Annotated in this window: 39 protein-coding genes and 1 tRNA gene; 33 read left to right on the top strand and 7 right to left on the bottom strand. The window is 38.6% G+C overall.

Translation table 11 applies throughout. The features are described 5' to 3' along the window. The 5 genes from JWR87_RS04580 to JWR87_RS04560 all read left to right on the top strand — a co-directional run bounded on the left by JWR87_RS04580 (position 1) and on the right by JWR87_RS04560 (position 8,813). Positions 1-858, top strand: a complete 858-nt coding sequence (locus JWR87_RS04580; protein WP_018615655.1) for an RNA polymerase sigma factor RpoD/SigA — start codon at positions 1-3, stop codon at positions 856-858. 342 nt (positions 859-1,200) lie between these two features. Further along, the gene (locus JWR87_RS04575) at positions 1,201-2,289 is read left to right on the top strand and encodes an endonuclease/exonuclease/phosphatase family protein (RefSeq protein ID WP_297816137.1); all 1,089 of its coding nucleotides are present in this window, start codon (positions 1,201-1,203) and stop codon (positions 2,287-2,289) included. A gap of 346 nt (positions 2,290-2,635) precedes the next feature. Continuing rightward, the gene (locus tag JWR87_RS04570; protein ID WP_297816135.1) at positions 2,636-3,238 is read left to right on the top strand and encodes a pseudouridine synthase; all 603 of its coding nucleotides are present in this window, start codon (positions 2,636-2,638) and stop codon (positions 3,236-3,238) included. A 171-nt stretch (positions 3,239-3,409) separates the two neighbouring features. Beyond that, positions 3,410-5,221, top strand: coding sequence for a glycoside hydrolase family 13 protein (locus JWR87_RS04565; protein ID WP_297816133.1), 1,812 nt, complete (start codon positions 3,410-3,412; stop codon positions 5,219-5,221). 775 nt (positions 5,222-5,996) lie between these two features. Next, positions 5,997-8,813 carry a PAS domain-containing protein gene (locus JWR87_RS04560; protein WP_297816131.1) on the top strand — a complete coding sequence of 939 codons (2,817 nt, stop codon included), beginning with the start codon at positions 5,997-5,999 and terminating at the stop codon, positions 8,811-8,813. Positions 8,814-8,873: 60 nt separating this feature from the next. On the opposite strand, the gene crcB is transcribed toward JWR87_RS04560, so the two are convergent. Continuing rightward, positions 8,874-9,254, bottom strand: a complete 381-nt coding sequence (gene crcB, locus JWR87_RS04555; RefSeq protein ID WP_297816129.1) for a fluoride efflux transporter CrcB — start codon at positions 9,252-9,254, stop codon at positions 8,874-8,876. A gap of 1,005 nt (positions 9,255-10,259) precedes the next feature. On the opposite strand from crcB, the gene rmuC reads away from it, so the two are divergent. The 6 genes from rmuC (at position 10,260) to JWR87_RS04525 (ending at position 16,856) form a co-directional block, all read left to right on the top strand. Continuing rightward, positions 10,260-11,711, top strand: coding sequence for a DNA recombination protein RmuC (gene rmuC, locus JWR87_RS04550; RefSeq protein WP_297816127.1), 1,452 nt, complete (start codon positions 10,260-10,262; stop codon positions 11,709-11,711). 179 nt (positions 11,712-11,890) lie between these two features. Continuing rightward, positions 11,891-12,871, top strand: a complete 981-nt coding sequence (locus JWR87_RS04545) for a nucleoside hydrolase (protein WP_297816125.1) — start codon at positions 11,891-11,893, stop codon at positions 12,869-12,871. A gap of 365 nt (positions 12,872-13,236) precedes the next feature. After that, positions 13,237-14,943, top strand: a complete 1,707-nt coding sequence (gene kaiC, locus JWR87_RS04540; protein ID WP_297816123.1) for a circadian clock protein KaiC — start codon at positions 13,237-13,239, stop codon at positions 14,941-14,943. Further along, the gene (locus tag JWR87_RS04535; protein ID WP_297816121.1) at positions 14,915-15,241 is read left to right on the top strand and encodes a circadian clock KaiB family protein; all 327 of its coding nucleotides are present in this window, start codon (positions 14,915-14,917) and stop codon (positions 15,239-15,241) included. Before kaiC ends, JWR87_RS04535 begins: the two co-directional genes overlap by 29 nt. A 1-nt stretch (position 15,242) precedes the next feature. Then, entirely contained in the window at positions 15,243-15,560 is a 318-nt protein-coding gene (locus JWR87_RS04530; RefSeq protein ID WP_297816119.1) for a circadian clock KaiB family protein, read from the top strand. 6 nt (positions 15,561-15,566) lie between these two features. Continuing rightward, positions 15,567-16,856 carry an ATP-binding protein gene (locus tag JWR87_RS04525; protein ID WP_297816117.1) on the top strand — a complete coding sequence of 430 codons (1,290 nt, stop codon included), beginning with the start codon at positions 15,567-15,569 and terminating at the stop codon, positions 16,854-16,856. Positions 16,857-17,031: 175 nt separating this feature from the next. On the opposite strand, the gene JWR87_RS04520 is transcribed toward JWR87_RS04525, so the two are convergent. Continuing rightward, the gene (locus JWR87_RS04520; RefSeq protein ID WP_297816115.1) at positions 17,032-18,009 is read right to left on the bottom strand and encodes an ABC transporter ATP-binding protein; all 978 of its coding nucleotides are present in this window, start codon (positions 18,007-18,009) and stop codon (positions 17,032-17,034) included. A 250-nt stretch (positions 18,010-18,259) separates the two neighbouring features. Between JWR87_RS04520 and JWR87_RS04515 the strand changes: the two genes are divergently transcribed. Next, the gene (locus JWR87_RS04515; RefSeq protein ID WP_297816113.1) at positions 18,260-18,700 is read left to right on the top strand and encodes a rhodanese-like domain-containing protein; all 441 of its coding nucleotides are present in this window, start codon (positions 18,260-18,262) and stop codon (positions 18,698-18,700) included. A 54-nt stretch (positions 18,701-18,754) separates the two neighbouring features. On the opposite strand, the gene JWR87_RS04510 is transcribed toward JWR87_RS04515, so the two are convergent. The 4 genes from JWR87_RS04510 to JWR87_RS04495 all read right to left on the bottom strand — a co-directional run bounded on the left by JWR87_RS04510 (position 18,755) and on the right by JWR87_RS04495 (position 21,973). Continuing rightward, entirely contained in the window at positions 18,755-18,964 is a 210-nt protein-coding gene (locus JWR87_RS04510) for a hypothetical protein (protein ID WP_297816111.1), read from the bottom strand. A 60-nt stretch (positions 18,965-19,024) separates the two neighbouring features. Continuing rightward, the gene (pncA, locus tag JWR87_RS04505; protein WP_297816109.1) at positions 19,025-19,630 is read right to left on the bottom strand and encodes a bifunctional nicotinamidase/pyrazinamidase; all 606 of its coding nucleotides are present in this window, start codon (positions 19,628-19,630) and stop codon (positions 19,025-19,027) included. Between the two features lie 56 nt (positions 19,631-19,686). Beyond that, positions 19,687-20,430, bottom strand: a complete 744-nt coding sequence (locus JWR87_RS04500; RefSeq protein WP_297816107.1) for a ferritin-like domain-containing protein — start codon at positions 20,428-20,430, stop codon at positions 19,687-19,689. Positions 20,431-21,073: 643 nt separating this feature from the next. Further along, positions 21,074-21,973 (bottom strand): aldo/keto reductase, encoded by a 900-nt coding sequence (locus JWR87_RS04495; RefSeq protein WP_297816105.1) that lies wholly within the window; start codon positions 21,971-21,973, stop codon positions 21,074-21,076. A gap of 222 nt (positions 21,974-22,195) precedes the next feature. Between JWR87_RS04495 and JWR87_RS04490 the strand changes: the two genes are divergently transcribed. From JWR87_RS04490 to JWR87_RS04470, 5 genes are all read left to right on the top strand, one after another. After that, positions 22,196-22,280: transfer RNA gene (locus JWR87_RS04490), tRNA-Ser, on the top strand. 569 nt (positions 22,281-22,849) lie between these two features. Beyond that, positions 22,850-26,035 carry a TonB-dependent receptor gene (locus tag JWR87_RS04485; RefSeq protein WP_297816103.1) on the top strand — a complete coding sequence of 1,062 codons (3,186 nt, stop codon included), beginning with the start codon at positions 22,850-22,852 and terminating at the stop codon, positions 26,033-26,035. Positions 26,036-26,059: 24 nt separating this feature from the next. After that, positions 26,060-27,742 (top strand): RagB/SusD family nutrient uptake outer membrane protein, encoded by a 1,683-nt coding sequence (locus JWR87_RS04480; protein WP_297816101.1) that lies wholly within the window; start codon positions 26,060-26,062, stop codon positions 27,740-27,742. A 50-nt stretch (positions 27,743-27,792) separates the two neighbouring features. Continuing rightward, positions 27,793-30,810, top strand: a complete 3,018-nt coding sequence (locus JWR87_RS04475; RefSeq protein ID WP_297816099.1) for a SusC/RagA family TonB-linked outer membrane protein — start codon at positions 27,793-27,795, stop codon at positions 30,808-30,810. Positions 30,811-30,849: 39 nt separating this feature from the next. Beyond that, positions 30,850-32,490: a RagB/SusD family nutrient uptake outer membrane protein gene (locus tag JWR87_RS04470; RefSeq protein ID WP_297816097.1), complete on the top strand. Its 1,641-nt coding sequence runs from the start codon at positions 30,850-30,852 to the stop codon at positions 32,488-32,490. 1,128 nt (positions 32,491-33,618) lie between these two features. Here JWR87_RS04470 and JWR87_RS04465 read toward each other — a convergent pair. Further along, a complete protein-coding gene (locus JWR87_RS04465) occupies positions 33,619-34,155 on the bottom strand; it encodes an AraC family transcriptional regulator (protein WP_297816095.1) in 537 nt (178 codons plus the stop codon). Positions 34,156-34,687: 532 nt separating this feature from the next. Here JWR87_RS04465 and JWR87_RS04460 point away from each other — a divergent pair. The 16 genes from JWR87_RS04460 to JWR87_RS04385 all read left to right on the top strand — a co-directional run. Further along, a complete protein-coding gene (locus JWR87_RS04460) occupies positions 34,688-35,923 on the top strand; it encodes a hypothetical protein (RefSeq protein ID WP_297816093.1) in 1,236 nt (411 codons plus the stop codon). 513 nt (positions 35,924-36,436) lie between these two features. After that, positions 36,437-37,129, top strand: coding sequence for a polysaccharide biosynthesis/export family protein (locus JWR87_RS04455; RefSeq protein ID WP_297816092.1), 693 nt, complete (start codon positions 36,437-36,439; stop codon positions 37,127-37,129). 17 nt (positions 37,130-37,146) lie between these two features. After that, complete coding sequence (locus JWR87_RS04450; protein ID WP_297816090.1) at positions 37,147-39,489, top strand: tyrosine-protein kinase; 2,343 nt, start codon at positions 37,147-37,149, stop codon at positions 39,487-39,489. Positions 39,490-39,716: 227 nt separating this feature from the next. Beyond that, positions 39,717-40,346: a UpxY family transcription antiterminator gene (locus JWR87_RS04445; protein WP_297816088.1), complete on the top strand. Its 630-nt coding sequence runs from the start codon at positions 39,717-39,719 to the stop codon at positions 40,344-40,346. 87 nt (positions 40,347-40,433) lie between these two features. Then, positions 40,434-41,519 carry an NAD-dependent epimerase gene (locus tag JWR87_RS04440; RefSeq protein WP_297816086.1) on the top strand — a complete coding sequence of 362 codons (1,086 nt, stop codon included), beginning with the start codon at positions 40,434-40,436 and terminating at the stop codon, positions 41,517-41,519. A gap of 123 nt (positions 41,520-41,642) precedes the next feature. Then, positions 41,643-43,136, top strand: a complete 1,494-nt coding sequence (locus JWR87_RS04435; RefSeq protein ID WP_297816085.1) for a lipopolysaccharide biosynthesis protein — start codon at positions 41,643-41,645, stop codon at positions 43,134-43,136. After that, positions 43,133-44,689 carry a hypothetical protein gene (locus JWR87_RS04430; RefSeq protein WP_297816083.1) on the top strand — a complete coding sequence of 519 codons (1,557 nt, stop codon included), beginning with the start codon at positions 43,133-43,135 and terminating at the stop codon, positions 44,687-44,689. Before JWR87_RS04435 ends, JWR87_RS04430 begins: the two co-directional genes overlap by 4 nt. A 13-nt stretch (positions 44,690-44,702) precedes the next feature. Beyond that, entirely contained in the window at positions 44,703-45,449 is a 747-nt protein-coding gene (locus tag JWR87_RS04425) for a hypothetical protein (RefSeq protein ID WP_297816081.1), read from the top strand. Between the two features lie 9 nt (positions 45,450-45,458). Beyond that, a complete protein-coding gene (locus tag JWR87_RS04420) occupies positions 45,459-46,718 on the top strand; it encodes a hypothetical protein (protein ID WP_297816079.1) in 1,260 nt (419 codons plus the stop codon). 89 nt (positions 46,719-46,807) lie between these two features. Then, positions 46,808-48,694: an asparagine synthase (glutamine-hydrolyzing) gene (asnB, locus tag JWR87_RS04415; protein ID WP_297816077.1), complete on the top strand. Its 1,887-nt coding sequence runs from the start codon at positions 46,808-46,810 to the stop codon at positions 48,692-48,694. 105 nt (positions 48,695-48,799) lie between these two features. Beyond that, a complete protein-coding gene (locus JWR87_RS04410; protein WP_297816075.1) occupies positions 48,800-49,771 on the top strand; it encodes a glycosyltransferase family 4 protein in 972 nt (323 codons plus the stop codon). A gap of 71 nt (positions 49,772-49,842) precedes the next feature. After that, complete coding sequence (locus JWR87_RS04405; RefSeq protein ID WP_297816073.1) at positions 49,843-50,898, top strand: DUF354 domain-containing protein; 1,056 nt, start codon at positions 49,843-49,845, stop codon at positions 50,896-50,898. Beyond that, positions 50,895-52,202 (top strand): nucleotide sugar dehydrogenase, encoded by a 1,308-nt coding sequence (locus JWR87_RS04400; RefSeq protein ID WP_297816071.1) that lies wholly within the window; start codon positions 50,895-50,897, stop codon positions 52,200-52,202. Before JWR87_RS04405 ends, JWR87_RS04400 begins: the two co-directional genes overlap by 4 nt. A 359-nt stretch (positions 52,203-52,561) precedes the next feature. Beyond that, positions 52,562-53,944, top strand: a complete 1,383-nt coding sequence (locus tag JWR87_RS04395; RefSeq protein ID WP_297816068.1) for an exopolysaccharide biosynthesis polyprenyl glycosylphosphotransferase — start codon at positions 52,562-52,564, stop codon at positions 53,942-53,944. Between the two features lie 144 nt (positions 53,945-54,088). Next, positions 54,089-55,789: a T9SS type A sorting domain-containing protein gene (locus JWR87_RS04390; protein ID WP_297816066.1), complete on the top strand. Its 1,701-nt coding sequence runs from the start codon at positions 54,089-54,091 to the stop codon at positions 55,787-55,789. 623 nt (positions 55,790-56,412) lie between these two features. Beyond that, a partial coding sequence (locus tag JWR87_RS04385) for a hypothetical protein (protein WP_297816063.1) occupies positions 56,413-57,671 on the top strand: 1,259 nt, incomplete at its 3' end.

Here is a 57,671-nt window from a genome sequence, read left to right as displayed (position 1 = left end):
ATGAGGCAACTCAAAATTGCGACACAGATTACAAACCGAGACTCCCAAGCGGTTGAAAAATACCTTCAGGAGATTTCTAAAATACCTATGATTACTCCTGAAGAGGAGACCATTTTGGCCCAAAAGATTAAAATGGGTGATCAAAGGGCTCTTGAAAGATTAACCACCGCCAACCTGCGTTTTGTGGTGTCAGTGGCCAAGCAGTATCAACACCAGGGGTTATCTTTAAGTGATTTGATAAATGAAGGAAATTTAGGTTTAATTAAAGCAGCACAACGTTTTGATGAGACTAAAGGTTTCAAGTTTATTTCTTACGCCGTTTGGTGGATCCGCCAATCTATATTACAGGCATTAGCTGAACAAGGACGTCTCGTTCGTTTGCCTCAAAATAAAATCGGCACATACAACAAAGCAAACAAAGCCTATATGGCTTTTGAGCAGGAGCATGAGAGGGAACCTAGTACAGAAGAGCTAGCGGACATTCTTGAGATGAGCGAAACTGAGATTAATAATATATTTCAAAGCAATACACGTCATACATCCTTAGATGCTCCGGTACACGAAGCAGAAGATGTGGCAATGGGTGATTTATTAGAAGGTGGAGATGATACAGACGATGACGTAATGAAGGATAGTTTGAGAGAGGAAATTCGTAGAGTACTCAAATCACTTTCACCAAGGGAAGCAGAAATTGTAAACGCATATTTTGGCCTAGACGGAGAGAACGGTGTTACCATCGAGCAGATTGGCCAGAAATACGATTTAACGAAAGAGCGTATCAGGCAAATTAAAGAAAGAGCTATTAAGCGCCTACAAAAAGCACGTTATAGTAATGCTCTGAAAGCTTATTTGGGCTAAATTTCATTACTAATTTTTTAAAAAGGCCACTTCCTAAAAGAAGTGGTTTTTTTTTAAGGGAGAGTTAGCATTATGAGGATAGAAGTTCTAAGGGCGTTACTGCGCTAAACGTTCCCCCACAAGAGCGCTACAAACCTAGAGGAGTTAAGATTTTTATCTTATATATTGCAGCTAGATTTTCAATAACGCTGAAGACGCTTTCAATACTTTCTTATTTTGCAACTATCGTTACCTTTTTTATTGTCTTATTGGTAGTGCTTTAAATAATTTTGCACTGCTTTTTAATCTTACCCTAAATTCTGGATTAGTTAAGCTTTTATAAACACTAGGAAGAAGAAGTTAATGATAGTTAAAAAGGTATTTAGTAGTTTAATAGGGTTTTCGATAATCGTGACCTCCGTTGCACTTATTGCTGCCGCTGCCGCTCCTTATGTAGATCCTGCAAATTTTGATTTTATTGCCTTTTTTGGCTTAATATATCCATTCCTCCTATTACTGCATCTTGCACTGTTTGTTCTTTATATACTTATTAAAAGAAATATATCTTCAATACTCTTTCTTATCCCTGCGTTATTTACAATAAATATTTTTCTGAATTCATTTGGGGCGAATTTCTTTCCCTCTGATGTAAAGCAGGGCGGCAATAAACTTAAGTTTATGACTTATAACGTACACATGTTTACAGATGCTAATGATATAGAGACAAGTGTACAGGGTTCAATACTACAGCTGATCCAGGGGGAACAACCAGATATACTTTGTATGCAGGATTTTCAAAACAATAGGGGAGTCGGCTTAAATACACTAGACTCTCTTAAAATTATTCTTAAGGCGTCTTACTATTATGATGGTCCAAACGATCCCAATGTTTTTCCTACGGAATCCATTGCAACGCTTTCAAAATTTCCTATTGTCAATACCGGGTTTATTCTTTTTTCGGAAACGTCAGGTGGTAACCAGGCAATTTTTACCGACATTAACACAAATGGTAAAATTATAAGGGTTTATAATGTGCATTTTCAATCGTTTGGTTTTCAGCCGTACGAGTATGAAGAATGGCGAAACGCAGATATAATAGGCAAATTTAAATTTCTTTTTAAAGTCAAGGATAAGTTTTCTTTCGCTTACAGAAATAGAAGTAAACAGGTGAAAATGGTTAAAGAGCACGCAAGTTCTTGCGAGTATCCAATTATCATTGCGGGTGATTTTAACGATACGCCTTCTTCATATGCGGTTAATTATACCATGCGGGAAATGAAAAATGCTTTTCGCGAAAAGGGAAGGGGTTACAGGGTAACTTTTAATGGCGGGTTACCTGATTTTCAAATTGATTATGTCATGGTAAAACCATTCTTTGAGGTTACAGATTATCGTGTTATCCGTCGGCAATTATCCGATCACTACCCGGTGGCAGTTACGCTGGCTTATTAGCAGTAACGAGCTTTTTTTCTTAAAAGCTTATTAATTGCTGTTTCCATTTTAACTTCTTTTAGTATTACCATCTCTCGCTTTACGTCGTTTATCTGGAAAGTAGCAAAAAAACTTAATTGTAAGACGCATCTTTACACTACTATTATTCGTTTTTTCCACAGTCCATTCATCTGGCAAATCTTGGTGTACCGAATAATCCTTTTCCACTCTTTCAAGCATTTGTTACTTTCCCGGAAGAATAAAAAGACAGTAACTAAAGAAAAAATAACGACGAGAACGGTAGCATGTTGGTACGCAATAAGGCAGGCATTTATCTTGAATTCCTATAGTAGATTACAGTTAAATTATGAACGAAATTTCGCATCGGTACTTCATCCTTTATAAGCCCTGCAATATGGTTTCGCAGTTTAAAAGCAGCCACGATGTAGTTTTATTAGGAGATATAAATTTTGAATTTCCCGAAGGCACACATGCAATAGGAAGATTAGACAATCAATCAGAAGGTTTGCTATTGCTAACGACGAATAAAACAATTACAAAGAAGCTTTTCCAAGGCAAGGTTAGCCATCAGCGGAAATACCTGGTGCTGGTAAAACATATTGTAACACAAGAAACGTTGGAGAAACTTCGCAGCGGTGTTTCGATACAGGTAAAGGGAGGAAGTTACTATACGGCAGTACCAGAAGCGGTGGAGGTAGTTTTAAATCCTTCTGATTACATTACATTACCAGCATACCAAGTTGAGTACACAGCCTCCGCCTGGTTGATGATGACTTTAATAGAAGGAAAGTATCACCAGGTACGAAAAATGGTTGCTGCGGTCGGACACAGATGCAAGCGATTGGTACGGGTTGCAATTGAAGATATCTTATTAGGTGACCTGCAGCCAGGTGAAGTAAAAGAAATTGGGGAAGAGGAATTTTTCAGGCTGCTGAAAATAGAGAAGTAATTGGGGTCACAGCATTGGTGGGATGATTATACTTAATTGCAGGATTTGCCATGAATATAGAAATTAGGAAATACTGTTCTTATTTTCCATTTTGTTTAAGGTGCTGCCGAAATGTAACAATGGTAGAAAACTGATTTACTTTAACCAGTCTCCATATTATTTTTGCTACGTATGAAAAAGATTTTAATAGCTCCCCTGGTATTAGCAACTTTATTATTCAGTTCAATGTTAACCTTGGCTCAAACAGATTTTACGCCTCGCTGGAGCAAAGGTGTAGTTTGGTACCAGATCTTCCCCGAACGTTTTAGTAATGGTGATCCAACAAATGATCCTAAAGTAACAGATCAAAATGGTGCTTATCCTTTTGATGATACCTCGCCTTTTCAAGTCCATCCATGGACAAGTGATTGGTATCAACTGCAGCCTTATGAACAGAAAAACGGTAAGGATATTTATTACAACATTCAAAGGCGTCGCTATGGCGGCGATTTGCAAGGTGTAATTAACAAGCTTGATTATATTAAATCGATTGGTGTTAATGCCATTTACATGACGCCCGTTTTTTGGTCTCCATCGTCTCATAAATATGATGCATTAACTTATCATCACGTAGACCCTACTTTTGGTCCGGACCCGGAAGGTGATAAAAAATTGATAGCAAAGGAGAATCCGTTAAACACTGCCTCATGGGTGTGGACGAAAGCGGATTTACTTGCTCTGAAGCTGATAGAGGAGGTACACAAACGGAAGATGTACATCATCTTTGATGGTGTATTTAACCACCTCGGCATTAAAAACTTTGCATTTCAGGATGTTGAAAAGAACCAGCAGGCTTCGCCGTACAAAGACTGGTTTATGGTAGATAGCTGGCGCGACACCGCGAAGGGAACAACGTTTCAATACAAGGGATGGTTTGGGGTAAAAACATTGCCGGAGTTAAAAGAAGATAGTACCGGTATTGTTGCAGGACCTAAAGAATATATTTTCAATGCTACCAAACGTTGGATGAACCCTATGAATAGAGGTGCTGCAGCCGGTATTGATGGCTGGCGCCTTGATGTTGCCTATAACGTTGGGCACCCTTTCTGGAAAGACTGGCGCCGATGGGTACGTAGTATTAATTCCCAGGCATATATGACTGCAGAGTTAGTTGACCCGGTTGAGAAAACGAGGCCGTACCTAAGTGGCGATGAATTTGATGCCACTATGAATTACAACTTTGCTTTTATCATGCACGACTTCTTTGTTCAGGATACAAGTGCTATAACAGTTACGCAATTTGATACAAGACTTAAAGAATTGAGGGAGGCTTTTGGAGAAGGGGTTGCTTTGAATATGCAAAACCTGATGAACAGCCACGATGCAACACGGCTTGCAAGTGCTGTAGCCAATCCTGACGGAGAGAAAATGGGTAATTGGGGGAAATATTTTAACTGGAGCCAGAAGAGCAACAATAGAAATTACAATGCCCGCAAACCCACTACTGCACAGGTGCAAAAGCAGAAGTTAATAGTAGCTTTTCAAATGCTGTACTTAGGTTCACCGATGTTTTTTTATGGCGATGAGATGGGTATGTGGGGTGCCAACGATCCTGATTGTCGTAAACCAATGGTTTGGCCCGAAATGAAATATGATGCAGAGATGTATAACCCCAACCAAAGTAAGCATGAGCCGGATGAGGTCGTTTTCAACAAAGATTTATTTGAGTGGTACAAAAAATTTATACGGCTTCGACAAGAATTTAAATCTATTAAGCTTGGAAATTATACTACCGTGGTAAAAGATGATGCGAGGCAGTTATATGCCTTCAGCCGGAAATACAATAACGAGGAAGTGATTGTATTAGTAAACAGAAGTGATGAGGCTATACCTTTTACTCATGCAGTTTTGAATAAGGGAGCATTTAAAAATGTATTCACACAAGCCATTGCAAAGCAAGTGATACTAAAACCTATGGATATAGTAGTGTTGAGTAACAAATAGAAATTGACTGTTCGGTATCAATAGCAATACGATTTGGCATAGCTGTTTTGCGGCCGGGGCTCACCTCTCTCAGCACCGGTTAGGGACACCTGAAATGCTAGTTGCCGAAGTGGACTTCAACAGTCCAAGTGAGTGACACAACGATGCCAGACCAAAGTGCTGAAGCTGTTAACATAAAAAATATTTTAGATAAGAAGAATAAGAAGCACTGATATTAGGTAAGACAAAAAAGCATTTTTGCGGGCATGGGCGAGCAGTTCGGAAGTAATAAGTACATCTCTGGTTCAATCAATGCTTTTTTCTTTAATTAAATTCCTCCAATGTGTATCCATCAGGTCGTAAACTTCCATTTTGAATCTCAAATCTTAATAGTAGATTTACGAAGTACTAATACTTTAAAAAGAAGTTTAAAAATTATTTACGACTATTATCAAATGGATATAAAAGCCAAACTAAAAAAACAACAAATAAAGACGCGCTTGGCAAGAAGAAATTACATGATTGCGAAAACAAGAAATGAATCGGAACTAACAATCAAAGTATTATTTACAAGATGGTCGCAACAGAACTTCATCTGCAATTTGTGGGAGGAAGCTGTTAAAAGGCTAGGTTAAATAAGGAACTTTTTAACTAAATAAAAATCTCTCCTTTACGGAATATTCACTTCACCCTTCAATTAATTCTGCTACTCTCTTAAATGGAAATCCTTAATTTTTATCAATCCATACTTTCGGTCTAATTTAGATGCGGCTTAAACCGAATTGACCAAAATAATATGCACAAAGAACAGGAGGGACGTTGGATTAAATTTGATTTTGAGCAGGCGCGTGTAAAGCACCTTCTGTTTAAAACAAGATTGCGCTCTATTCTTTATGGAGCTGACCTGGACGCAGCTCCTGTAATTTCTCACTACGATTGTGCAGTTGGGCAATGGATTTACGGACATGCCCTAAGTGCTTATGCAAACATTCCTGAAATGCACAAGTTGGAGCAAGTGCACACTACCCTTCATACGGTTGCAAGAAAATTGGTTGATTTGTATAAGACTGGCAAGGTAGCCGAAGCCAGGGTAGGACTGGATGAGATGGAGCTAATTTCGGATGAGCTGGTGGAATTACTTTCAACAGTCGAAACCCTGGTTCACGAGAGTGGCCAGGTAGAATTTCGTAAACCCGCCGCTTCAGACCCTTTGGTTATTAGCCCGGAAGAACTTGAAGAATTGCAACAGCTAAACCGGGAATTGGACAGGCGCTTAAAAGAACAATCGCGAGACATATTCGAAGCTAAAGAACGATTTGAACTTATCGCCAAAGCTACCCATGATGCGGTTTGGGATTGGAACCTTTTGACTAATAAGATGTGGTGGAACGAGGGATTTAAAGAACTTTTTGGTTACGCACAAGAAGAGATTTATCCTACTATAGATTCCTGGTACATAGGGCTTCATCCGGAAGACCGGGAGTGGGTAATTCAAAGCATACACGACGTAATAGACAAGGGTGGTAGCCAATGGTTGGCAGAATACCGCTTCGGTAGAAAGGATGGCAGCTACGCAAGGGTACTGGATAGAGGATATATTTTGCACAACCAGGATGGCAAGCCGTACCGGATGCTTGGGTCAATGCAGGATATTACCGACAGGAAGAAGACGGAAGAACTGTTAATCCAAAAAGATAAAAACTTCCGTAATATCATCAATACTGCTCCTGTGGCAATGCTGATTTTTAAAGGGGAAGATTTAATCTTTGATACCGTTAATCAAAGTATGCTGGCGCTGATTGATAAGACCAGCGAGATTATTGGAAAACCACTGCTAAACGTTCTTCCCGAACTAAAGGGCCAACCCGTCATTGATATTTTCCGTAGAGTATATAAAACGGGAGAACCGTACTTTGATTACGAGCGTCTTGTTCCCCTGATGCGAGATACTTTAATGGAAGAGCGGTACTTCAAACTCGCTTTTACGCCGGTGCAGGAAAATGGAGGGAATGTAGGCATCATGGTGGTTGCAACGGAAGTTACCGAGCAGGTGCTGGCGAGAATGAAGGTAGAGGAGAGCAATAAGGAATTTAAGTTCGTAACAGACTTTATGCCCCAGATAATCTGGTCAACAAAAGCGGATGGCTATCACGAGTTTTATAACAAGCGATGGTACGATTACACAGGCTTAACTTATGAACAATCAAAAGATACTGGATGGAACGCAGTTTTGCACCCCGATGACCAGGAAAAGGCCTGGGAGGTTTGGAGGCACAGTCTGAAAACAGGCGATCCTTACGAAATCGAATATCGTTTTAAACGATTTGATGGCCAATATCGCTGGTTTCTTGGAAGGGCATTGCCATTAAAAGATGACGGCGGCAATATTTATAAATGGTATGGCACCTGCACAGACATTGATGATCAGAAGAAGAATACCGATTTGTTAGAAGAAAGGGTAGTAGAGCGTACCAGGGATCTTGAAAGCCAGAAAAGTTTGTTAGATAATATTTTAACAAACTCGTCCAATGGTATTTCGGTGAGTGAAATGATCAGGGATGAAGAAGGTAGGGTATATGATGCCAGAACAATTCTTGCCAATGAGTCAGCAGTAAAATATGTAGGTATTCCTAAAGACATTTATTTGAATCAAAGAGCCCGTGATCTTGATCCTGATATTTTTAGTTCCCCGTATGGACGCGCTTGCTTAAACACGTTAGCGTCGGGTGAGCCTACTATCATTCAACATCACCTTGGGGCAATTAATAAATGGCTTGAACTCACTATTTCCCGGATGGACGAAAATCACCTCATTCACATATTCACCGATGTTACTGTAAACAAGCAATCCCAGCTTGAGCTGGAACGTACGATCCAGGAACTTAAACGATCCAATGCGAATCTGGAGGATTTCGCATATGCAGCTTCGCACGACCTTAAAGAACCTATCAGGAAGATCCGCACTTTTTCTGAAAGGTTGAAAAATAACCTGGGAGTAAGACTGTTGGAAAAGGATCAACACTACTTTCAGCGGATGGAGAAAGCCACTGAACGCATGCAGCTACTTATTAATGATCTTTTAGAATTTTCGCACACCTCAAACGGAAATACCAATTTCGAAGAAATTAACCTCGATAAAAAAGTAGCCCTGGTTTTAGAGGATCTTGAAGTGATTGTAGCGGAAAAAAATGCCCGGGTAATAGTTGGCCCGCTGCCTGTAATAACCGGACATAGAAGGCAGATACAACAAGTATTTCAGAATCTTATTACAAACGCTCTTAAGTTTAGCCGACCCGACATCCGTCCTGAAATCCACATTACCTCATCGGTAGTAAAGGGAGAAGACATTCAAGGCGATGATCTTCACAATGTTTCTCCGGAGAAGCTGTATAACCTGCTTAAAGTTTCTGATAATGGGATAGGTTTTGAACAAGCTTACGCAGATAAGATCTTTAAAATGTTTCAAAGACTACATGGAAAGGCAGAGTATGAAGGCACCGGCATTGGTCTCGCCATTGTAAGAAAGGTAATCGAAAATCATAAAGGATTTATCAAAGCGGAGAGCGAACCGGGGCAGGGAGCAACTTTCAAAATATTTTTACCAATTGAATAAACAGGTAAAGCAGTCTGCGCTTATCTCTGAAAATATATTTTATCCAGACTAATTCTCAATTTAAATGCTCTTTACTAATAGTAGTCCTGCATAAACTGCGGCAATGCAGACAATGAAACTTAAAATAGAATAAAGCGCAAACCCGGTAAAGTTTGAACCTTGTAGTAGCTGCAAATTCTCATATGCAAAAGCGGAAAAAGTTGTAAATCCTCCGCAAAAGCCTGTCACCAGAAATAATCGTAGGGTAGGAGTCAGCCACTGAAATCTTTCAGACATTCCATAAATTATCCCAATAATTATACAACCAATTACATTAACTGCAAAAGTGCCATAGGGAAAAATCATAGTAGAAAAGTGCCTTGCTACGTACAATGAAGTCAGGTATCTTAATATACTGCCAAGCGCACCACCTAAGCCAATTAAAATAAGGTTTGTTTTCATCAATTACTACCACTACAACGAATGCTCAAAGTTATCTTGCAACCGTTAGCTCTTTTTGTTAATCAAATATAGAGGTTTACAAATAACGCTTATTGAAATGCTACGGTATTGCCTCTGGTAGAAGCAACGGTTTTCATTTTTGATCTTTGCGCTGGGTTGTTTTTTTTTGTTACCGGCATTTGTTTTTCAAATCATCATTGTTGCGTCGCACACTTGTACCGATATCACGTCCACACAACAACCTTTCCTCTACCTACCACATGTCCCTACGGGACATTAAAGCAAGATGTATTTATACGGTGGTTTTTGTATCTACAGCGTGTACGTATCTTCCTGGTACCACATCTAAATGTTCCAGCGGAACAATTTGTTGGTAGATGTTTGACGGCTCGTTGGTTTTAACGTCCCATTTGGGACGCCTGGTGATTTGATATGTATTTCATTCTGCACCAAACTTTCCCTATATCACGTCCACACAACAACCTTTCCTCTACCTACCACATGTCCCTACGGGACATTAAAGCAAGATGAGTCTATGCGGTGGTTCTTGTACCTAAAGTGTGCTCGCATGTTCCTGGTACCACATGTAAATGTTCCAGCGGAACATTTTGTTGGTAGAATGTTTGACGGTTCGTTTGTTTTTAACGTCCCATTTGGGACGCCTGGTGATTTGATATGTATTTCATTCTGCACCAAACGTTCCCTATATCACGTAAGCACAACAACCTTTCCTCTACCTACCACATGTCCCTACGGGACATTAAAGCAAGATGACTCTATACGGTGGTTCTTGTACCTAAAGTGTGTACGCATGTTCCTGGTACCACATGTAAATGTTCCAGCGGAACATTTTGTTGGTAGAATGTTCGACGGTTCGTTTGTTTTTAACGTCCCATAGTGGTTTTTATACAACACCGGGGAGTTCTATCCAAAGCAAAATGGCAGCAAAACTCAAAGCAACCATTATCCTGTTCATTATTCAATTGTAAGCGGTTAAATTGCTTCATGATTATTTACATCCTTCTGGCGATCATTATTCTGCTGCTCGTTATCAACCTTATTATGTCATCCCGCGCAACCAACAACAAAGACGCCGGCTTTCCCTATAAACTAGACTCGCTAGGGCTTGAAATGCAAAGGGTAGAAGCATCTGTAAAAACAGAAATTGCTTCTAACCGAAAAGAGACTTTTGACAATGCTGCCCTTGCCCGAAGAGAACTTGCATCGTCCCTTATTTCTTTTGAAGAAAAATTAAATCATCTCACCAATACTATCGATCATAAACTCACAGCTTTCAGTGAAGCCAATAATAGCAATGTAAAAGAAACCCGAACCGAGATAAAACAAGCCCTTGACACTTTTAAAAAAGACCTTGCCCTATCCATTCAAGAATTGAACGCGCTACAAAAAGACAACTTTTATGCGCTTCTAAACAAACAGAGCGAACAAAACAACGATACCAGTAACCGTCTTGATAGCATGCGTTTGACTCTTGAAAAGAAGATTGCCGAACTTCAACAAGGCAACGAACAAAAGCTGGAACAAATAAGAATAACGGTAGACGAAAAATTACAGCAGACACTTGAAACACGCTTGGGAGAGTCATTCAAACTGGTAAGCGAAAGACTCGAAGCCGTACACAAAGGTCTTGGAGACATGCAACAACTGGCAACAGGTGTAGGCGATCTTAAACGTGTACTTGGCAATGTAAAAACTCGTGGTCTACTAGGCGAATACCAATTAGAAAACCTTCTTGAACAAACACTAACCCCTGATCAATTCGCCAAGAATGTAAAAACAAAAGAAGGTAGCAACGCATTGGTAGAGTTTGCTGTAAAACTTCCGGGCAACAAAGACAAAACTTTATGGCTGCCCATTGACTCAAAGTTTCCCAAAGAAGATTTTGAATGGCTGATGCAGGCTTATGAAATAGGCGACGTTGAGCAGATTGAAGAAAGCCGTAAAGCTTTTGTAAGAGGGATAAAAAAATGTGCAAGCGATATTTGCGGTCGCTATATTGATCCTCCCAATACAACAGACTTCGCTATTTTGTTTCTGCCGTTTGAAAGTTTATATGCTGAAGTGCTGCGAACCCCGGGGCTATTTGAAAGCATACGGACAGAATGTAAAATAAACATCGCCGGTCCTACCACTCTTTCTGCCTTCTTAAGCAGTTTACAAATGGGCTTTCGTACGTTAGCTATAGAAAAACGAAGCGGGGAAGTATGGCAATTGTTGAGCGCAGTAAAAACTGAGTTTGGCAATTTTAGCGGCTTACTCGAAAAAGCCCAGAGAAACATACAAACCGGATTAGATCAACTTGAAAATGTAGCAGGTGTACGAACAAGAGCTATCCAAAAAAGACTGAAAGGTGTAGATACGTTAAGTGATGAACAGGTAAAAATTATTTTGCCCGAATTGACTAATGGAGAACTGTTAGCGGATGAGGAGGAGTAGAAATATTATCAAAAGATTTTTAATTGCTTTTAGATCTATAGGTAGTAGCCATAAAATGATCTTTAAAATATCATGAATTACCAATTATACTTACAAAATAGCATTGTGATGTTCCAGTTGCTTCAATGGTAACTTTCAGTAATTTGAGGTGTGCTAAAATTGCTTAAACCCCACTCTATATGATAAAGATTATTCTACTAAATGCATTGTTACTTTCTGCTTCTGTTATGCATGCGCAAGGCAAGAAAGCTGTCCCTGTAATTTTTGACACTGATATGGGGCCCGATTATGACGATGCAGGCGCTATTGCGTTGTTACACGCTTTTGCAGATGAGGGCAAGGCTAAAATTTTGGCAACAGTAGCCAGTACAAAATATGAGGGAGTGGCTGCAGTAATAAACGTTTTCAATACTTACTTCAAAAGGCCGGGTTTGCCTATTGGAGTTCCGAAGGGATCGGCACTAACAAAAAAAGACTTTCAACATTGGACGGATACTTTGATTAGCAAGTATCCCCATGCCATGAAAAATAATAATGATGTTCCTGATGCTGTTGAGGTATATCGGAAAGTATTAGCAAAGCAACCCGACAAAAGTGTGACGGTCGTTACTGTTGGTTTCCTGACTAACCTGGCTAATCTGCTTAAGTCCCGGCCTGATAAATATTCACCGCTGACGGGAATGCAACTGGTAGCAAAAAAAGTGAAATCATTGGTTAGTATGGCAGGCCGCTTTCCTTCGGGAAGCGAATTTAATATTGACCAGGATGCCGCTTCAGGAAAATATGTGTTTGAAAACTGGAGTACCCCTATCATTTTTAGCGGTTGGGAAATAGGCCAAAAAATAAAAACAGGGTTGCCGCTGATAAATAACAGTACTATCCGAAACAGTCCTGTAAAAGATGTATTCCGCATTAGTATTCCCCTTGATCCGCAGGACAAAGCAGGAAGGATGAGCTGGGATGAGACAGCAGTACTTGTAGCTATAGCCGGTTATAAACCTTACTATAAATTAGTGGCCGGAACTATTGAGGTAACGGAAAAGGGAAGCAATACATGGAACGATAAGGGCGGTAATCATTTCTACCTGGTAGAAGACAGGCCAGCTTCAGAGGTGCAAGAGTTGATAGATATATTGATGATGCATCAGCCAAAGAGGTAATGCCGGCATTATGCTTCCTCCATTTCAAGAACGAAGCAATTCCCTTCTCACAAATTTAGATGGTCTTTATTACTGTCATTACAAGTAAGTAATACTTGTGCTGATTTTAATTCTGCAGGTACAAGTGTGCGACGCAACAATGATGACAATGAAAAACTTGTGCTGGTAACCAGAAAATATTCCAAAAGAGAAATAGCAGCTATTGTGTAGAGAAACTTGGTTGAAGACGTCGGTTTTATTTATACTTGCCACCTTAATTTAAGTTGCAAACCTATTTCACATCAAGTACGGGGGCAGTAAAGGCATGATATTTTTTATGTTGCCAGTGGCTACAAGTTAAATAAATGTTTTACCTAAAAGAAAATATGGAACAACTTAAAAAGTCTCTTTCCAAAACACGAAGTGGAATAGCCGGGTTAGATGAAATAACAGGTGGAGGGCTACCTACTGGCAGACCTACCCTTATTTGTGGTGCGGCAGGGTGCGGAAAAACATTGTTTTCGCTTGAGTTTATTGTGAAAGGTGCGTTAGAATTTGATGAGCCAGGTGTTTTTATGGCTTTTGAAGAGAAAGCAGAGGAATTAGCTATAAACGTTGCATCGCTGGGTTTTGACCTTGACAGGCTACAAAGGGATAAAAAAATTAAAGTGGATTACGTACATGTTGAGCGAAGCGAAATAGAAGAAACGGGCGAGTATGATTTGGATGGACTGTTTATAAGACTCGGGTATGCTATTGACAGCATAAAAGCAAAACGCGTTGTGTTGGATACGATTGAGAACTTGTTTACAGGCTTATCAAACATGGCAATATTGCGTGCAGAGCTGCGAAGATTGTTTCAATGGCTTAAAGAAAAAGGTGTTACGGCTATCATCACCGGCGAAAAAGGTGAAGGTTTCCTTACAAGGCAGGGACTTGAAGAGTATGTTTCTGACTGTGTAATTTTATTGGATCATCGCGTTATTAACCAGATCTCAACCAGGCTTTTAAGAATTGTGAAATATAGGGGATCAGTTCATGGAACTAATGAATACCCATTTTTAATAGATGAGCAGGGAATTTCAGTATTGCCTATTACTGCGCTTAGACTTGAACATCCTGTTTCTTCGGAAAGAGTTTCATCTGGCGTAGAGTCGCTGGACCAAATGCTAGAAGGGCGTGGTTTCTTTAGGGGAAGCAGTATTCTGGTATCTGGTACTGCTGGTACAGGAAAGACCAGTATTGCTGCATATTTCGCTAATGAAACCAGTAAGCGAAAAGAACGGTGCCTTTACTTTGCCTTCGAAGAATCGCCGCAGCAGATTATAAGGAATATGCGTTCCATTGGTATCGATCTACAACAGCATATTGATAATGGATACCTTCAATTCAATGCGTCGAGACCAACTTTAAATGGCCTGGAGATGCACCTTTTGACTATTCATAAAATGGTTAAAAGATTTAAGCCGTCCGCCATCATACTTGATCCCATAACGAACCTGATTACTGTGGGGTCTGTAAGCGAAGTAAAAGGAATGTTGATAAGGCTGATAGATTTTTTACAGGCAGAACAGGTTACCGTAATGTTTACAGCATTAACCTTAAATACCGTTGTTAACGAACAAACGGACGAAGGCGTATCATCCCTGGTAGATGCGTGGCTACTGGTACGGGATATTGAAAATAACGGCGAGAGAAACCGCGGAATGTATATTATGAAATCTAGGGGAATGCGTCATTCTAACCAGGTGCGTGAATTTGTAATCTCCGACGACGGGGTACAACTGGTTGATGTTTACCTGGGACCTGAAGGCGTTTTAACAGGATCTGCAAGGGAGGCTCAACAATTGATGGAGGAAACAGGGGTTGTATTGCGAACACATGCAGTAACAAGAAAGGACAAGGAAATAGAAAGGAAGAGAAATGTGTTGCAGGCTAAAATAGAAAGTCTGAAAGAAGAATTTGAATCAGTGACTGATGAGCTGAATAAAAGCTATATAGAAGAAGAATTGAGAAAAGAGGTAATGGAAAAGAATCGCGAAGAATTAATTAAAAAAAGGCATGATGGAAATAGTAACGGATCCGGAAAGTAAAACGGAGTCGATGAACGAAGAAAAATACGAATTAAGGTTATATGTGGCCGGTAAAACATCTAAATCGGTAGCGGCAATAAGTAACCTCAATAAATTGTGTGAAGAGCATCTGAAAGGTAAATATGTTATTGAGGTCATAGACTTGCTGGTACAACCTCAATTAGCTGAAGGTGACCAGATATTTGCTATACCCACATTAGTAAAAAAAGTTCCTGAACCGATACGTAAAATAATAGGCGACCTATCTAATGAAGAAAAGGTTTTGGTTGGCTTGAACATCCGTCCTGCAAAACAATAGTATGGCCAGCGAAGAACCCGAAGAGTTAGAAAAAAATAATGAAGAACAAATAGAGTTTGTACTTCGCTTATATGTTATTGGAGCTTCTTCCAATTCTGTAAGGGCTATAACCAATTTGAAACAAATTTGCGAAACCCATATTAAAGGAAGATATACTTTGGACATTATTGATGTGTACCAACAAAAGGACATAGCTGAAACGAAACAACTAATCGCGCTACCCCTTCTTATTAAAACATTGCCTTTACCCGAGAGAAGACTTATTGGCGACATGTCTGATACAAACAGGGTTCTTCGGGGTTTAGGTATCAATGTATAGTTGCAGATGAAAGCAAAAACTTACGAAGAACTTTTAAATGAAGTAACAGATCTGCGTCAGCAGCTTGAGGAGGCAAACGATACAATTGATGCCATTAGGACCGGCCGGGTTGATGCGCTTGTGGTACTTGGAGAAAAGGGGCACGAATTGTATACTTTAAAAACAGCCGACCAAACTTATCGCCTCTTCATCGAAAAGATGAATGAGGGAGCAGTTACCTTAAACCGCGAGGGAATTATTGTTTACAGCAACACCCAATTTGCCTCAATGTTGAACCTGCCGATGTCAAAAGTGCTCGGCCTTCCGTTCTCTAATTTCATTGCTCCGGCTTTTGTTGATCAGTTCAATGCACTTTTTAAAAGGGGTTGGGGGCAGGATTGCAAGGGCGAAATTTCTTTAATTAATCAGCAGCGATACGTAGAATTTCAACTATCCTTTACAACCCTCGAATTGGACGAAGGTGTATCATTAAGCATTATTCTCACAGATCTCACAGAGCAAAAAGAGACGCAGAGACAATTGAAGCTAAATAATCAACAACTCGAAGAGATTAACCACGCTCTCGAAATCAGCAACCACGATCTTCAACAATTTGCTTCTGTAGCTTCCCATGATTTGCAGGAACCATTGCGTAAAATTCAGATTTACTCAAATCTTTTAAAGGAAAAACATGCTGCCCAGTTTTCGGCTTCTGCGGGTACTTACTTGCAAAAAATCATTAGTTCATCAGAAAGAATGAGGGTGCTTATACACGATATTCTTTCATTCTCGCGTTTATCGGATAAAGACAATAAGTTTGAGCTTACAGATTTAAAACTGCTGATTGCAGAGTTGTTGAAAGATTTTGAATTAATAATTGAAGAAAAGAAAGCTACGATAACTATTGAAGAGATTCCGGTTATAGAAGTAAACCCTGGACAAATAAGGCAGGTATTTCAAAACGTTATTAGTAATGCATTGAAGTTTTCAAGGCCTGGCGTTAGTCCCATTATAACCATTTCCGCTTCGAGGATTTGTGATAGTGTTTATGATAGTTCGCCAGACACAGCAGGCCCCTACGCCTGCATAAATATAAAAGACAACGGTATTGGCTTCGATGAGAAATATATGTCGAACGTCTTTACCCTATTTAAAAGGCTACACACAAAAGATAAATACGAAGGCACAGGAATTGGGCTCGCTATTACCAAAAGGATTATAGAAAAGCATAACGGTAGTATTATTGCAAAAAGCACCGAAGGCAAAGGTTCGAACTTTATTATTGTACTACCGATGAGACAGCAACATGTATTATAGCTTTTAGTTTTAAGTCTCCTAAAGCCGGTACAATTGTGGGCGCAGGTTTTGAACCATAAACTTTAGCAATGGTAAGCTTATTGATTCCTTCGGTTCGAAACGTTCTTGTTTAACCATTATCTAAACGTTTCGATACTATATACACAGTTTTCTTAGGTTTGGATTTAGTATACTTTTAAAGATACCAGGGCTCATTCAGTTGAAGCGAAAGATATACCAGGTCTCCCTTTGCAACTGTACATTCACATGCATTTACTGTAATTAAGGTTTCATCAATGCTAACTTCTATTTGATAATAGCTACCTAAAAAACAGATTTTTTCAACTTCGCCAATAACGGCTTGCTCTTCATGTTGTACAATTTTATAATCCTCTGGTCTCGTAAAAATATTTTTGCCAATTATGTTCTCTGTTGAGGCACCCATACGGGTTGCCTCCTGGTGGCGGATTATGTTATAATCACCAAAAAGGCTTGCCACGTACTTACTGTGTGGTTTTCTGTAAACCTCCTCCGGTGTTCCTGCCTGGATGATATGTCCAGCTTCCATTATCATAATCTCGTCTGCCCAAGATAGGGTTTCAGGTGGGTCATGTGAAACCATGATACAGGTAATAGAGAGCTTTTTAGTGATGTCATTGATAACGGACTTCAGGATCTTCTTGTGCCCCATGTCAAGGTTAGAGTAGGGCTCGTCGAGCAATAGCAGCTTTGGAGAAGTTATCAATAGCTTGGCTGTTGCAATACGTTGTTTTTCGCCGCCTGATAGTTCTGACGTCTTGCGTTTTAAAAGGTGTTCGATCTGGCACACTTCGTAAATCGTTTCAGCTTCATCAACAGGCAATTTATTCGCCATATCCAACAACTCTTCAACCTTATAATTATTTCGCAGTTCAAAATGTTGAGATAAATAAGCAATGCGGGGGTGCCCTGGTATTAATTTCTCTTCGGGGCCTAAAACCTTTTCATTCTCAAATTCTATCGACCCCGATTCGGGCTGAACCAACCCTGCTATGATTTTCAATAATGTACTTTTCCCCGAACCTGTCTCTCCGGCAATAGAAAGTTTCTGCCCTCTTTTTAAATTGAAGCTGATATTATTTAATGCAAAACCTTCCGATCGCTTATTTATTCCTGATACACGTAATAGATCCATTTTTACTTTTGAGTCTTGCGACAAAAGTAAAAGGTTTTATAGTGGCAGGAAATTAATTAGTGATGTGGGTATTTTGGCGAGTAAAGAAGAAACTGTACAAGAGTGCGACGCAAAAATGTTTAATAGTAGCAAGATGGCGGCATCAAAAAAGAGTTGTTCTAATAGTTGCTGAATTAGTTAAAGTCTTTGGCAATCTCGATCTTTATCTAAAATTACCTTTTACTTTAGCTGGTAAATTAACTTATTGAACATGAAAAAACGTAAGCCTTTCACCTTCTTCTTTGTGTTGTTAGCTTTTTTCTCGATGGAAAAAACATTCGCCCAGAACCCTGAAAATTGGACAAGCAAGCAACTGATTCAACCAGCAGAACTGGCCCAAAAAATCACAGCCAATAAAGAAGTGCCTGTAATATTTAGCGTGGGACCGGGGGCGCCTATTCCTCATTCGATTGACATAGGAATGGGAAAGGACAAAGAAAATATGGATAAGCTAAAAAAGGAGTTAAGTGGTTTATCGAAAGAAACACAAGTTGTGGTCTATTGCGGCTGTTGCCCTTTTGAACATTGCCCTAATGTTAGGCCTGCTATAGATGCCCTGAAAGAAATGAAATTTACCAACTACCAGCTACTCAACCTGCCAAAGAATATTAAAACTGATTGGATAGACAAAGGTTATCCGACTAAAGGGTGAGTTGATTTATAAAAAAAACAAAAACAAAAAGCCCCACATTGCGTGGGGTGATAGTTATTTTTCATCATCATCTTTCGGTGCCTCGTCTCCATAACGGGCAGTTTCTCCCTCGTCAAGATCGTCTAATGGACTCGGAGTTGGAGTTAAATCAGGATCGAGGTCTATATCTTTATCTGCCTGTTCATGTGCGGCAATAACGGCTTCATCTGTAGGCGTTGGGTGAGGATTGTTTCTGACTTTAGGGGTTTCATTATTTAGTGGCATAATCTGTATTTTTAAAATAAAGAAGATTAAATTTTTATGCCACTGATAGGAGGGGTGCTATCAGAGAGAAGTGCTGTCGATTATTATTGCCCCGTTGTTTGTTATATCTTCTTTTGCTTTTTTGAATCCATCCTGGTTAATCGCTCTTACGGCATCTTCGACTATGTAAGTTTTAAAGCCTTCTTCCAAAGCGTCTTTGGCTGTGTAATAAACGCAGTAGTCAGCGGCAAGGCCAGCAATATATACTTCAGTTACCTGCTTGCCTTTTAAATATTCTGTAAGTGCAGTAGACTTGCGATGTCCGTTGTCATAAAACCCGCTATAGCTATCAATTTCACTATCTGTACCTTTTCTAAAAATAGCCTCCACTTTATTCATTAACAGGTTTTTCGAAAACTCAGCTCCCTTCGTTCCCTGCACACAGTGTATTGGCCACAAAACCTGGTTCAATCCGTTTAGATCAATTTCTTCAAAAACTTGTTTTCCTGCATGGTTTACTGCAAAGCTCTTATGATTTTGCGGATGCCAGTCTTGCGTTGCGACAACCAGTTCAAACCGAAGTTGCAGCTGGTTTACTATAGCAACAATTTCATCTCCACCCGGAACTGCCAGTGCCCCGCCAGGCATAAAATCATTTTGTATGTCAATCAAGAGTAAAGCCTTCATAGGTATTAATGACTTCCTTTGGAGCAAATTATCTTCATTGTAGATAGCAGCCGATGTTATTTTTTACCACTTGCCTTTTTAGGCGCCGAGGTTTTTGCCGCCACTTTCTTACTTGCAGCTTTGCCGTTTTCAGCTTTTGCTGCCGCTTTGTTAATGTTAGGAGTAGCAGCCTTTTTTGGTTCAACTTTCTTTTTTGCCGCTGCTTTTTTAGGCGCGTTATTACTTTTTGCAGCGGCGCCACCTGCTTTTGTTTCATCTGTAGTTTCTGCATCCTCGTTTATACCTGAGTAGGCAAGCCTGGTCAGCAAGTTATCGGCGAAGTATTCTTCGTCTAATGTTTGGCGTAGCAGACTCTCAGCTTCTTTCAGGCCAAGTTCCATTGCATAAGCTCGGGCAGTACCGTAACCGCATATTTCATAGTGCTCTATTTTTTGAGCGCAGGCTATTATTGCTGCATCTTTCACATCCACATCCATGTCGGCGCGCATAATTTTTTCGCCTTCACTTATGATTCCTTCCATTCCTTTACACTTTTCTCCGCCGGTTATGGCTCCAAATAAGCCTGACAAAAATCCTTTGTTTTCTTCGCTTGCTCCTCCATTAACTAGCTTCTGAACTTCATCCAGCCTCGTTCTTTGTTTTTCTGTTACCGACAAATGTTGCTCGAGTGCTTTTTTTAATTCACCATTTTGTGCCTTTGCAATCATTGCCGGCATCGCTTCGATTATCTGGTCTTCTACCGAAATAAGATCCTGCACTTCATGTGCTAATAAAGCTTTTAAATCGTTCATTTTTTCCATAAAAATTTTATGTTCATAACAGAAAAAACTATACCTCGTGAAAATTGATTTAAAAACATTGCCCTTGCAAAACTACTGCTGCACAAATAGTTAAGTTAGTGGTGCGCTGCACTTACTCTGTACAAGGGCTACAATAGATTATAAAAATTTTTATGTTACAAGCACTTGTTCTTTGTTTATTCATCGTTGCGTCGCATTTCGTTCGTCGGCAAATCTTACCGCAGCTTATTTTAAAAAACATCTTCAATCCGATACTTGTATAATTTTTCAAGCGTCACATCTAATAAACTGTTGTTCACTTCAATTGAATTTACTTGTAGTATAAAAAAAGTCTGGACAGCAGGGTGAAACGACGGGTCGAATTTTTATTGTCGTTCCTGAGGCGTTCGTGTCCGAATTACTTCCGCTAGCTTTCACCGTAACGAATGTAGTGCTTATCAAATGAACCGTTTCCTTTACCTGGAATTTCTATAAGCCCGGCGTTTATGTTAAGAATAGAATTACCGGCAAAGAGAATTGCCCATATGGTCGCAGCGCCTCAACGCCAACATTAAGGCGAAATGAATGAGTCGTTAAAAGTTGAAAAAAGGACCTTGTGGAAATATTTTACAGAAAGGATATCCTTACAACGAATTATAATAAGTCATTCGCGATGATCAGTGTAGTAGTTCACTGCTATTAATTTGGTTAGTTCTTCTCTTTCCGTTGTACTAAGTTGAGTTGCTGAGATGGCTTCTGCCGCTTCTTTCAACTGCTCTAAGGTTCGAATTCCTACAACTGCCGAAGTAATAGCTGAATTACCTGATACAAATTGTATTGCCGTTTGGGCAGCACTTCGATCTTGTGTTGACATGTCTTTTACGTTTTTAGCAGCCTTACGCACTTCGTGTTCATCGTAATTAAGATAGCTTTTCGCCGGCTTATTTACCAATAGACCATTTGCCACACTGCCTCTTGCCAACACCCCTATTTGGTGCTTCTGCAGCAGGGGCAAACAAACTTCTTCAGGTCGACGATCCAATAAACTATACTGCATCATCACACTTACAATGTTTGAAAGGCTTACATATTTCTTTATGACGTTGGGCCTGATAGAAGAGATGCCGTAATGACGGATTTTGCCTTGTTTTTTCAAAATCTCAAAAGCATCTATTGTTTCTTCTATTGGGTCATCGATTGTTCCTCCGTGCAACTGGTATAAGTCTATATAGTCTGTTTGCAATCTCTTCAGGCTTTGTTCTGCACAGGAAAGTATATAATCTTTTTTTGGGTTCCAATCCCAACCGCTGCCGTCCTTTCTCCACTGGTTGCCAACTTTTGTCGCTATGATAACCTTGTCCCGTTTTCCTTGTAACGCCTTACCAACGAACATCTCATTCATGCCTTTATCATATAAATCTGCAGTATCAAAAAAGTTGATACCGAAATCTACTGCCTTGTGTATGATTTTTTCATTCTCCCTTTCGTCTAATTGTAAAGACATGCATCCGAAACCAATAGCACTTATTGTAAGGTCAGACTTCCCTAATTGTTTATATTTCATTAATAGTTTTTAAACGGTTTTTCTGCTAAATCTCTGCCAACCTAAGTAGAGATCTAATGATAATTGAAACAAGCTTACCTGCCGGCAATTCGATCAAATCAGGTTTAAACTCCTTCGCTGATAACATAAGGTCGTATAAGAATTGTTCTACATGCACCGAAGAAAAACAAAAAAAATGAAAAGTTTTTTTTGTAGTTATAACTCAACCCGTACTTTTGCGCCGGAGAGTTGGCAGAGCGGTCGATTGCGGCAGTCTTGAAAACTGTTGACTGTAACAGGTCCTGGGGTTCGAATCCCTAACTCTCCGCAGACAATCATCAAGAGTAACATAAGCCCGTAAATGCAAATTTTACGGGCTTTTTTGTTGCTTTTCTCCTTCAAATCGTATCAGGTAAACTCAAGCTTCTGGCGACTAATTTGGTTCACCTACAATTGTTGATAATCTTGGTGCGCCTAATTTCGCTGAAACCCTTTCGGGTTGACCTTTTCTTTTGTCTCCCTTAAATTTTAGCTGATATGTTCCTGCCATATCCAGTTGACCTACTTTACTAACAACTTTCGCCCTTCAGGTATTATTCGGACTGATTTTTCCGGCAAAGGAAATGGGTGGGTTCATCTGGCAGCGTTTCGCACTGTTCATAAATATCCCCTTCCTACCCTGTACGATTATCTGGGCCCATGCATCTACTCAAACAAGGTTTATTTGTTTCCCACGAACTCCAGCATTCATTTGTAACCTATCAGTAGCACGTTGTTTTTAAAATACCCCGTCCAAAACACATTACAAATAAGTTGATTGAGAGCGTTTTAACAATTACTCGTTAATTTTTTTGTACCGAATTATATAGCATACATTTAAAATCAAATTTGCTTGTCATGATGAGATTTCAACTCCTTTCAGTTGTATTCATATTATTTTTTTTTACCGTTTCTGCACAAACCCGCTATATAACTGGAAGAGTTGCTTCTTCCGATAGTGGGTCGTTAGTTGGAGTTTCTATCAATATTAAAGGAACCCGAACAGGCACTTCTACAAACGAAGCGGGTAATTTTTCCATCAACACAACGCCCGGTTCTACATTAGTTTTTAGTTCTGTAGGTTATGATACTAAGGAAGTGGTAGTAGCAAAAAGCAATAATCTTTTCGTGCAGCTCACACCTGCTAATAATAAGTTAAGCGAAGTAATTGTTATAGGCTACGGCACTCAAAAGAAAAAGGAGCAAACAGCTGCCATCAGTACTGTTTCAGGAAAAGATATAGTAAAGTCGCCTGTGTCTGATGCCACTAATTCACTCGTAGGAAGGGTTCCAGGCTTGTTTGCGCAACAACGATCAGGATTGCCTGGGGATAACGGATCAGATATTTTTATCCGCGGGCGTGCTTCTGCAAATTCGGCAGCGTTAATAATAGTGGACGGTGTTGAAAGACAGGGTTTCGGTGATATTGACCCCAACGAAATTGAGGCTATCAGCGTTCTTAAAGATGCTTCGTCAACGGCTTTGTTTGGTATTAAAGGAGCTAATGGTGTTATTATTATTACCACTAAAACCGGGAAAGCCGGAAAAGCAAAAGTGTCTTATTCAGGTAATGTTGGTGTAGTAAAGCCCACTGAATTACCTGAATTCCTCGACGCTTATCGTAGCGCTTTTCTTCATAACGAAGCGGAAGAAAATTTAATTAAGTACAACCTTGTACCTGCAGGCTATAAAAAACTATTTACAGCACAGGACCTTCAAATTTATAAAGAGGGAACAGGAGATCCGTTAATATATCCGAACGTAAATTGGTATAAAGCGCTTACGAGACCCGCATGGTCGCGCAACCAGCATAATCTTAATTTTACAGGAGGCTCACGACTTACAAAATATTTTGTTTCAGTAGGATACCTTTTTGAAGATGGTATGTTGAAAGATTTCAAGACACCGTCGGGTTATAAAACTACACCTTCATACACACGCTACAACTTCCGTTCGAATCTTGATTTTACTCTCACAAGTAGTACCGTATTAAGTCTTCGAATGGCTGGTCGACTTGAAAACAGGTATTCTCCGGTCGGAAACGCTGGCCAGGGCAACTTGTTTAACAGGCAAAGAAGTGGAGTAGCCGGTCTTGTAAGCAGGATAACTGCTATCCCCGCGTGGGGCCTTCCTTTCTTTCCTGAATACACCAATCCTACAACACCGGAAATGAGATTGCTTGATGAAACTTATAACCAGATTGAAGATATAGGCACACTTGGGGTAAACACTTTTAACCCTTATGGAATTCTAAAGCGCAGTGGTTATGTTAATACAGATAATAATGCCTTGGAAAGCGTCTTTGTACTTGACCAGAAGTTAAACAGCGTCGTTAACGGTTTGAGCGCAAAAATCACTTTTGCGTATGACGCGTATATCAGCGGGGCAAGATTACAAACGGGATCTTTCACAAGCTATACGCTTGATAAGAGTACTAAAGAATTAACGGTTAGCAGGGCTACTTTTGAAGATGCCCTGAATGCTCCAGGTACCGGTCGCTCCGGTTACGTAAAAACTAATATACAGGCCGCGCTTAATTATACGCGGCAGTTCGGTCAGCATGCTGTTTCAGGGGTATTTGTTGGCCAGAGGGAGTTAAGGGGTGCTGAAGGAGCTCAGGCTCCTTTTGCGAACGAAGGATTGGTGCTAAGAATGACCTATAATTACAAGAGCAAATACTTCTTTGAAATCAACGGTTCTTACAACGGCTCCGAAAACTATCCGAAAAGCGAGCGTTACGGATTATTTCCGGCAGTTTCTGCAGGATGGACACTAACCGAAGAAAAGTTCATGAAAAGCGTGAAGGTTTTGAATTACATGAAAATACGTGGTTCATATGGGCTTATTGGTTATGGAAATGTTGGTGGTACTCGGTTTATTTACCTTGATGAATATTCAAACGGCGGAGGTACCGTAGGTGTAGGAGGAGGGATTACCAACCCTAACAGCCAGGTGCAATTTGGAAATCCAAATTCTATTGTTAATAATCCTGTGGTTTGGCACAGCAAGCCTGGCAATCCCTTTGTGAGCTGGGAAAAATCGATCAAGAGAAATATTGGAATTGAAACCTCTTGGTTTAAAAGTAAGTTGTCGGTTAATGTGGATGTGTTTGATGAAAAGCGATATGATATACTCTTATCCCGGAATAATTCTTCACCAAATATTTATGGTGAAACACGTCCTCTCAGCAATTACGGCGAAAACTACAATAGCGGGTACGAAGCGGAGGTTAGTTACAGAGTGAATACAAAGGATTGGAAATTTAGTCTTAATCTTCAATACACCCATGCAAAGAATAAGATAGTTAAAACTGATGAACCGCTAAATCTTGCAGCAGATTTGAAAAACAGCGGGCTACCAATTGGCCAATATCGGGGATACCAGGTCATCGGCTTTTACCAGTCACTTGATGAAATCAACAAAAGTCCGGTAAGCAGAGTAGGTACCCAGGTAATTCCGGGTGATTTGAAATATAATGATACAAATGCAGACGGAGTTATAGATGATCAGGATAGAGTTGCTATTGGCTATGCCGATGTGCCTCAAAACGTGTTTGGTATAGAACCAAGCATTAGCTGGAGAAGCATTACGCTGTCCGCGTTATTGCAAGGAGCTGATAAAGTAAGCTCTAACGTGCAATTAGACGGGAACGGCCGTAACCAATATTATGCTCAAATGTTTGACCGTTGGACTCCCGAAAATCCTACTAATGCAACATGGCCGGTTATGCGAACCGGCGCAACGGGTGGTAACCCAAGCTATGTAACAAATTCGTTCCTGCTGCAGAATTCTTCGTATCTCAAACTAAGAAATATAGAAGTATCCTTCCTGGTTCCTTCAAAGCTCAGTAAAAAAGCAGGTATAGAAAGTATACGCGCTTACTTCAACGGACAGAACTTAGCGACATGGACAAAATTCGTAGGACTTGATCCTGAAAATGCAATTAATACGTCGCTGCTTAACGACCAGGGAGCTTTCAACAATCCTGCCTTTAGCTATCCCGTAACAAAAATCTACAACTTCGGCTTGAACATTCAATTCTAGGGCTAAACACTTCAATTTATAGTGATGAAATATTTTTTTCTTTCTTTTTTATGTATGGCTTTTGTAGGAATTACGGGCTGCAAAAAAGATTTTTTACAGCGTGACCCAGGTGCCCCCATAACCCGCGAAAACGTGTTTGGCGACCCCGTACTCGCGTCGCGCTTTGCTGACAATTCATACAATTATATGATTGATGAATTCGGCCGCATGAGCCAGGGATATAAAGGAACTACAGGTCAGTTTTGTGATGAAGCAATTTCTTCCGGCGCCTCTGACTCCTATCCATTTGTTGCAGTTATGACCTCTGGTAAATTCCTGGACCCTTCAGCTACGGATGTAGTCTCCATTTACAACAGGATGTACCAGGGTATTCGCAATGTGAACGTAATGCTGTCAAAAGTCGATAGTGTTCCGTGGTCAACTTTACAAAGTCCTCAACTGATAAAGGCACAAATGCTTTTTTTAAGAGGGATGTTCTACTTTGAACTGGTTAAACGTTTTGGGGGTGTCATTCTGCTTGACAAAGCTCCAGCGCTAACCGACAACCTTGACTTGCCAAGAAACACTTATGATGAAACGGTAAATTTTATATTAAAAGATCTTGCGGCCGCTGAGACGTTATTTTCAACAGTCACATTTGATCTGCCTTCCGGAAGGGTTTATGCTCCGGATACGGATTGGGATGCAAGAAATTATGGACGGGCTACAGGCGGAGCAGTTAAAGCTCTTCGGCTTCGTCTTTTAATGCTTGATGCTAGTCCTAACCAAAATCCTGCCGGTACTGCGGCAAAATGGAAGAAAGCTGCAGATGCTGCCAAGGGGATTATCAGCATGAATAAGTATTCGCTACACCCTACCTATACTACCTTGCTAAACGTGAGTACCTCTCCTGAGTACATTATGATTAAGGTAAGGGGTCCCCGTTCGTTAGGTGGTATGCTAAGTGATTTCATAATGCCTCCCAGCTCAGGTGGAGCACAAGGTCTTTTGAATCCTACTCAGAACCACGTTGACTTATATGAAATGAGTAATGGAAAGCCTATTACTGACGCTACTTCTGGCTATAACCCGCAAGCTCCCTATGTTAACAGGGACCTTCGTTTCTATAATAATATTATTTATAACGACATGACCTGGCAAGGAAGAAAAATACAGATGTATGACGGAGGAGTCGACTACGTGCCCGCCTCTAACAGTACAACCCGCACCCGGTATTATTGCAAGCGATTGTGGCCTGAAGCCATCAGAGGAAACTCTACCGCTACCGGAATAGTGAACTTTATATTTTTCCGCTACGCAGAGGTGTTGTTAAACTATGCCGAAGCCCTTAATGAAGCCGACGGTCCTGTTGCAGATGTATACACTTACGCCAATCAAGTACGGACACGCGCAGGAATGCCCAATCTTCCTGCAGGCTTAACAAAAGATCAAATGCGTAAGCGCATTCGAAACGAAAGAGCGGTGGAATTTGCTTTTGAAGAAATGCGGTGGTGGGATCTGTTAAGGTGGCGTGATGGTGAAACCATTAAGGCTGTCGTTAATGCCATAAACGTTACTAAAACAGCTACCGGGTTTACTTATAATGTTGTTCCGCTCCCTGCTTTGTACCAACGGGAATTCAGTGACCGCATGTTTAATTACCCAATACCAAGAGCCGAAATAGATAAAAGCAATGGTGTTCTTAAACAAAACCCGGGGTGGGAATAATACACAAACATTAATTGAAGAGTAATCTTAATAAATAGACGATAACTTATATGAGAAAATTTTACGAGCATACTATAATGGTGTTGTCTTTCGTGCTTTTACACGCTTCAATTTTTGCACAGGAAACGGCTATACCTCTAAAACAATTTACTGGGTTTGTAACTGATAAAAGTAAGAAGCCTGTTGAAAATGCAAGTATTGCCGTTCAGGAGAAGAATACTGTTTTATTTACCGACAAAACTGGAAAGTTTACGATCAAAGCTGAATCGAAGGATATAATTATTATAAAAAAAACCGGGTTTCACACAAAGCAGCTTGAACTAAGTTCTTTTGCAGATCTCAATATTGAATTAGATGTTGCGCTAATTGATGCGGGCGAAGATGACGATATTGAAATCCCTTTTGGTGTGCGAAAGAAACGAGAAATAACTTCTTCTATAAGTTCTTATAACACCGCTAATCTTCCGCAAATTCCAATGGCGAACCTGATTAATTCGTTCTCGGGCAGAATTCCGGGTTTATACATACAACAAACGGACAACCGACCTGGAAATGATAACGCAAACATTTTTGTAAGAGGGCGTTCTTCTTATGGAAGTTCTGCTGCCAGGATATTGGTGGATGGCGTGCAAAGAGACTTTCAGGATATGGATTTAAATGAGATTGAAAGTGTCACGGTATTAAAAGATGCGGCTGCTCTGGCGTGGTACGGACTAAGAGCCGGTCATGGAGTAGTTTTGGTTACTACTAGAAAAGGGAGCGCCACAAGATCAAGTATAAGTCTTGACATACAAGGAGGTGTACAGCAGGTTGAAAAAATTATTAAACCACTGAGTTCGTACCAGTTTGCAAGTTTATACAATGAGGCGCGACTGAATGATAATGCTACCCCTGTTTATGATAATGTGGCTCTTGCCGCATACCAAACCGGCAGTAACCAGTATAAATATCCTACTAACAATTTTGTAGGAGACTTTTTAAACAAAACCTCCTCCGTTCAACGTTATGTACTATCCGCCGACGGGGGTAATAGCACACTCCGTTACTTTGTATTGCTTAGTTATTTTGATCAGGGTGGTTTGTTCAAAGGCGCCAAATCAAACGACTTTAATTCAAACACCGGCTTTACACGTTTTAATTTCAGAGGTAACATTGATTTTAATGTAAACAAAAACCTAACTATTACCCTAAATTCCGGCGGGCGGTCAGAAAATCGGTTAAACCCGGGAGATAATGCCAACCCTTTTTTAAGTGCTCTTTATAACACTCCCCCCAATGCATTTCCAATTCGAAATGAAAACGGAACGTATGGTGGAACAACCGATTTTCGCAATAACCCTTTAGGTATGCTTAAAGACAGGGGGTACAACACTGTTGTAGACCGAGTGCTTTTAGCCTCATTAAATGCAAAACAAAAGCTCGATTTTCTAACAAAGGGATTATCTGCAATTGTTTATTATAGCCATGATGTATCCGGCACTTATTCTGCGGGGTTGAACCGAGATTACGAAATTTATGATTTCAACACTTCCCCCACACAATTGTTCCGAACTAAAACACCTTTAGGGTATCGTAGTGCTGCCTTTACCAACAATAACAGAAGGAATGAATTCTGGACGGGCTTCGATTATGATCGGACATTTGGAAACCACAGTTTAAAAGCTACTGTTCTTGGGCAAAGATATGTAGATGCCTCACCAGAAAGACTCGACTTTAGGGGCCAGGGAGTTTCAGGCAGAGTAGATTATGGATATAAAGACAAGTATTACGTGGGACTGGTAACAAGCTATTCAGGTTCTGAAAACTTTCCACCACACAAGCGCTATGGATTTTTTCCTGCTGTATCTGCAGGCTGGGTAGTTACAGAAGAAGATTTTTTAAAGACTAGTAACTTGCTTACCTATCTCAAACTAAGAGCATCTGCAGGCAAAGCAGGTAGTAGTAATATTGGTGGAAACCGCTTCCCTTTTGAAAGTTTTTATGCTCGTAATACAGGAGGTGGAGGTTACACCTTTGGCACCGGTTTTTCGGCTACCCCTTCTGCAAATGAAAGCAGCCTCGGTAACCCTGAAATTACCTGGGAAACATTTGAAACGGTTAATGCTGGCATAGAGATAAGATTGTTCCGCAATTCTCTTTCGCTTACAGGCGATGTTTATAAATCAAGCAGGACGGGTATACTTACCGATGCTGTCATTCCTAATATTCTCGGGCAAGCTCTAGGTACGGTAAACGAGGGACAAGTAGACAGCAGAGGGATTGAACTCGGGATGGATTATACCAAGAAAGTGGGTCGATTCGATGTATCGGTAAACGGTAATATTTTATTTTCTGATGATAAAGTAATTGCTCAAAACGGCCAGAATGGGATACCTGATTACCAAAAAACTATTGGTAATATAGCTGGGTCTTCCCTGTTATTTGTTTCAGATGGATTATTTAAGGACCAGGCTGAAATTACTGCAAGTCCAAGTCAAAGCTTTTTTGGGAGAATAATTCCAGGGGATATAAAATACAAAGATATTGGAGGCATTACAGGAAAGCCGGATGGCATTATTGATAATTTCGACCGGATAAGAGTGAACAAAAGAGATCTCCCTAATATTTACTACGGTTTTGGAACTGCAGTGAATTTTAAAATTTTTGACTTCTCAACCTACTGGCAAGGGGTCAAAGGAAAAACAATAGATATACAAGGTTTGGTGAACAGTGGCCCTTTCTCGTTTAACGAGGAAACATTAAAACGTTGGACTCCCGCAACCGCGGAAACTGCAAAATATCCTAGGGTTGGTTTAACTGATCGTGGAAATAATACAGCCGGGTCGGATTTCTGGAGAAGGTCCGGCGATTATCTCCGTCTAAAATATATTGAAGCCGGGGTTTCACTACCACAAAAGGTATTAAGTAGATTTCACATGAAGAAGATGAGGTTTTATATCGGCGGTTCAAATCTACTGACCTTTACAAAACTAGATATCGATGTAGACCCTGAAATTCCATCAGCAGGTAGTGGAGATGCTTATCCTTATCTAAAAACATACAGCTTCGGTTTACGGGCAACGTTTTAATTGATAAAATTAATGTCGACTAAATTTTAGAACTTATATATGAGTACGATTAGCATAAAATCTTTGGTAGGTATATGTTGTACCGTTGTTTTGCTTGCAAGCTGTAAGAAGGACTACCTGAGCTTTGATTACACCGATGGTGGAGTAAAGGAGAAGGATGTTTGGACTTCCGACAGGCTCGCAAGGGGTTTTTTAAACAACGCTTATCTGGGAATACTTCGTAGGTATGATCTTACCGACGGAGCTTTACTCGCATCAGCTTCTGACGAGGCGGTTAATTCAAACCAGGGGTCAACCATAAATATTTTCAATAACGGAACATGGGGACCACTTCGCACCCTGGATGATCAGTATACTAACATGTATAACTATATTAGAAGAACAAACCTCTTCCTCGAGAAAAGTGCTACAAGTAGTATTGTACCGGTGAGTGCTATTCCGTCGTTGCGTGGTGAGGCTTTCTTTTTGAGGGCTTATTATCACTTCGAGCTATTTAAAAGATATGGAGCAATCATAATTGCAAATCGTGCATTTTCTCCTACACAAGAATTGGACATCCCAAAAAATACGTTTGAAGAAGTTGTAAATCAAATCACGTCCGACTGCGACTCGGCCGCCACGACCCTCCTGCCATCACTATCCGATCAATCAGCTACGGATAAAGGAAGAGCAACACAAACAGCTGCCCTTGCGCTTAAAGCAAGAACGTTATTGTATGCTGCAAGCCCTTTAAATAATCCAACAGGGGATGTTACAAAATGGCAACAAGCCGCAGATGCAGCTAAAGCAGTCATTAGCTTAAACAAACATTCCTTACTGGTTACAGCACAACATGCTAACATCTGGAATTATACAACAAACGCATACAACAACGAGGTGATATTTGCGTCTGTAGCGGACAATGTAAATAACATTGAAAGCGCAAACGGCCCGATTAGTTACGACGGAGCCCGCGGCAGAACTAATCCCACACAAGAATTAGTGGATGCTTTTGAAATGCGAACAACAGGTAAGCCAATTACCGATGCTACATCCGGTTATGACAGAAATAATCCTTATGCCAATAGGGATCCAAGGTTGAATCTATTTATTATGGTGAACGGGGCGATTTTTAAATCACCAAAAATCGTTGAAACCTTTGTTGGGGGTAAAGACAATGTAATTTCTAATGTAAATACTACTAAAACGGGATATTACATGCGAAAGTTTCTTTATGATGCGGCAAACTGGGCAGTTAACTCAGCCAGTAATGTTAGAAGGCCATGGGTTCATTTTAGGTATGCGGAAGTGTTGCTAAATTATGCAGAGGCGCTAAATGAGGCACAGGGACCAATTGCAGAGGTCTATACCAATATCAACCTTTTAAGAACACGGGCAGGAATGCCAGCCCTACCGGCCGGTCTAAGTAAAGACCAGATGCGTTTGCGGATACAGAATGAAAGACGCGTGGAGCTTTGTTTTGAGGAACACCGCTTTTTTGATGTAAGACGTTGGAAAAAGGGTGAGGAATTTTTAAATAAACCGGTTTCAGGTATGCGTATAACCAAAAACGGGACTGTACTAACCTACGAGGTATTTACGGTAGAAAGCAGGATTTTTTCAGAAAAGAATTACCGATTTCCTTTTCCGCAAAGTGAATTAACCCGGGCGACCAAACTTGTTCAAAATCCGTCCTGGTAGAAAAACAGAAGAGATTTAGTTTTGCAATGCCTTGCAAAACTTCCTTTGGAAGTGCTTTTTTTGCATTTCAACCTGTCCTTTTCAATGCGAGCGATCTCAATGATTCTGATACAATTACGTTAACCGGTTTTGCTTTGTGCTCGATCACTATTCGTTCAACTAGCGTACACATTATAGCAACGTTCGCTTCACGGTCTGCTACCTTTATGCTTTGTATAGTTTTTGTATTATTACCTATCAAACTTAGTGCAATAGGTATTTTCTTATACCTATCCTGTTTGTTTTTCAATGCTTCATGGTCGTTTAAAATCTGGCACTAGAAGGCTTTTCTCTCTATCATTTCAGAATGATCATTAGCAGCCATACCCACAAATTCTGCAAAACTTAAAGCGGGAATTTTGGAAGGCGGAATAGTGGATTTTAATTATTTAGAATGGCTAACTGAAGTGTCTGAACTGTTAATAGAAAACATCGCTTTTTCCTGCATAATCTTCTCAAACCTTTCTGACGACTGTTTAGCTGTATCTCGGGTTACTTGTCCGCCTATAATATTTGCCGTAATATTTATTATTACATCAGCCTGTTCTTTACCTAATCTTTTCTTACCTGGCTAAAGTCTTGAACGCCTAAAGTAGTAGCGCCGTTATTGCTTCTTGCAGTTGCAATAAGGCTGTCAATGTTGTTCAATAAATGGTTGGGAAGTACATTATATTAGCTGCTTTTCTGCTTGCCTTTTTGTTTACCAGCTTCACAGAGCATGTTGCATAATAAAACTGTAGTATATCAATCAACTGAGATACAAATTGGCGTTAGAATTTTTCTACATCCACATTGCTTAAACTAAATCTTAATTTAAAAATATACTGCCTGAAGGATAACACCTTTATAGGAAAACAATAACTCTAAACACAATCTCTTTTAAGAGGAATTTCTTAAATCTACGGTACTATAAACAACACTACCCTGAACAAGAATTAATGTGCAAATATTATTATTGATGACGATAAGGAGATTTAGAATTTTTGCAAAATGCATTTTAAGGAGCTAAAGACTAAAAATTAAATTTTCATTTTTAATGACGGTTATATGTCAATTAAGCAAAAGCACCTTTTTCTACTCAATTTACCATTATTTAAAGAAAGCCTTCTTAAAAAAAGAAGGACTTTGTCCGGTCACTTTTTTAAACTGTTTGGATAAATAGGCTATACTACTATAATTAAGCATATCAGCTGTTTGATTGAGAGACAAATATCCAAACGTTAATAATTCTTTGGCCCGATGTATTTTATTCTCGATAAAAAAATGTTCAATTGTTTCTCCTTCTTGTAACTTAAAGAGATTTGACAAGTATCTATAATTGTAATTTAATTTCTGACTTAAATAGTCAGATAAGTTTGTGGGTAATTGCTCTCGGTTGTAGTAAACTAATTCTATTATTAATTTTTTAATTTTTTCTGTCAGTATTATATGCAGATCGACTGATAATTCCAGGTCATATTTCTTCAATTCACGACCTAGTAGAAGGAGTTGTTCTGTACTTACAGTTTCTTTTAATTCAACTATGCCTGCTTCTATAGAAACATAAGCAATTTCCATTTTTTGTAATAAAAGCCTCACAACCTCGATGCAGCAAGGGCAAATCATATTTCCGATAAAGATTTTCATATGTTCGGTTTTTGTTACAAATAAGATTTGTAATCAAATGGCAAGCACGAACGGGAAAGAATATTGGGGGAGCGATTAAAGTAAAAAAGCCTGATATGCTTAGAAAAAGACTTTCTTTTCTTACTGTGAATATAGTGAAACATATTTTCTATTACTAGCAAAAGTTGCGAATGTTTTATAAGCGTAAAAAGTGTCATATTTTTCATCGTTGCTAGTACCCTGCAGTTATTATTATTTCAAAATCTGCTATTGACCCTTTTAGGATCCTCATGCAGAATAATTACGAATTATCGTAAAATCTGTAAATTATACATCAATATCGTACAAAAGTATAATATAAGAGTGCGGGTAATACTATAATATTGTTACGTTCTCCAATAGAAACAGAATTTGTAATCTCCCCTTCTCGGTCACGACAAATTATTAGGCTAAGCATTATTTCAGCTTTTGAATTAATTAGAAAATGTCTGATTGCTAAAATTCGGCGTGAGGAAATCTATTATTTGAATCTTAAAACCAACTAATTGCTTTTATGGAAGTCAAAAAAGTAACACTTTTAAAAGAAGTGGTTGAAAAGGCGTTTGGTAGAAAAATTCTTATTGCGTCGGATTGTGATAGTTTAAGCAAGGATATTTACCGGCAGACCAATGTTAAACTAAGTTTAAATACTCTCAGACGCTTTTTCAATTTAATAAAGAGCAAGTATCAGGTGTCCTTATTTACTTTAGATCTATTATCCCGTTATTGCGGCTTTCCTTCCTTCTCGGAATTGGCAGATAATGGCGAGGAAATGCAACAGAACAGCAGTGGCAATGACCAGGGATTATTGAATTTTCTGACCTTACTGTTTAATGATTCAGATGTAAAGTGTATTAACGATGTGACCTACATTAACTTAATACATACTACCATTATTTATTTGGACAAAAAGCCGAACATTATAGATCAGCTTCAACGACGAATAGCAAAAACATTAAATGGGCAAATATTCTATTATGAACAATCGGTTAATATCGATAAGCTGGACTCATACTATGGAGTAGGCTTGTGCTATTATTTAAATGAAAAAAGAACAGTTGAAGCCCAAATATTTGGAAACTCTTTACTCTGTTTTCGTTACTGGCTTACCATGAATATGGAAGCAATTAAAAAGCACCACAACGAAATTTTATGTTATACCATTAATGAAAGTGTGCCACCGTCTATAGCAGGTAGATATTTTGCTGCGCAACTATATTTTGCAGAAGCTTTTAATAGGGAAATCGGCTCTATCTTAACTCAAGCCAGGGAGTTCTACAGTTCCATAAAACCTTCAAAATTCATCTATCAGGATTTTCCGGCTTTTGAATACATATTATCAGAAGCGCTGGTGCTTACTTATCAATATGAGGAAGCATTATTTTATATACATGAAGCAATTAAAAAAAGGAACAATAAAGTGGCTCCTCATGTTGACTTGAGATTATTTGAATCTATATATTTAAATCAGGCAATAGCATTTGCAAATATTGGCAGAGAAGAAAAATCTTTGGATATATTAGAGACAATCACTGCTATGAATTTTTATTTCTTGTCAAGAAACTTTAATCGAATCTTGTATTTCTCCTTACAGCAAACAATTAAAAAAAGAAAATCGGTTGATGAGCAATTACAATATTTAGTGGAGCAGACAGGATTCAAAAAGCTACTTGTTAAAAGTATGGAAACTATAGCAGTAGTTCTACTTGTCTTAACTAACTTTCAAGCATTTGGTTATTTGGTAACATAGGCTAATCTGTCTGCTAGAACTGGTTTTCAAATAAGCCGCTAATCGGATTGGCAGTGCGCAGAAATCTCTTCAGCAAGTAACCTTGCTGTTAAAGCTTGTTAAAGGAGTAGAGGGTCTATCCCAGTGTTTTTATGTCTCTAAAAATGAACGGATATTAGAAGGAGTTAGTCGCTGATTTAATGAGCAAAAGTGGACAAAAAATTGGGCCAACGGCACTATATCTTAGAGAAAGAATTAGGTTAATAAGAAATATAATGTGTCATTTAACTGTTGTTAAATCAAGACTTAGAGCTAAGTGATCGGACATTTTACTTGTCGCCCCACAGTAGAACGGTCAGGGAAATTTTCAAATTTAGAAATTGTGATTTCCAATTAGTTTCTACCAATCAATACTTACTTAACTACCAAAACTATTATTAAATGATTACGCATCGTTCATGCAGCGCTATGCTCTTTCTTTTACCCCTCTTTTTATCTTGTGTTAACACAAGAAAGGCTACAAACTTTAATAATTTGGCTGATAGCACAATCGAGTACAAGACGGAAAACCTCGAACCGGTAATTCAGAAAAATGACATCTTGAGCATTTCTGTAAGCAGTGTGAATGCTGAAGCTACAGTCCCCTTCAATTTATATGCTAAAACAACTTCTCAAGGCAGCGTAAATGCAGGTACAGCCTCACAAAGCAATGGCTTTTTAGTAGATCAAGACGGCAGCCTGCAGTTTCCAATGTTGGGAAGAATAAAAGCAGCAGGCTTAACAAAAAAACAGTTGAAAAGTATTATTACCAGAGAATTAATACAAAGAAATCTTTTGTTTGATCCTGTTGTTGACATTCGATATTTAAATTATAAAGTGACTGTTCTGGGTGAAGTAATACATCCATCAGTGTTTAATGTGCCAAGCGAAAAAATTACCCTCCTTGAAGCCTTAGGGCTTGCCGGCGACCTGACACCATACGCAAGACGCGATAACATTCTAATTCTACACGAAGTCGAAGAAGGCAAGAGAGTGGCAAAGCGAATTAATCTAAATGATAATGAATTATTGACGTCTCCATACTACTATCTAAAGTCAAATGATGTAGTATATGTTGCGGCAAATGAAGCTAAGGTGGCAAGTGCCAGTACCACGAAACAATGGCTTCCTGTGTTTATCAGCAGCCTCTCATTTATTGCAATTGTGGTAGATCGATTAACCAGATAATTTATAAATATAACGACATGGACGCGAAAAAGCCGGTTATTTCAAAGAAGGAAAAGGGAGTTGTTGAGCGATTAGTATACAGTTATTTACCTTACTGGCCCCTGTTTGCCCTACTACTAGTGGTATTCTTAGTCGCCGGAAGTTTTTACCTATACCTCACCAAACCCGTCTATGAAATATCTGCTGATATACTAATTAAAGACGAGAAAAAAGGAGCTGATGATTCGAAAATACTAGATGCTCTAAATATTTATTCTTCTAATAAGATTGTCGAAAATGAAATTGAAGTTATTCAATCTAGAGAATTACTAAAGAAGGTGGTAAATAGTTTAAGTCTTTATGCTCCTGTTTTTGAGGCCACACCTTTAGTTTCCTATTCCGCTTTTACTTCGTCACCCGTTACGGTCGAATTAGCCGATCCAAATATGATAGTGGAAGTTGTAGAAAGAGTTGATTTTACTTTTAACGAAGTAAATAAGACTGTTGATATAGGGGACAAAACCTACCCTTTAAATCAATTCGTTACTACTTCATTTGGGACAGCCAAATTTAATATTAACCGATACTTTAAAACACAAACTACCAACCGTTTATACTTTTCTCTGGTTCCGCCAAAACAAGCTCTTAATCGCCTTATTCTAAATCTAAATGTATCTCCGATAAATAAGCTTTCGTCTGTAATTCATTTAACTATTAAGGATGAAGTAACTCAACGAGGTAAAGAGATATTAAACCTTCTTATTAGTGAGTATAACCAGGCTGCAATAAATGACAAAAACCTTTTGACCTCGAATACACTTTCATTTGTGGAAAGCCGCATTAAATACGTAGTTAGAGAGCTCGATTCAATTGAAAATCAATTGCGAAAATTTAAGACTGACAAAGGAGTTGTTGATATAGGTGAGCAAGGACGACTTTACTTACAGAATGTAGGTGATAACGACCGTAAAATGACCGAGGTAAATATGGAGATGGCAATGTTAAATGAAGTTGAAAAATATGTGCAGGCCAAGGATAATCAAATAGGCATAGTACCTTCTGTAACTGGGTTAAAAGATCCCTTGCTTGCGCAATTATTACAAAGGTACTACGATACCCAAATGCAATATGAAAGATTAAGAAAGACGATACCAGGAGGAAATCCAATAATGTTTTCTCTGCGAAATGAAATTGACAAAATGAAGCCGACGATTTTGGAAAATATCCAAAACCAAAGGGTAAGCGTGCACGCAAGAAAAAGCAATTTAAGTGCAAGCACCGGCACATACAATTCTATGCTTCAATCAATCCCCGGAAAGGAAAGAGATTTGTTGAATATAAGCCGACAACAAACTATAAAAAATGCGGCTTATTCCTTCTTATTGCAGAAGAGAGAGGAAACAGCATTAGCAAATGCAGCTACTGTTGCAGATAGTAGAATTATTGATCACCCGGATGCATCATTTCTGCCCGTCAGCCCAAAGGTGTGGCTAATATTCTTAGGGGCATTTGCGCTTTCAATGATTTCGGGGCTAGTTTTTATAAGTGGAAAAGAATTGCTAACAAACAAAATTTTATTTCGTACCGACATTGAAACTATTACAAACGCTCCAATAGTGGCCGAAGTAATTAGAGTTAAGGGGAAGAAAAATTCTTTTATCATAAATAATACTATTAAACAGACTGCATCAATTGAGCAATTCCGACACCTTAGAGCTAATCTAGGTTTAAACAACAGGCAACTGCAAAATAAAAGGATACTTGTTACCTCAAGCATTGCTTCTGAAGGGAAGACTTTTATCAGTAATAACCTTGCATTAAGTATTGCTAACTCAGGTAGAAAGGTAGTATTAATCGATTTCGATTTGCGAAATCCTAAAACCTCAGGCTGGTATAAAAAATCAGTCGATAAAGGAATTGCGGATTTTTTGGAAAGAAGTGAACAAGAAATTGATGACATTATTTACAAAACCGATCACTCGGAACTCTTTTTGATACCTGCAGGCAACTCCAGAAGTAATCCCACTGAGTTGCTGTTGAATTCGGATTTGAGTAAACTATTTGACTATCTCAACAACATTTTTGATTTTATAATCATTGATTCTAGCCCCATTGATCCTGTTACTGATGCTTATATACTTTCTGAATATTGTAGCTCCACTTTATTTGTTGTAAGACATGATTTCACAACAAAAGCGATGGTAGAACTATTAGATGCAAGTAATAAAGTAAATGCTCTTCGCAACGTATCTATTGTTTTTAATGGAATTAAGCCTAGGGGTTTCTTAAGGAAGAGATATGGTAGTGGGTTCGGTTATGGACTTAAAAAGGTATATAGTGACAGCGTTTATGAAGGGCGAAGCGCGGCTGGTAACGTTTAAACACTTTTTTCCTTTTCCCTAAAATTTTCGTTCTAAACTTTCTGCTTAACTACCAACTGTAGCTAGGTTGGGCGAAGCCCATTCTTTAAGATAAAGATCCCTTAAATGCAAAAAAGCTGAGGGAACTGATAGATCGGTGTTGAACAACGGCGATAGGAAATGGGAAGCGTAACGCATCGTTTGTACACGCTTCCACTATTCAGCCGCCTACATACTGCAAGATTTTGTTGAACCTTAACCTGGCGCCACTTGTAGCCCAGCTAAGCGAAGCTTATTCTCTTAAAAGAACCACTAAATTAAAGAAAATAATTATGTTAACACGCAAGAACTGGTTTGCTATTTATACCATGCCCAGGTGGGAAAAGAAAATAGCTGAAACCCTGAGCCGGCAAGATATAACAGTCTATTGTCCTCTTAATTCCGTATTAAGACAATGGAGTGATCGTAAAAAAATAGTTCGAGAACCTCTGTTTTCTTGCTACGTTTTCGTCAAGGTAGATGAGCGGGAAATGATTAAGGTTAAAGAAATTGAGGGGGTGGTCAAATTTGTCAGTTGGTCCAATACACCTGCGGTTATAAGAGATGTAGAGATTGAAATTATAAAAAAATTTTTAGATGAACACACCAACGTTAAATTGGAAAAGCTGGATATTGGCGTTAATGATTTGGTTCGTATTGAAAGTGGATTATTAAATAAACGTGAAGGAAGTATAATCTCCATCAAGAGTAATTCAGTTACAGTAGTTCTTCCTGCTTTAGGTTATCAAATGACAGCAGAAGTTGAAAAATCTAATGTAACGGTTCTTGCAAGGTCGCAAAGAGCAGGTGCCCAAAGACACGTGTCCAGTTTCCATTAAATATTTGTTTACTCTTTCATTCTACCCTAACAAGACAATCAAGAGATGAGATTGCTCTTCAATTTAAACAAATTAAAAAGCATTCAGATGAAGATATTAGTTACCGGAAGTGCGGGCTTTATTGGCTTTCATTTAAGCATTGCCTTGCTAAAAGAAGAACACGAAGTAGTCGGTCTGGATAATATAAACAACTACTATGACGTCAACCTAAAATATGCACGTCTGAATGAAACTGGAATTGATACAACAGAAATTGCTTGGAATAAAGAAGTGAGAAGCACCAAATATAAACTCTACAGGTTTATTAAATTAAATCTCGAAGATAAAAGGGAGTTAATGGCATTTTGTAAAAAAAATAATTTTGATGTTGTTATTAACCTTGCAGCACAAGCAGGAGTGAGGTATTCAATATTAAATCCAGACGCCTATATACAATCTAACCTTGTAGGCTTTCTTAATCTGTTGGAGGTTTGCCGACACAATAAGGTTAAGCATTTAATTTATGCAAGTTCTTCAAGCGTTTATGGTTTAAATGAACAAATACCATTCTCTGTTGAGCATAACACTAATCACCCGGTTTCACTTTATGCTGCTACAAAAAAAGCCAATGAATTAATGGCTCATTCGTACAGCTACCTGTACCATTTACCTACAACAGGGCTGCGCTTTTTTACAGTATATGGCCCATGGGGCCGGCCGGACATGGCTTATTTCCTTTTTACTGATTCTATATTGGCGGACAAGCCTATCCCGGTTTTCAATTATGGTAAAATGAAAAGAGATTTTACCTATATCGATGATATAGTAGAAGGTATAGTTAATGTACTTGAGAAACCTGCTACCTCCAACAAAAAATGGAATGGTAAACAACCAGGTCCTTCTTCATCCATTGCCCCATACTCTGTTTACAACATAGGAAATAATAAACCTGTAGAGTTGATGGTCTTCATAAAGGAGCTCGAAAAAAATATAGGCAAAAAAGCAAGAATAGAAATGAAAGGAATGCAGCCCGGTGATGTAATTGCCACCTGGGCGAATGTGGATGATTTGATAAAGAAGTTTAATTACAAGCCTGAGACTACAATACAAAGCGGATTAAAAAGGTTCATTGATTGGTATAAAAGCTATTACGGGGTTGAAGAAGAAGCAACGGCAATGCTTGCAAATGCTTAAGAACGCTAATGGAATAATGCACCTTAATAAATAAGCTTTCATAAAAGATCAGTTTTTTATTAGTAGTAACCTTATCAACTTATCACCATCCTTTAATTAAACTGTTATAAAAGCCATGACCGCATGACCCCAGATCATAAACTCACTAGTCGCACTTTTTCCGGGTTCATTTATTTGCTTTCTGCAAGTGGTATTCAGGTGTTTCTGAAAATAGGGGTGCTTGCAGTTTTAGCCCGTCTTATAAGTCCAAAGGAGTTTGGCTTAGCCGGTATAGCTATAATTATAGTTGAGTTCTCAAAGTTGTTTACACAGATGGGGGTGGGTCCCGCTATAGTACAACGAAAGGAATTGGAAGACAGGCACCTAACTACAGGCTTTACGATTTCCTTGTGCATGGGTCTTCTTTTTGCCGGCGTCTTGCTGCTCGGCGCTCCTGTACTGGAAGTTTTTTTTCGTATGGAGGGGCTGGCTCCTGTACTAAGGGCTGTTTCAATAGTTTTCTTTGTCGATTCAATTACTCTTATAGGCCAGGCACAGATGCAGCGCAATATGAAGTTTAAAGTAATTGCTGCCCTTGACGTTATATCTTATGCTGTTGGTTACGGAGCGGTTGGTATAAGCTTAGGATATTTAGGTATGGGTGTATGGGCCCTGGTTATTGCAAATATATCCCAAGCCGTTTTATATGCCGCTTTAGTGATGATTGTTCAACCGTTCTCAAAGCGTCCGCGATTTAACTATAGCGCATTCAAAGAATTAATACGTTTTGGTGGGGGGCATACGCTTGCAAGAATAGGAAATTACTTAGCTGTTCAAGGCGATAACCTGGTTGTAGGAAGAACACTTGGGGCTGCTTCATTAGGTATTTACGGACGTGCTTATCAGTTCATGGTTATGCCCTCAAGTCTTTTCGGTAATACATTAGACAAAGTATTGTTTCCTGCAATGTCAAAAGTGCAGGACGATAAACAAAAGCTTATGAAAGCTTATTTGACAGGAACTAGCCTTATTGCATTGATTGCAATTCCTATCAGTGTCTTGTTTGTATTTCTGGCTCCCGAAATCATACTAGTATTGTTAGGCCCACAATGGACAGAGGTAATAAATCCATTTAGAATACTTGCTTGCAGTCTCCTTTTCAGAATGAGTTATAAAATGAGTGACTCTCTTGCCAGGGCAACCGGTGCGGTTTACAGAAGGGCATGGAGACAATTGATATACGCAGGAGCAGTGTTCATAAGCTCATATATCGGACATTTTTGGGGTCTTAATGGTGTAGCCTGGGGTGTAGCGTTAACTTTAGTAGGCAACTTTTTAATGATGAGTCAATTAAGTATCAAACTGATTGGTAGTACTTGGCTCGACCTGGTTAAGGCTCATACTCACGGAATTCTTTTAGGAATAACAACAGGTGTCTTTAGTTATTTCATTGTTACTATAAGCCGGCAATTCAACACCTTGTATGTAACTCTATTGTGCACCGGAGTAGGAGTAATGGTTTTATTGTTTTTAGTCATTGGGTTATTCCCAAGTTTTTTTATCAGGAGTGACCATAAAGCATTAGTTGAAAAACTCATTCTTAAACGGTTTAAAAAAATATCTGTTCAAGTTGTATGAATGAAATAACATTTACACCAAATCCGTCCACGACTATTTCTGCAAGTAATCTCCCGGTCAGGAAAGTACCATTAATAGATGATCTTCTAACGTTGCTTCATGCCCAAAGGATCAGCTATTGTCATTGGAAAAGTAATGAACATTTAGATGCTTCAATGACCGCTGATACAGATCTTGACATACTCTTTAATGAAAACCAGAAAGACGAACTGGAAGTTCTGTTGATGAAGTTAGGCTTCAAGAAATTTGATTCGATCAGGCAAAAACAGTACAAGGATATAGAAGATTTTATTGGGTTGGATTTACATTCCGGTAAGGTGGTTCATTTGCATTCACATTACAGGTTAACCCTGGGCGAACCTTATTTAAAAAGCTATCAACTCGATCTGCATAATAAGATTTTGGAAGGTAGGGTTTGGGATGATGAATTCGGGATATACCGTTCTGATCCTAATATGGAATTAATACTTCTTTTTATAAGAGAAGCTTTAAAAATAAGGAACAGGGACGTGATTAAGATGTATCTGAAAAACAAAATATACTATTCAGCAAATCTTATCAGGGAATATAATTGGTTGAAACAGCGGTGTTCAAATGAGGATATAGAAACAATACTTAAAGGCATATTCACCAATTACCTGCCCGTGTTTTTCATTGTCTTCGGTAAATTTAATCGTATTGAACTGCTTAAGTTATCTGTAATAATTAAAAAAGAATTTAGCAAATACAGGCAGTTCACGCCCTTAAGCGCTCTCGCCAGGCGGTGGTACAGAGAGGTAAGTGTAAAATTCTATAGAAAAACGTCCAGGCTTCTTAATCGCCCCATAATGTCACATAGAATTAACCCGCGCGGGGGTCTTATTATCGGGGTAGTGGGAGCAGACGGATCAGGTAAATCAACAGTTACTGCTAACCTGCATAAGACGTTCGAAAAAAAGCTCGACGTTTATAAAATTTATTTTGGTAGGGGAGCCGGAAGAGTATCATTACCAAGAAAGATACTTTTTGGTTTTAAGAAATTGTTCGTCAGGAATCAGTCTCAAAAGCAAAGCAAAGAATCGTGCAAAAAAGTTTCAGGCGCAAGAAAGGGATTTATTGCAAATGTTTACAAGTGTATAGAGGCACTTATTGTGGCCAATGAAAAACGCAATAATCTTGCTTTGATGCAGGTGGCCAAAAAGAAAGGAATGCTTGTAATATGCGATAGGTTTCCCCAGAATCAAGTGATGGCTTATAATGACGGTCCTCTGCTTAATCATCTTTCTACATCCCGCAATATCCTTTTTAGGGCTGTAGCTAAAAAAGAAGCCCGTGCTTATGCCTTGGCAGAAGCCAGCCCCCCGGACGTATTGTTTAAATTAATTGCTGGTGCAGAAGTAGTAGAAGCCCGCAAGCCAGGAGAACATTCCCTGGAAACGCTTCAGAAAAAAATAGCAGGTTTTAGAAACCTGAAAGTTTCAGAAAAATGCAAGGTTGTTAGTGTAGATGCAGCTCAACCCTTAGAAGAGGTGCTTTTTATTGCCAAAAAAGAAATATGGGCTTCTTATCTCTAATAGATCTATTACAATGCTTAACAATTACAAGTTTGTAGACAGGCCTCACGGCAAAAAGATCTTAAAGCAAAAAGCGTATACAATTGAATTTGTAGGTCCTCCTGGTGCTGGTAAGACTACAAGTTGCAAATGTTTATCGGGCTTGCTTGAGAGTAATGGCTACACGGTATGTACATGGCAGGATATGAAGGACTATATAAGAAAAATGGCGTTTATTGAAAAGTGTATACTGGTATTAAAGCTTGTCTTATGTAGAGGTCAATCTTTAATACTCTATATGATATCTCTCGCGAATAACAGAATTTATAGCACAAATTCAATTTACAGATACATTAGATTAACACTTTTTGACCTTGCCCTAGAACAAATAAAAAAGAACGGAAAAATTGATGTTGTGTTGCTTGATCAATGGACTATCCAAGAGATGTGGTCAGCTACTATATTTAGGGCCAAGTCGTATAGCAGTATAAGCAAAAGTTTATCGAGGTTTTATTTTAGAACTGATGTCATTTACTATTTCGATATTGATGTAAACACTGCAGCAGAAAGAATAGAGATGCGGCCTACAAAGACAAGCAGGTTTGACCGAATGGCACCAGAGAAAAGGATACAAGAATTGGAAAAATATACCTCTTACCTGTTCCAGCTTTTCGAGAGTTCTGAATGCGTGCAGAAATACTTGTTCTCAGGCAACAACAGCCCCGAAAGAAACGCAGCGCTGGTTGCCGAGCATTGTAAAATGAATTACCAGTTCAACTAAAACGCCTGTATGATATTAATTGTTTTAGCCCTTCTTTTAATAGTATCATTTTTAATTGATACCAGGCCATTCCCATACCTGCTAATGTTATTTTTTGTCTTCTACGACATGTTTGATGGCTTTTATAAAGACGATAAAATTTTTGCAGTTTTACGTTACTTAGTACCGTTAACGTTGGTGCTGTTCTACATTATAAAGTATAGAATAGTAAAGCACATAGAATTTATTTTTGTTGTTCTGGTGTCGTATCTCCTTTTGTTATGGCTACTAAACCCCGGGGATCAGATTATAACTGCAAAAAGTGTATTGCCTGTAATTATTACATTATTAATGATTCCTGTAGGCATTCACTTCGGTAAAAGCAATAATGTGCTTACAGGTTTTAAGAAGTACAACCGGCTACTGTTGATTGCACTGCCACTTTATATAATCTATGCAAATAAAGTAGGTATAGCCGGGTTTTATTCTGATGCATTCTCTACTGGTTTTCTAATTACTTCAAGATTATATGTCATTCCTATCATCGTTTTTTTAGCTATTCATTATGCTCTTACTGACAAAGACAAAAACCGGTATCTTCAAGTAGTTGATGTATCATTTATTCTCATAAATGTTTGTATGCTCTTATTAAGTACAAGGCGAACTACCTTATTAATGCTTGCTGCAGCAATAATGATTTATGCGCTCTTCAATAAAAAGTTATTCTTAAAGATGTTGATGCTGGTTTTTATCTTAATATCCGCTTTGATCATTAGCTTTCCCCTCTACCAGGAACGCCTTATGGGGCAGCTTGAGAAAAGGGAGCGCATAGAAAATCTAAATAGTTTGGAGGAGGAAGGGAGATATTTAGAAACCTTTTACTTAATTGATTATCATAGAAAGAAAAGGGATCCTGCCGAGATACTATTTGGAGTGAATTTATTTGATACTTATGCTTTCGGTACGAGATATTTTGGTAGAGACAGGCCTATCCATAGTGATATTAACATGATAATTTTTAGTACAGGAATAGTAGGTATGTTTCTTTTCATTTTGTTTTTTAGCCATTACTTTTTTAAAGGAAATAATATAATGTCGCAAGAAAACAAGAAATTGTTTTATCCACTATTATTTAACTTTTTGATCGTCTTGATACCTGGACGTTTTATTGGAACGCTTAGTTTCCCCCCCCTCCTTATGCTATTATTATCAGCATTAAAATATGGCGAACAATATTCGGAAGTGCCCCAGGCCGAAGAAGATGAGCACGCGGTGGTATACGCGGGTTAGTTGAACCTTGTACTTGCATTTTTGCCCCCACAGTCAAAGAAATCATATTCTAATAAAGTCAATTTTTTAATAACCCAAATCTTTAAGCCATGTGCGGAATAGTTGGTAGTATAAATCATAATTTATCTAATAAAGTAGTTCAGCTTATCCGCCACCGTGGTCCAGATGAATTCGGTCTGAAAAAGTTTAGGATTGACTCTTGTTCGGTTCAATTATTTCATCACCGTCTGTCAATATTGGATTTAAGCAGCAATGGGAGCCAGCCAATGATGTCGTCGGATGAACAGGGGGTCATTATTTTTAATGGCGAAATCTATAATCACGTCCAGCTTCGCAGTACTCTTAGCAACGTGCATTTTAAAGGTCATTCTGATACAGAAACTCTTGTAAATTTTTGTCGCAATGAGTGTACCCCTAATTCATTGGCAAGACTTAACGGGATTTTCAGTTTTGCCTATGTAGATATTATCGACAAGAAGATTTACCTGGCACGAGACCGTTTCGGCGTAAAGCCTTTGTATTATTACTTCAAGGATAATGAATTTCTCTTCTCTTCAGAGCTAAGAACTATTATAAGCGAAGTAGAGCCGCGGTATTCTATTGGTGCAGTTACAACTGCCCTTCAATTTCGACATGTCCCCCCGCCCCAGACATTGTTAAAGGATATATTTAAGGTTGAGCCAGGGCAACTAATTACCATTGATTTAAATGATACACTTTCAATTTCGAGAAGCTATTATGCTGATTTGCCAAAGAAGAAAGGATTGATTAATGGCACTAAAAAACAATTGGTTGTTGAGTATGGACAACTTCTTGAAAAGGCTGTGGAAAGACAATTACTTTCGGATGTTGAAGTCGGCATTTTTCTTAGTGGAGGTGTTGACTCTTCGCTTATAGCTGCTATTGCAAAAACAAAAGTGGAAAATATTAAAGGCTTCACGGTTGGCTTTGACGATAAATTACTCGATGAGCGGGGAAGCGCAAGTAAAACTGCTGCTTACCTTAAATTAGAGCATTATACAGAAGAAGTAAAGTTTGGTAATTTCTTTGAAGAGTTTGAGCACATTGTAAACATCATAGAAGAGCCGGCAGATACGGGTTCTATATTTCCAATGTACACGTTGTCTAAATTAGCTGCTTCAAAAGTAAAGGTAGTTTTGAGTGGTCAAGGTGCGGATGAACCTTTGGGCGGCTACACTAAGTATAAAGCTTTGCCCGCTATTGATTTTTTAATTAAAGCTCCTATTTTACCCCGTCTTTTCCGGTTTTGTTCTAAATATATCAAACACCGTGATTTACGCCGAGTTTTTTCTTCAGTAGGAACCTCAAGTAACCTACATGCTTATTTTGAATTCAATAGCCTTTTCGGAGAGCATGCTTTAAATAAGCTAATGAATAAAAATGAAGTTGAAGTAGTGTCTTCAAAATACTACTCCGCTCTAGGTAATCATTATGCTGTTTTAAAAAGTAAAAATAATCTTCCGCTTTATCGTAGCGACCTCTTTCCATATCTTGATACGAGAACAAAACTCTCCGAAACGCTTTTAAACTATACTGATAAAATTACAATGCATTTCGGCTTAGAATGCCGTGTTCCTATGCTTGACAATGAATTGGTAGAATTTATCGAATCACTGCCGAGGGAATATCGATATAGTTTTAGGAATGGTAAGATTATACATAAAGCCTTCGCCCGCGACTACCTTCCTGAAGAAATGATCAACCGTAAGAAGCTGGCTTTTCACGGCCCATCAAAAGAGTATATTAGAAAGAGTTCGAGCGATATTAAAGAATGGCTTATAAGAAATGATAACCAATTCTTCTGGAAAATATTTGATAGGGGAGCAATTTTACACCTCGTTGATGAACATACGCGCTTTGGTAATAAAGAAAAAGAACTTATTTTAATAATTAGCACTCTGCTGTTGACCAATAAGATAAATAAAAGTGTTCCCTCGGTATTAGCGGTATTATAAAATCCAAAGTGTGATTTATGTCGCTTCCGACCCTCCTCGTATACGTGCGGTATTATCATGTCTAAAATGAGGCGAAGTTTCTTTTTAAAAATTCAATATTTAATTATGAGAGTACTTTTTGTGTGTGGTGGTAATATTAAAAGCTTTGAGATTATTCCTTTTATCAAGGAACAAGGCGAGTCGTTGAAAGAACAAGGAATTATAGTAGATTATTTCCCGGTCGTTGGTAAGGGCTTCTTAGGCTACTTGAAGGCGGGTATGCAAATTAGAAAACATCGGAAGAAAAATAAGTATGATCTCATTCATGCCCACTTTACTTATTCCGGGTGGGCAGCAGTAATAGGCGCTGGTAAAACACCTGTTGTCTTATCACTATTGGGCAATGATGCCTACGGCGAGTACATTGGTGTAAACAAAGTTCGTTTAAGTAGCAGAATCTCTACTTTTTGTACTTTGCTGATACAGCCTTTTGTAAAAGCAATTATTTCTAAGTCTAAGAACATAGAAAAATATGTATATCTAAAGCATAAGTCTTGGATTATTCCTAACGGAATTAACAAGCAAAAGTTCGATGCAGAAAGAGTTGTCGGAAATGAAAGTTCAAGTGTAATAAACGAAAAAGAAAGCGTCTTATTTCTGGGAAACAAAAACGATATTAGAAAAAATTATCCACTGGCAGAAGCTGCTGTTTCAAAATTACGTTTGCCTAATGTTGAACTTATAAATCCCTATCCTGTTGCGCATGAAGAAATACCAAAATATTTAAGCAACGCAAGTGTTCTTGTAGTTCCATCTTTAATGGAAGGTTCACCTAATGTGGTAAAAGAAGCCATGGCATGCAATTGCCCGATTGTTGCGACAGATATGGGAGATGTAAAATGGGTTTTGGGGGATACAGAAGGTTGTTATGTATCTAGTTTTGATGTGGATGATTTTGCAAAAAAAATAGAGTGCGCTCTACACTTTTCAAAGACAAATGGGAGAACTAAGGGAAAGCAAAGGATTTTGAGTCTAGGCTTAGATTCAGAGACTATTGCACACAGAATTATTGGGATATATAAAACAGCTATTGGCTAGCATCTAATTTTCTTGCTTCAATTCCTCGAATGTTAGCATTTAAAACAAGGTCAAAAATTAAAACAAATGTTATGGGCATACTTGTAAGAAGGCGTAAAGAAAAGGTATTGATTGATATCAAACATCCTGCTCAACTTAACTTGTTTAAAGGACTATCAAAACAGTTAAAAGATGAAAATTGGGAAGTTACAATTTCCTACCTGAAAAGAGGCAAACTGCCTAACATTATCGAAACTGAATACGCTGGCTTCAATACAATTCCTGTTGGTAGCAGCAAGGGCACCAGGTTATCTATCCTGTGGCATGGCAATGTAAGAAGGATGTTTACTTTTTTAAATCTTATCAGGAAAAACAAATACGACATTTGTATAGCTGCCAGCAGCATTCCACTTGCAATCGCCTGTAAAATTTCTGGCACTCCTATTATTCAATTTTACGATGATCCTGAAAGAAAAGGAGTTAATAGGTTAAACGAAAGGTTTTCAAATCAGCTCTTCTTTCCGCCAATAGTGGAGAAGACAAACAAGACTTCTATTTTCAATTGTCTTAAAGAATGGAGTTACCTGAGCCCAAGAAGATTTAATCCGGTTTCCACCACCCTCAACAAGTACAGTCTGACACCTAATGAATATGTTTTTATTAGGGAAGTAAGCAATAAGTCATTCAATTACTATAACCAGGAGGATGCTATTATCAGTTCCTTTTGCGAAAAGATAAATGCAAATACTAAAGTGGTTTTATCATTAGAAGATAAAAGTATTACTAATAGATTTCCTAAATCCTGGACTATTCTCGAAGAGCCTGTCGAAGACATTCACTCCTTAATTTATTACTCTAAACTAGTAGTGTCTTCAGGAGACAGTATGGCAAGAGAAGGTGCGATGTTAGGTATTCCAAGTGTTTATTGTGGCATAAGAAAAATGAAAGCGAATGAATTACTGATGAAACAGGGAATACTAAAACACCTTCGGGGTGAAGAAGCAGTCACATGTATCAACCAAACAATTGACGACCCCTTTGATAAAGGGGGGCAAATAAAAGTAAGAAACGGATTGCTTGAAAGTTGGGATGATATGACGGAATTTATGAGACATCAAATTAACCAGTATAAAATCGTTATAAAATGAGAATTTCAGTTTTCGGATTAGGATATGTTGGATGTGTGAGTTTGGGATGTCTTGCGAAGAATGGCCACGATGTCATCGGAGTTGATGTCAGTTCTTTTAAAGTAGAACTTATTAATAGCGGAAAGCCAACAATTTTAGAAAAGGACATTGATGTCATAATTAAGGATGGATATGAACAAGGTAGAATATCCGCAACAACCTGTGCGGATGAGGCGGTTAACAATACTGATTTAACTATAATTTGTGTAGGTACGCCATCATCTCCTCATGGCCATTTAGATCTTTCATACATCTACAAAACGGCGGAGCAGGTAGGTAAGGCAATACAAAAAAAGACAACCTTCCATACAGTAGTTATAAGAAGTACTGTGTTGCCCGGAACAAATCAAAAGTTCGGAGAAATTATGGAAGAGAGCTCACATAAGAAAAGAGGAACGAGCTTTTCTGTAGTATCAAATCCTGAGTTTTTAAGAGAAGGTTTTGCAATACGCGATTATTATCATCCTTCAATTACTGTTATTGGCGGAGACCATGACTATGCCATCGAAAAAGTAGCTTCTATCTATCGGGGTTTAGATGCACCTATAGAAATTACGGATATTAAAATTGCAGAGATAATCAAATATGTAAACAATTCTTATCATGCCTTAAAGATAGCTTTTGCAAACGAAGTAGGGAATGTATGTAAAGCAGTCTCCATCGACTCTCATAAGGTAATGGAACTGTTTTGTAAGGATACACGCTTAAATATTTCAACTTCTTATTTTAAGCCGGGATTTGCTTATGGAGGTTCTTGTCTCCCAAAAGACTTGAAAGGATTTGTGACATTAGGACACGATAACTACTTGTCTACTCCTGTTTTAGGATGTATAAATAACTCAAATGAGAACCAAAAGAAGATAGCTTTTGAAATGGTAGAAAAGACGGGTAAAAGAAATATTTGTTTTGTGGGTCTAAGCTTTAAAGAAGGCACAGATGATTTAAGGTACAGCCCTTCTGTTGACCTTGCAGAAATGCTTATTGGTAAAGGATATCATGTTACTATCTACGATGAAAATGTTCGCCTTTCAAAACTTATTGGTGCTAACAAAGCTTACATAAATGAACGCTTACCTCATTTATCTTCATTAATAAGTAATGATCTTAAAAGGGCAATAAAACAAAATGACGTAGTAGTTATAAACCATAAAAATTTTGATGCAGCAAAATACGGGCACCTATTAAAAGAAAAGGAAGCTGTCATAGACCTGGTTCGTATAAACGAAATTGAGTACTTGCCAAATTATGAAGGTTTATGTTGGTAAGACCCGTTCTATTTCTCTAGGCGTCTTACTTCATACTTTTCCAAGTCTGTAACCTTTATTCTCTTTAATTAGATTTAAATGCTACTCCAATCAGCAACCTTTCTTTTAGGTCTTTTAATGCCACTATTATCTTTTTAGAAGATCATTTTGCTCCCCGTTTCTAATCTGTATTTATTTTAACTATCTAAGAAAGGTTCTTCCTATTCAAAGAACATTTTGCCGTTTAGAAGGTAAGCTTTCATTGCCCTATCGCCCTTAGCGAACAGTTATTAGTCCTTATTCAATATCGTACAATTATCCTACTAATCGATACAACACAGCCTTAAAATTATTCTTCTATAATCTTTAATATATGTTTTATGATTACCCTAAAAATAAAAACTCCGTTTTATTTTCAAGAGGATGTTCTGACAATTACTACGGCCTTTATTATGTCTGTTTTCTTTTTTTGGCACTACAACTTTTCTAGAATTGAATGTATTATACTATCGTGTTTTATCTTTTTCTGGGCTTTATTAGAACATGTAAGAAAAGTATATTTCTCAAAAATGGATAGTGCAATTAGTAAGTGGACGGCTAACTATATAAAAGCATATGGTTTATTTGTTGCAACGATACTGTTATTCTATATACTAATTCCTATTCCTATTGTAAATAAAAAGGGAATAGCAGCTATATCAATTGTCATTCCCATTCTTGATATTTTAGTTTATTCTGCATTTATTAGTTTAAAAGCTTTCATAGGAAAAACTGAGGAACGTGTCAATTATACTTTAATTGCAGGTACCGGAACTATAGCAAAAATTGTTGAAGAACAGCTTTACTCACGTAAGGTGGCTGGGTATCAAATTAAAGGGTTTATTAATTGCGCTAGTAAAGAGGTTTGTACAATAGGTCATGAAAAAATAGTTAGTAATTTAAAGGATATTCAGCAATATTTACAAGAGAACAGAGTCGATGAGATTGTTATTGCTTTACCCATCGAACAGACAAAAAAAATACAGAATATTATTTCTGCTGCCGACTATCATGGTATTCGAGTGAAGTATGTCTTTGATTACAAACACATTTTCGGAGAAAATTGCAGATTAACAAGATTAGGCCAGGTCAATGCAATAAATGTTCGCCAGTTACCAGTGGAGGGACTATTAGCTTCTTTTAGTAAAACTTTATTTGACAGAACATTTTCTGCAGCGGTTTTACTTTTTTTGTTTCCGTTGTTTATAATTCTTTCTATCTTAATCAAGCTAGAGTCTCCGGGGCCAGTCTTTTATTGCCCAATGAGGATAGGAAGAGCAGGGAAGCCTTTTAAAGTATTTAAGTTTAGAAGTATGCGCCAGAGCGACACTTCTACCGGTGGTACTTTGTCCACGGAAAAAAACGACGCCAGAATTACCACGCTCGGTAAAATAGTACGAAAATATAGTTTGGATGAGCTGCCGCAGTTTCTTAATGTATTATTAGGACATATGAGTGTAGTAGGTCCAAGGCCGCACAGGCAGTTTCTCAATAAACAACTTCAGCAATGTGTTTACCTCTATATGGTTAGACACTATGTAAAACCCGGCATAACAGGATGGGCTCAGGTTAATGGTTGGAGAGGTCCAACGGATACAGAACAACAGAAAAATGAACGGACACGCCACGATTTATGGTATATTGAAAATTGGTCGTTTTTACTGGATCTGAAAATTATCTTCCTAACTGTTTTTAGTAGTAAGGTGCATAGTAATGCTTTTTAGAGTCTCCCTCTCCACAACTTAAAAATCAACCACTTCTTTTAAACGCTCTTCAACATTTCGGTACTAGTAGCTCGTCAACGATCGACGGTGAACACAAAATCTACATGAATATTAAATCATACTTATAAATTTAAAATAATAGCCATGAAAAAACTTATCCTCATCTTACTACTAGCGATTCCTGCATTTGAATTAGCTGCTCAAACAGTATTTCCATTTGGCTCTTCCTGGAAGTACCTCGATGACGGCTCAAACCAAGGGTCTGCATGGACTGGTCTTAACTATGACGACAGCAACTGGAAGAGCGGTACCGGAGAACTGGGTTATGGGGATGGGGATGAAAGTACAGTAATAAGCTATGGTTCTAACCCAAGAAAAAAACACATAACTACTTACTTCAGAAGGATAGAACATTGTGGCGATCCTTCTTTTTTTTCTTCCTTTTTATCGGAAATAAAAAGGGATGATGGGGTGGTGGTATACTTGAATGGTGTGGAGATTTTCCGTGACAATATGCCTGCTGGCCCACTCTCTTATAACACCTTTGCAGCGTCCCTTAGTAATGACCGTAGCAATATTAGAAGCTTTACTACAAGTGCCTCTTTGGTTTTAAAAGGAAACAATGTTATTGCCGTTGAAATTCATCAATTTACCCATAGCAGCAATGACATCAGTTTTGATATGCGTGTAACTGCAAATCCTGTAGTAAGCGATCCTACCTCAATTCCTTTTAGCTCTTGGTGGAAGTACCTTGATGACGGGTCCAATCAGGGCAATTCCTGGACTGGAATATCTTTTTCGGATGCGAGTTGGAAAAGCGGACCGGCTATACTTGGCTATGGAAATAGGAATGAAAGCACTGTTGTAAGTTTCGGCCCCGATCCTAACAACAAATACATTACTACGTATTTTAGACGGACTATTTCGTTGCAAAATCCTGAAGCTTTTAAAAAATATAGTTTTAGTGTAAAGAGGGATGATGGAGTAATAGTTTATATAAACAGTAAAGAAGTATATCGTAATAATATGCCTTCTGGCCCTATATCTTATACAACCCTTGCACTTGGTTCTGTTGACGAAAACGGCTTGCTACGAACCTTCAACATTAACGCATCGGCCTTTACAACAGGCATTAACGTAGTTGCAGTAGAAATTCATCAATCAAATCCTACCAGTACTGATATAGCTTTCGACTTAAGCCTGGAAGGATTTGTAGAACCACCTGAACAAGCCAGGATTATTAGTGGGCCTTTTATTGAAAAAATAACTGAGACAACAGCCTCTATTAGATGGACAACGAATCTCCCTACCGATTCAAAAGCAGAAGTGGGTACAATTTATGGAAATTATATAGTTTCTGCTACCGATAATAATATTGCAACCGAACATCAATTACAAGTAGCCGGATTACTTAAAAATACAAAGTACTATTATCGTATCGGTGCAAGTACAAGCGGGTGGCTGGTAGGTAGTGTACTAGACTTTTTTACAACAGCTTCAACTGATGGGACTTCGCGAAACTCTAACATAGATGTAACCCCTGCTAAAATTGTTGGACAAAGCAAGGGATTAGACACCAAGGATGGAGATATTAAATCAATAAAAGATCCGGGAATTAAACTCTTTCCCTCATTAATTAAAAAAGGTAAAAGTGTTACGATTCGTGCATCTACGCGGGAAATATTGGACGCCTTTTTATTGGACGCGAATGGACGTTTAATTCACTCATTTAAAATTTTAAACACTATTTACCTTGATACGAAGGACTTGCCTGCCGGTGCGTATTTTGTAACTTTTAGAAATAAAAGTAAAATAAGGACGCACAGGTTTGTTGTTGCAAATTAAAAAATTAGGCCGCGAGTCTTGATGTTTCATAAACTCCATCTTAAGAAAACCCGCTTTGATTTAGCGCACATCTTGAACCTGCCGGGTTGGTAACAGCATCTTGTGGAATGTTGGTGTTAACTATAATCAGCCTGAAGTCTGGGAAACCCTTTCTTATCAAATGATAGTAAAACGTACCTCCGTATTTTCTAGGGATACCTTTAATACTGAGCAAAAAAGGACAAAAAATTAATATGAGAAATAGGTAATTTTCTTTTTAGAAAAGATAATCACTTTCTATCTAAATGTACTTCTTATGAACAACAAGCTTCTCGTTTTCTCAACCGATGCTTTTTTGCCGTCCCTGTGATTATGTATAAATCGAATGGCACTTCCTGTCCCTGTTAAAAGTATCTGGAATTGTACTTTAATTTTAAAGACTCAAGTGTTTTATAAGGAACAAATGCTCTCACGTTACTACTATAGGAATTCACTTTTCATGAAAAGCGAATAGGCCAATTTGTGTCTCATGGTTTAGCACTTACTAATTTTTCTTTTATCAACATCTCTATATCCAAATAATTCGGGGCGTATTCTAATTCTTATTATGCGCTTTATTACACTCAATCCTAAAGCCTCCTCTTATGAAGAAGGGTACTCTTATTTTGCTGTTTTCTGTACTGACTTCGATTTCTTTGGCTCAATTTGCCATTACACCGTTATCATCGATACCGATAGCAAGTAGTACCGGTGAAAAACCACAAGCAAAAGTTTGGACCTATGCCGGCAAGCATTGGTGTATTTTGGCAAGTGCTGACGGTTTAAATGTATGGCGATTGGATGGTGCGGTATGGGCTAAAATTTTAAACCTTGCCTCTGGAAGTTCCGCAAAACCGGATGTGAAGGTGGTAGGCAATGTCGCTCATATCTTTGTTTATAAAGGCACAAGTTCCGTTTTGTATTCAATAGAATATGATGGTGCTACAGGCCAATACAAAAGCTGGGCTCAAAGAAAGGCCAGGGTGGATATATCCCTTGATGCAGGGGTTCAAACAGGCACAATTGATATAGATGGCACAGGGAAAATGTGGCTTGCTTCAGATGCAAAAACAACTGTAAACGTTCGTTGGAGTGCTCCGCCTTACTCTACCTGGAGTGCACCTATTTCAATAGGTGCAGGAGTGATAGATTCTGATATATGTGCCGTAGTGGCGTTACCAGGCAAAGTGGGCCTTCTATGGTCTAATCAAACTACAAAGAAGTTTTTGTTTAGAACCCATTCTGATACAGATCCTCCTTCTACCTGGTCTGTTGAGGAAACGCCCGGGTATGATGCGTCATTACAGAATATTGGAAAGGGTTTGGCTAACAACTTTATTAATATAAAGGCCGCCCCCGACGGGAAGTTGTTTTGTGCTATTAAAACAAATTATAATACAGCAAACCAAATACAAAATGGCCTGTTAGTACGGCAGGCAAACGGATTATGGGATCCTATTTATCCCATTACATTAAATGAAGGAACGACCCCTATTGTACTTTTAAATCCGACTATTAATAAGGTAAAAGTTGTTTATACCGCTAGTAATGGAAATATTGTTTATAAAGAATCATCAACATCCTCTATTTCTTTTGGTCCTGCAAATGTACTAATTAGTGGTGTTTATGATAACTCTACAAGTGTAAAGGGCACTTACGGTTCTGATGGTGTTGTGGTCCTTGCCTCAAACGCTACACAGGCAGTAAGTATATTAGGACTCGATAACCAAAATGTTTCTCCTACACTTACTTCGGTAACTATTGCATCCAATAATGCAACACCAGCACTGGCCAAAACAGGAGATGTGGTTACTCTGAGCTTTACGGCTTCTGAGGCCATTAATCCTCCTGTAGTAAATATTGC

The sequence above is a fragment of the Segetibacter sp. genome, assembly GCF_025963695.1.
Classification (GTDB): Bacteria; Bacteroidota; Bacteroidia; order Chitinophagales; family Chitinophagaceae; genus Segetibacter.
This window is presented reverse-complemented; position numbering and strand designations above follow the sequence as displayed.

What these genes read in the sequence shown, in the direction of transcription:
- JWR87_RS04420 (WP_297816079.1), top strand. Translation starts at nt 45,459, where the DNA reads ATGATATTAATTGTTTTAGCCCTTCTTTTAATAGTATCATTTTTAATT.
- JWR87_RS04390 (WP_297816066.1), top strand. Translation starts at nt 54,089, where the DNA reads ATGAAAAAACTTATCCTCATCTTACTACTAGCGATTCCTGCATTTGAA.
- JWR87_RS04400 (WP_297816071.1), top strand. Translation starts at nt 50,895, where the DNA reads ATGAGAATTTCAGTTTTCGGATTAGGATATGTTGGATGTGTGAGTTTG.
- JWR87_RS04430 (WP_297816083.1), top strand. Translation starts at nt 43,133, where the DNA reads ATGAATGAAATAACATTTACACCAAATCCGTCCACGACTATTTCTGCA.
- JWR87_RS04525 (WP_297816117.1), top strand. Translation starts at nt 15,567, where the DNA reads ATGAAAGCAAAAACTTACGAAGAACTTTTAAATGAAGTAACAGATCTG.
- JWR87_RS04575 (WP_297816137.1), top strand. Translation starts at nt 1,201, where the DNA reads ATGATAGTTAAAAAGGTATTTAGTAGTTTAATAGGGTTTTCGATAATC.
- JWR87_RS04545 (WP_297816125.1), top strand. Translation starts at nt 11,891, where the DNA reads ATGATAAAGATTATTCTACTAAATGCATTGTTACTTTCTGCTTCTGTT.
- JWR87_RS04450 (WP_297816090.1), top strand. Translation starts at nt 37,147, where the DNA reads ATGGACGCGAAAAAGCCGGTTATTTCAAAGAAGGAAAAGGGAGTTGTT.
- JWR87_RS04460 (WP_297816093.1), top strand. Translation starts at nt 34,688, where the DNA reads ATGGAAGTCAAAAAAGTAACACTTTTAAAAGAAGTGGTTGAAAAGGCG.
- JWR87_RS04405 (WP_297816073.1), top strand. Translation starts at nt 49,843, where the DNA reads ATGGGCATACTTGTAAGAAGGCGTAAAGAAAAGGTATTGATTGATATC.
- JWR87_RS04580 (WP_018615655.1), top strand. Translation starts at nt 1, where the DNA reads ATGAGGCAACTCAAAATTGCGACACAGATTACAAACCGAGACTCCCAA.
- JWR87_RS04465 (WP_297816095.1), bottom strand. Translation starts at nt 34,155, where the DNA reads ATGAAAATCTTTATCGGAAATATGATTTGCCCTTGCTGCATCGAGGTT.
- JWR87_RS04470 (WP_297816097.1), top strand. Translation starts at nt 30,850, where the DNA reads ATGAGTACGATTAGCATAAAATCTTTGGTAGGTATATGTTGTACCGTT.
- JWR87_RS04570 (WP_297816135.1), top strand. Translation starts at nt 2,636, where the DNA reads ATGAACGAAATTTCGCATCGGTACTTCATCCTTTATAAGCCCTGCAAT.
- pncA (WP_297816109.1), bottom strand. Translation starts at nt 19,630, where the DNA reads ATGAAGGCTTTACTCTTGATTGACATACAAAATGATTTTATGCCTGGC.
- JWR87_RS04440 (WP_297816086.1), top strand. Translation starts at nt 40,434, where the DNA reads ATGAAGATATTAGTTACCGGAAGTGCGGGCTTTATTGGCTTTCATTTA.
- JWR87_RS04395 (WP_297816068.1), top strand. Translation starts at nt 52,562, where the DNA reads ATGATTACCCTAAAAATAAAAACTCCGTTTTATTTTCAAGAGGATGTT.
- JWR87_RS04480 (WP_297816101.1), top strand. Translation starts at nt 26,060, where the DNA reads ATGAAATATTTTTTTCTTTCTTTTTTATGTATGGCTTTTGTAGGAATT.
- JWR87_RS04485 (WP_297816103.1), top strand. Translation starts at nt 22,850, where the DNA reads ATGATGAGATTTCAACTCCTTTCAGTTGTATTCATATTATTTTTTTTT.
- JWR87_RS04435 (WP_297816085.1), top strand. Translation starts at nt 41,643, where the DNA reads ATGACCCCAGATCATAAACTCACTAGTCGCACTTTTTCCGGGTTCATT.
- JWR87_RS04535 (WP_297816121.1), top strand. Translation starts at nt 14,915, where the DNA reads ATGGAAATAGTAACGGATCCGGAAAGTAAAACGGAGTCGATGAACGAA.
- JWR87_RS04495 (WP_297816105.1), bottom strand. Translation starts at nt 21,973, where the DNA reads ATGAAATATAAACAATTAGGGAAGTCTGACCTTACAATAAGTGCTATT.
- JWR87_RS04410 (WP_297816075.1), top strand. Translation starts at nt 48,800, where the DNA reads ATGAGAGTACTTTTTGTGTGTGGTGGTAATATTAAAAGCTTTGAGATT.
- JWR87_RS04560 (WP_297816131.1), top strand. Translation starts at nt 5,997, where the DNA reads ATGCACAAAGAACAGGAGGGACGTTGGATTAAATTTGATTTTGAGCAG.
- JWR87_RS04530 (WP_297816119.1), top strand. Translation starts at nt 15,243, where the DNA reads ATGGCCAGCGAAGAACCCGAAGAGTTAGAAAAAAATAATGAAGAACAA.
- JWR87_RS04565 (WP_297816133.1), top strand. Translation starts at nt 3,410, where the DNA reads ATGAAAAAGATTTTAATAGCTCCCCTGGTATTAGCAACTTTATTATTC.
- JWR87_RS04500 (WP_297816107.1), bottom strand. Translation starts at nt 20,430, where the DNA reads ATGGAAAAAATGAACGATTTAAAAGCTTTATTAGCACATGAAGTGCAG.
- JWR87_RS04520 (WP_297816115.1), bottom strand. Translation starts at nt 18,009, where the DNA reads ATGGATCTATTACGTGTATCAGGAATAAATAAGCGATCGGAAGGTTTT.
- JWR87_RS04425 (WP_297816081.1), top strand. Translation starts at nt 44,703, where the DNA reads ATGCTTAACAATTACAAGTTTGTAGACAGGCCTCACGGCAAAAAGATC.
- JWR87_RS04515 (WP_297816113.1), top strand. Translation starts at nt 18,260, where the DNA reads ATGAAAAAACGTAAGCCTTTCACCTTCTTCTTTGTGTTGTTAGCTTTT.
- crcB (WP_297816129.1), bottom strand. Translation starts at nt 9,254, where the DNA reads ATGAAAACAAACCTTATTTTAATTGGCTTAGGTGGTGCGCTTGGCAGT.
- asnB (WP_297816077.1), top strand. Translation starts at nt 46,808, where the DNA reads ATGTGCGGAATAGTTGGTAGTATAAATCATAATTTATCTAATAAAGTA.
- kaiC (WP_297816123.1), top strand. Translation starts at nt 13,237, where the DNA reads ATGGAACAACTTAAAAAGTCTCTTTCCAAAACACGAAGTGGAATAGCC.
- rmuC (WP_297816127.1), top strand. Translation starts at nt 10,260, where the DNA reads ATGATTATTTACATCCTTCTGGCGATCATTATTCTGCTGCTCGTTATC.
- JWR87_RS04510 (WP_297816111.1), bottom strand. Translation starts at nt 18,964, where the DNA reads ATGCCACTAAATAATGAAACCCCTAAAGTCAGAAACAATCCTCACCCA.
- JWR87_RS04475 (WP_297816099.1), top strand. Translation starts at nt 27,793, where the DNA reads ATGAGAAAATTTTACGAGCATACTATAATGGTGTTGTCTTTCGTGCTT.